Origin of the sequence: Paraburkholderia sediminicola, assembly GCF_046027825.1 — a bacterium.
GTDB classification, from domain to species: domain Bacteria; phylum Pseudomonadota; class Gammaproteobacteria; order Burkholderiales; family Burkholderiaceae; genus Paraburkholderia; species Paraburkholderia sediminicola_D.
Map to the genome: position 1 here is coordinate 1 of NZ_JAQQDU010000055.1, position 57671 is coordinate 57671.

Genomic DNA, 57671 nt, shown 5'->3' on the forward strand with positions numbered 1-57671 from the left:
TCCTGGCGGCGCGGTTCGTTTTTGGTCGAGCAAGACAGCCATAGAATATGCGGATTGGCTCGCGCCCGGACGACAGCTGTTTGGCGGTAACCGGTCAATCTGACCGCGACCACGACCTACCGCAACTGTTTAGGTTTGTACGACGCCTGCCCGCATGCTCCGGTGGCGTCCGCCCATGCGCACGGTCAAGGGCAGGCATCCTACAAACCTAAACAACATGAGACATTCGACGGCCACGACCAGATTGGCAACAGTCGTTGGCATAGGGGTGCGGCCGAACGTTACATCAAACCATCGGCCACTATTGCTGCGTGAGCATCAGGTTCAGGTTCTGAACCGCAGCGCCGGATGCGCCTTTGCCAAGATTATCGAAAACCGCGGACAGCAGGACATGCCCGTGTTCCATGTTAGGAAATACGCTTAAGCGCATGTCGTTCGTACCGTTCAGCACTTGCGGATCCAGGTGCTTCAAGATGCACGATTCGTGCAGCGGCAAGACACGTACGTGCGCCGCGTCGGCATAGTGGCGTGCGAGGCACGCGTGTAACGTGGCGCCATCGACGTCGGGTGCCAGCAGCCGCAACTCCAATGGTACCGTCAGCACGATGCCCTGGCGGAACGCACCATACGCAGGGACAAAGATGGGACGCTGCGCAAGCCCGGCGTGCTGCTGGATCTCCGGGGTGTGCTTGTGCGCGAGTTCCAGACCATATACCTGGTATGAAGGCGCGTTGACGGCACCCTGCCCCTCATGTTCCTCCACGCCGGCACGTCCGCGTCCGGAGTAGCCGGACACCGCATGAATGCTGACAGGGTAGTTGCCTGGTATGAGCCCAGCCTGCAACAGGGGACGCAGCAAGCCAATTGCACCGGTCGGATAGCAACCGGGATTGGTAACCCGACGTGCGTTCGCAATGCGCTCAGCCTGTCCCAGCGTCATTTCCGGAAAGCCGTATGTCCAGTCAGGCTGTGTACGGTGGGCGGAACTTGCGTCGATGACTCTGACGGCAGAATTAACAATGGCGTCCACTGCCTCGCGCGCGGCGGCATCAGGCAAACAGAGGATGGCGATGTCGCACGCGTTGATGGCTTCTGCGCGACGCCGCGGATCTTTGCGTTCCGCAGCGGCAAGCGTGAACAGTCTAAGGTCGGTCCGGTTGCGCAGCCGTTCGTGGATTTGCAACCCGGTGGTGCCTTGGTCGCCGTCGATGAAAACAACGGGAGAGCTCATGCGTGGAATACTCCGGTGGCTAGGTTGTAATAAGTAGAGCGAGCCCCTATGGTCCATGGACGGCTAGAATAGAGAAAGTTGAATTTCATAACGTGAACATTCAGTTTTTCTGAATCTGGACGCCGACATGCGAGAAATCAGCCTGGACCGCTTGCGCACCCTGGTCGCCATTGCCGACCGTGGCTCATTTGCCGATGCGGCGCGCGCATTGCACTTGGCGCCGCCAACGGTCAGCCTCCACATCGCGGAACTCGAAGAGCGCATCGGGGCTCCGCTCTTGTCGCGCAAGCGCGGACATGTCAGGCCGTCGGCGATAGGAGAGGTGCTGGTGGAGCGCGCGCGTCGACTGCTGGCCGATGCGGAGCAGGCGTTAGACGATATTCAACGCCAGGTGCAGGGGCTCGAAGGGCGCGCGCGACTCGGTGCGTCGACTGGCGCGATTGCGCACCTGTTGCCACAAGCGCTTGAGGTGCTGCGCCAGCACCATCCCGCTATCGACATTCAGGTTGCAGTACTCACTTCACATGAAACGCTGTCCCGACTGGCGGATGGAACGCTGGATGTTGGGCTGGTCGCACTGCCTCAGCCCCCGGTGGCTGGACTGGTGATAAAGCCTTGGCGCCGCGACCCCGTGATGGCCTTTGTACCGGCTCATTGGCGGTGTCCGGCCCGCGTCACGCCTGAATGGCTCGCCGCCCAACCTCTCATTCTCAATGACGCGACCACGCGTCTCTCGCGTCTGACTGCGGAGTGGTTCGCGACCGGAGGGCACCATCCTGCGCCGCGCATTCAGCTCAACTACAACGATGCGATCAAGAATCTGGTAGCGGCAGGTTACGGCGCAGCGCTATTACCCCATGAGGCCAGTACACCAGTACCCGACAGGCGCATAGTCATGCGTCCACTGCGCCCGGCGCTGTGGCGCCGGCTCGGCATTGCACATCGTGCGGGGTACGTTGAGCGTTCCACGCAACACATACTTGATGCGTTGTGGGATCTGCGATTGGCGTAGGCGTTGGCATTTGCCGCTTCGGGTTCGTTCTCGCTGGGACAGTAGCCGTATTGCACGCCACGACGAACGAATGGCCGGTTTGTAGGAATTTGACTGACCGAAGTCAAAACGAAACGTGCAAGACTCAGTGCGACGAGACATACGTCGCATCAGCGAACGCCGCTGGAATGGCGAAGCTCTCGCGCATACGCTTCGCCTCCGCCGCCGGCGTCAAGCCAAAAAGCCGCTTGAACTCCCTGCTGAACTGGGACGGACTCGTGTACCCCACGGTGTGGCTCGCAGCCTCCACGCTCAGATCCTGGCGCACCATCAACAGGCGAGCCTGATGCAGACGCGTCGACTTCACATACTGCATCGGCGACACCTGAGTGATCGCCTTGAAGTGGCTGTGAAAGCTCGGCACGCTCATACCCGCTTCCTCGGCAAGCTGCGTCACGTCGAGCGGCTGCGCGTAGCCGGCGTGAATAAGGCGCAGTGATCTGCCTATCCTGCCGAACTGCCCTCGCATCGCCAAAGCCTCTCGCATCGCGCCGCCCTGGCCGCCAGTGAGTACACGGAAATACAGTTCGCGCAGCAGGCTTTCGCCCAACACTGCGGCTTCGAGCGGCCGGTGCATTGCCTCGAGGAAGCGCAACACGGACGTCTGCATCGCGTCATCCATCGGCGTCGACATCATGCTCTGCGGCGCTTGCATGGGTTCCGTTACGTCTTCGCTGTCAATCTGCGCCGCCAGCTCAGCGGCCATGGCGAAATCGAGGTGCAGATACAGTGCGAGCAGCGGACGCTCCGGCGTTGCGTCGGTTTCCATGCTGAACGGCACGGGGACGGACACGGCAAGGTAGTGATGCTCATCGTACAGATAGAGCTGGTCGCCAAAGTAACCTCGCTTGCGGCCCTGGCAAACGATCACGATGCCGGGATCGTACAGAACCGGTGTGCGCGACATCGCCCGGTTCGAACGCAGGATGCGCACGCTCGGCAGTGCCGTTAGGTTGTAGCCCTCATTGGGCGCTAACGCGCGCAGCAGGGAAACCATGCGCCTCTGGCTTCGCGAGGATAGATCAGGATGCTGAGCGGAGCCCTGCTTCGTTGTCATAGTTTTATGCAAGAAAAATCGCGGAATTGGGCTTTCTATGCCCAGATCGTCAGACTAGTATGCACTTTCAAAACAACCTTCGGGAGAGTGCTTCAATGGCATCCAGCAAAACACTGCTCATCACAGGCGCCAGCAGCGGCTTTGGCCGCGCGCTCGCACAAGAGGCGCTTGCGGTGGGTCACCAGGTTGTCGGTACGGTGAGAAGTGCGCAGGGAAAGCGTGATTTCGAGTCACTGTCCGCGAATGCTGCTTTCGGACGTGTACTTGACGTGACCGACTTCGATACCATCGACGGCGTCGTGTCGGAAATCGAGGCGAGCGTGGGGCCCATCGATGTCCTCGTCAACAGTGCCGGCTACGGTCACGAAGGCATCATGGAAGAATCGCCGCTGTCGGAGATGCGTCGACAGTTCGATGTGAATGTATTTGGCGCGGTCGCCATGATGAAAGCCGTCTTACCCTTCATGCGCGAGCGTCGACGTGGCCACATTCTGAACATCACATCGATGGGCGGTCACATCACGATGCCGGGAATCGCCTACTACTGCGGCAGCAAATTCGCGCTGGAAGGCATCTCCGAAACCCTCGGCAAAGAGGTCAAGCCTTTCGGTATCGCGGTGACGGCCGTGGCGCCAGGCTCGTTTCGCACCGACTGGGCTGGCCGCTCCATGACGCGAACGCCTCGCTCGATCCCGGACTACGACGCTATCTTCGACCCCATCCGCAAAGCGCGTGAGGAGAAAAGCGGCCGGCAACTGGGAGACCCCAGGAAAGCTGCGCGCGCGATGCTCGCGGCGATGGCTGCCGATTGTCCACCCGCACATCTTTTGCTCGGCAGCGATGCACTCGGGCTCGTGCGAGGCAAGTTGTCGGCATTGGAGGATGAGATCCGTGCGTGGGAGGCGGTGACGGTCTCGACGGACGGCTGAAGATCGCTGTTGCGCGGAGGTTGTCGGTCAGTTCATGCCGCGCCATCACCCCTCTGATTAGCAGGATAGGTTGTGCGTGCCGTTTCCAGTAGCATCCGTGCCTGTATACGGGCGTGACTGTGTCGCCGGCGAGGTAAGAAGCACGATCGTGGGCGCCACAATAATTCGAAAAAGCTGGAAACCTGAGAGAAGCAGAATTAGAGCCCGGAACCGCGGGGAGAACCGGCGGGCTCTGCATGCGAGAAGCTGCTCGACAACGCTTATTCGCATGCGTTAGCGGGCCCTTCCCCGCACGGGGACGGGCCGCGCCTACCTATCGCCCGGTCGGGTGATACCGTTAGCGAAATGCTTGAGCCACAGACTCATCAAGCCTGCCCGTCCTCGCACACCGTACTTGCGGAAGATCCCGGTAATGTAGGAATGTGTGGTCGAGGCGGCGAGGCCCAGTCGCTCGGCGATCTGTTTCTCAGTCGCCTCAGTCAGCAGCAGGTCAAGAACCTTGCGTTCGTACGGCGCAAGGACGGACAACAGTGCTGAGGGCACGGCCTCCCGGCGACGGAGTTCAGTCACGTCGCGTGCTACGCCGACGCGCAGGCGCTCGTGCTCCAGCCAGCGCGCTGACCACGTGACGTAGACGTCGCTTCCATTCCTATGACGATAGCGGTTCTCAAAGCCTACCCGCTTGCGACCGGCCAGTACCTCCTTGGCCTCCTTGCGCGTCGCGTCCTGATCGGCTGGAACCACGAAATCGATGATGAACTGATCGACGAAATCGCCCGGTACATAGCCAAATATATCCTCGCACGCAGGACTGACATGGCGTATGCGTCCCTGCTCATTCACGAGGAAGATCGCGTCAGGCGAAAAATCTGCGGAAGTGGCGACAAGGTCTTCGATGAGTTCGCTTTTCATGGCCGTGTACCGACGCCCCGTGCATCCGGATCGCGCTTGTGAAACCCTCTCGCGTGATGCTTGAGTGATAGAAAGCAGGCTGAGTCAGTGCGACAGCGTAACGCGATACGAATAGATGGTCAATTTGACCTGCCGGGTGGGCGGGCTCGCCCAAACGCTGAATAAATTTCCGTTTTCCAGCCTTGATATCAATACATCGTGACAGCTTGATTAATGCGTCTCCTGGTCGACGCAATAGGTGTTGCATTCCGGGCGAGACTGAATCGCAGATCAGCGCACAGGAGGCGCCGCGGCTAACAGGCTGCGCAGGAACACCATGATCATATGTCCAATGGGCACCTCGGACAGCATCGAGCGCTGCAAGGCGAGGCCTTGTGAAAGCCCCATGAAGGACGCAGCCAATACCGTCGGCGATTCGGGCGGCACTCTTTTCAGCCTGGAGAAAATCTGCCCGATGCAATAGGCAAGGCCATCTCGGTGGGCATCCAGCAACTCCTGTGAGGCTGTTGCAAAAACGGGGTTGCGACGCCCCTGAAGCTTGAATTCAACGCCCAGTACAGACCACTCAGGCTCGGCATCCAGAGTCTGCGCCCAGACTTCCAACGCGTTCAATATGTCGTCCGCAGACGCAGATGGGTCACTCAGCGCCCGGGCGATGTCGGTCACTTGCGTCTTTGAACGCTCTCGCATCAGTTCCACAAACAGATCTTCTTTGCTCGCGAAATTCGAATAGAAAGCACCCTGCGTATAACCTGCCTCCGCCGCAATATCCCTGAGAGAGGTGGCGCCGAAACCTCTCTCGACAAACAGTCGCTTCGCCGCAGCAAGCAAATGTGTCCGGGTCTGCAATCGACTTTCTTCGCGGCTCAGCCGTGGGGGTTTGGTCGCCGTATTCATGGCCGCAAGGATATCAGTTGATATTTAAAATTCAACTGGCTATTATTACGATTGCATTTCACATCTCACTTGATATGTGGGAGTGTAAGGGCGTGGGTTCTGCCTCTGAGTGTTCTTACGGAACAGCATGAGGACGTGCCTGCGAAGTCCGTGCGGGAGCCAACCGCTAAGGCCGGGAGCACAATGCAACAACCTGGTCATGTACTACGGAAAGAGAACATGAGCAGCAGGGTAAAGATGTTGAAGCAGCAACTCGCGCAACTCGATGAGCGGCTGCTAGTCGCCTGGCAGCAGGAGCAGAAAGCGGCTATCGAACACGTCCGCGAGGTCATGAACTTCTTCAACCTTGTGCCGAACCAGTTGCGCGTCGACCGGCGAGGCACATACAACACCAGACCGCTTCAGATGAAGTATCAGGACCCCATCACCGGTGCGACCTGGAGCGGCCGTGGACGCGCGCCGTCCTGGATCCGGAATCGAAGCTACAACGATTTTCTGGTTAAGCAGTCCGATGACGCCGGATCGGACTAGAGTCTGTTGACATTCAAGCTAGCCGAACCGCGGTAGCAGCCAGAGCGACAAACGACGAGGCGCGCTGTGCGAGCCTGTCCTGGCAACTGGCGATACGGCTTTGCTGGGACCATCACGCGACTCAAAAGAACAACAGCGCGCGCAGTTCGATGCTTCGGCGCGGCGGCGCATCGGCCGGCGAAGTCGGATCGTCGAATGCGGTATGGGCCGAAAGACGCGCGATTTCGTCGCCCGCCGAATCGTAGATTTTCAGCAGCAGGTATTCATCGGGCGACATGTGCGAAAAGTAGTACCAGCGATGCCGCGGATTGAAAACCAGCGCATACGTCTCGCCGACCTTGTCGGGATAAACCAGGTCCGATGCCACCAGATCGTTGAGCGTAATACTGCGCGAATCGCACAGCGCGAGCGGCGACGATTGCACGGTTTCTCCAATCGGACGCCACAGGTTGACGATCGCCACACGGCCTTGCAGCAACTGCTCCGCTTCGTCCGCCGGCAGATGATCGCGCACCCGGCGCGGTCCCGACACAAAGGTCTGGTCGTTATGAATGTACTTGACCGGTTCCCTCACACCCCGGGTGCGTTCAGGATCGCCGTCACGCAGCGTGTGATCGAACACGACCACGCGGCGAGCGCCAGTGGCCTGTTTCAGTAACTGCTCCGCTTGCCCGTAGTAGATCGATTCGATCTTCGCCGGATCGGAGAAATCGCTCAGCGCGCTAGCATACCGATGCAGTTCGAAGCCGTTACGATCAAGTGACAACGCGCCCGGCGGCGGGGCGACGCGTGCATTTGAAATGCTCACCCGATGCGGCCGGTACACACCGCTGCGTTTCGGAACGCCAGGCGGCGGTTCGTATTGATACGAGACGGGTTTCTCGCCGGTGAACTCAAGGTAATTCAACTCTGCCTCGACCGCCGTAGCGGCCACCGGTGTGTCGATGACGATATCGCTCATGTCCCTATCCTCACCACGTTAAAACGATTCGTTGAACGGCCGCAGATCGATTTCCTGCGACCACGCACTGCGCCCCTGCCGATGGAGATACCAGTAGGCATCCGCGATATCGGCGGGATTCAGCAGGCCCTCCTCGCCGCGCTCCGCGACACGATGCGGTGCCGACGTACGCAGGCGCTCGCCGTCAATGCCGCCATCGACCACCACATGCGCAACGTGGATATTCTTCGGCCCGAATTCGCGGGCGAGACTCTGTGTGAGCGAGCGCAAACCGGCTTTGGCGGAAGCGAACGCGGCAAACGGCGGCCGGCCACGCAGCGATGCAGTTGCGCCGGTAAAAAGTAGCGAGCCTCGCCCCGCCGCCAGCAACGGCGACAGCGCCGCGCGCGCGAACAGGAACCCGCCGAGCGTCGTGACCCGCCATGCCGCTTCAAACTGCTCCGCGCTCAGTTCGAGCGTCGGTGCACGCGTCGCGCCGGCGGCGTTGAAAATCGCCACCTCGAGCGTGCCAAGGTCCGATAGCTGCCGGGCGATCTCAGTCAGATCCGCTTCACGCGTGACATCACCGGGTAATGCGATCGCATGGCCATCGGCGTGGCGGATTTCGTCGACGATCACATCGAGCCGCTCGCGCGAACGCCCCGTCACGGCGACGGTAAGGCCCTCGCGAGCGAAACGGCGAGCGAGCGCCGCGCCCAGTCCCGCGCTCGCCCCCACACCGGCAATCCACGCGAGACGCGTGCCCTTTTGTCCTTGTTCAACAGCCTCGGTCATTTGACTCTCCATTGCCTGTAGCCGCGGCACGCAACGCGTGGCGGCAGTAGACGCATGCGCCTATCGTTTCAGCGTAGGCGATGACCGCGCAGGGAGGAAATAACGAATCGTGGAAAGTTATGCGTCGGATTGAAGGCTGCACACGCCGCCCGTGTGCAGCCCCGACGTGCTGCGGATCTGCATTGCCCGACGGCGCGTGCGCCGCGAGATAGGCCGCTTCGTAGCAGGGTCTTTGTTACGCAGAAAGATGGCGGTTCTCAGGCCGCCGCAAACCCAGGTTCTCGCGCAACGTGCGGCCTTCGTAGTTTTCGCGAAACAACCCGCGTCGCCGCAGTTCAGGCACCACCAGTTCGACGAAATCGGTCAAGCCGTCAGGCAGTACCGGCGGCATCACGTTGAAACCGTCCGCGCCGTAATTCACGAAGCGCTCTTCGAGTTGATCGACGATCTGTGCCGGCGTGCCGACAAGCTGCCAATGACCACGCGCACCCGCGACTCGCAAATAGAGCTGGCGGATCGTGAGGTTCTCACGGCGAGCCAGTTCGAGCGTCAACAACTGCCGGCTCTTACTCGCATTCGTTTCGGGCAGCTCCGGGATCGGACCGTCGAGCGGATAGCCCGAGAGATCGAACCCACCGGTCAGCCCGGATACCAATGCAAGTCCAACCTTCGGATCGACGAGCGACTGCAGTTGCTCGAACTTCTCTCTCGCCTCGCCTTCGGTGCGGCCGACAATCGGGAATACGCCCGGCATGATCTTCAGATCGTCCGGATGACGGCCGTAAGCTTCCATGCGCCCTTTCACGTCCGCATAAAAATCCACCGCGTCCTGCAGCGTTTGCTGCGCCGTGAAAATCACCTCGGCTGTTTTCGCGGCAAGATCGCGCCCGGCTTCAGACGACCCGGCCTGCACGACGACCGGATGCCCCTGCGGGGAACGGGCCACGTTCAGTGGCCCCCGGACCTGGAAGAACCGTCCCTTGTGATCCAGCACGTGCCGCTTGAGTGGGTCGAAGAAGCGTCCTTCGGCTTTGTCGCGAACGAATGCGTCGTCGTCCCAACTGTCCCACAGCCCTCCGGTGACTTCCGCGAATTCGGCGGCGCGCGCATAGCGCTCGGCGTGATCGAAATGCTTGTCGCGGTTGAAGTTCTTCGCTTCGTGCTCGCTTGACGAGGTGACCAGATTCCAACCCGCGCGCCCGCCGCTGATGTGATCGAGCGAGGCGAACTTGCGGGCAATGTGATACGGCTCATTGAAGCTCGTCGAGGCCGTGCCGACCAGACCGATACGCTCAGTCACTGCCGCCAGCGCCGACAGCAACGTGATCGGCTCGAACTGCGCGACGTAGCTGTGCGCCGTACGGCTGAGGAAGTCGACGTTGTCGCCGCGCGTCCCCACGCCGTCGGCGAGGAAGATCAAATCGAATTTCGCGGCTTCGGCCGCTTGCGCGAGGCGGACATAGTGACGGAAGTTCACGCCGGCGTCCGCCTGCGCCTCGGGATGCCGCCAAGCCGCAATGTGGTGTCCGGCAGGATAAAGGAAAGCGCCGAGGCGCAAGTGCCCGCTACGTTTGCTCATGGCAGTCCAAAGAATTTGATTGATCGCGAGGTCTCGCGCCGCGCCGGGTGATCAGGCGACCAGGTGGCCGCATCAAAACAACGGGCCCCGTATTTAGCGGTCTCCCGGCGAAATCGCGCATGACACCTCGTATTGCCTCTGACGTTCAGTCCGCGGCCGGGATCCACGCTGTCGTGGCGGCATCGCTCGAACGAAATGCAGGAAATTTGTCACCCAGCTCGGCGATCGTCCTGATGTTGTTCTTCACCAGATCGTCGCGCGTGATCAGTGTCGGCTTCACCACGATCCGGTGCTCGGGCGTTTGCCCCGCGAGCAGCAATGCAGCGGCTCGCACGGACACCGCACCGACCACCGCGGGATTCGTCGCCGCGGTCGCCACCCACGCGCTATTCGGCGCGCGGATCGCCTCGATATCGGAGGTCGAAATATCGGCGCTGTAAATGCGCAGTTTCGACGACAGGTTCGCTTCATCCGCGGCAAGCTTCGCACCGCGCGCGAATTCGTCGTAAGGCGCGAACACCACACGAATCTCAGGATGGGCCCGATAGGCCGCGGCGGCCTGGTTGGCGACCGACTGCGCGATCGGATTGTCCACCGTGCCCCAGCGCGCCTTCTCCTGAACCTTCGGATGAGCAGCCTTGAAATCGCGCCATACGGCATCGCGCCGGTCGAGCGGTGCGAAACCCGCTACATACACATAGCCTGCGGCAAAGTTATCGCCGTTATCTTTTAACGCCTGATCGAGCAGCAGCGCGGCCAGATCGTGATCGCTCTGCTCGATCTGCGGCACCTTGGGATTGCCCAGGTCGACATCGAACGCGACGACCTTGATGCCTTTGTCCAACGCACGCTGCACAACGTCCTTGAGCGATTCAGGCAAACCGTGATTCACGATAATCGCCGATACACCCAGGCTGATCGCCTGCTGGATCTGTTCACGTTGCTCGGCCGCATCCTGACGGCCTTCGTAGATGCGCAGATCGATGCCAAGCGCTTTGGCCTGCTTTTGCGCGCCGGCTTCATAGGCCTGGAAGAAATCGCCCGTCGACAGATAGTTGACGAGCGCGATCTTCACGCCACCCTTGTCAAAGGGTGCGGGCGCACCTTTGAGCGGAGCCGCATAGGCGGCGGCCCCGGCCAGCATCGTGGCCGCCGCCAGGGCGAGTGTGCGCAACGTAAGGCTCATACCCAGCTTGCGACGAAGAAACGATTTCATCAATGATCTCCAACCTGGTAGACGACGTAGTGGTAACGATTGGGTGGTAACGATTGGGTGGTAAATAAGCCGGTGCTATCCGGCATGAGCCGGTGCGCGGACCCGATAGGCCACGCCAGGATGCGGTTCGGCCAGCCGCGGACCACGGCCATGCAGTTTTTCGCGCAGCGAGCCGTTGGTGTAATCGGTCTTGTAGACACCGCGTCGTTGCAGTTCAGGCACCACCAGTTCGACGAAATCCGCAAAGCTCTCGTGGGTCAACGCATAAGCGAGGTTGAATCCGTCGACGTCGGTCTCTTCAACCCACGACTGCAACTCGTCGGCGATCTCTTGCGGGCTTCCCACCGAAAGCGGTCCGAGTCCGCCAATGCCGCCCCACTTCGCAATCTCGCGCACGGTCCACACGCGCGCCGGATCCGCGCTCGACAAAGCCTCCACCGCCGATTGCACCGCATTGCTCTCGACATAGTGCAGCGGCTCGTCGAGGTCATACTTCGACAGGTCGATTCCGGTCCACCCCGACATCAGCGCGAGCGCGCCCTCGTCGCTCGTATAGCGGCGATAGTCGGCGTGCTTCGCGTGTGCCTCCGCCGACGTTTTACCCGTGATCACTGTGTGCAGGTTGAAAATCAGCACGTCGTGCGGATCGCGGCCGAACGACTTCACGCGTGCCCGGATATCGGCGACAAAGTTCTTCAGGATCGTGCGCGAGGGCGCCGCGATAAAGATGCACTCGGCGTGCTGCGCGGCAAAGTCCTTGCCACGCTTCGACGCGCCCGCCTGGTAGAGCACCGGTGTGCGCTGAGGCGACGGCTCGCAGAGGTGAATACCAGGAACGTCGAAATACTGCCCACGGTGACCGATAGGATGAACCTTCGACGGTTCGGTGAAGACCTTTCGTGCAGCATCGCGCACCACGGCATCGTCTTCCCATGAGGCTTCCCACAGTTTGTAGCAAACCTCGAGATACTCCTCGGCGAGTGAATAGCGCTCGTCATGGTTGGCCTGGGCAGGCAAGCCGACATTGCGCGCGGCGCTGTCCAGGTAGGACGTCACGATGTTCCAGCCGACGCGGCCATTGGTCAGGTGGTCGAGTGTCGACATGCGCCGCGCGAATGGATAAGGATGCTCATACGAGAGCGAGCAGGTCACGCCAAAGCCGAGGTGCTCGGTCACGTTCGCCATCGCCGAGACGAGCAGAACAGGATCGTTGACCGGGACTTGCGCGGCCTGACGGATCGCGGCTTCCGCGTTGCCGTTGAAAACGTCGTAGGTGCCCAGTACGTCGGCAATGAAAAGACCGTCGAACTTGCCGCGTTCGAGCAGTTTCGCGAGATCGGTCCAGTAGTCGAGGTGCTTGTAACACCAGGACGTGTCGCGTGGATGCGCCCATAAGCCCGGCGACTGATGCCCCACGCAGTTCATGTCGAATGCGTTGAGGCGGATTTCTCTGGCCATGATCGGGTTCGGTGATGAATTGCGGTTGGCGTCAATTCCAGGGATGACGTGCCGGCTTGACGCCGTTCAGATAGTAGTTACCGACCAGGTGGTACTTCCAGCGCACCGGATCATGCAACGTATGGACGCGCGCGTTGCGCCAGTGCCTGTCGAGATTGTGTTCGCCGAGCGTCGACTGGGTGCCGGCAAGCTCGAACAGCTTTTCACCCGCCAGCAACGCGGCTTCCGTGGTCAACACTTTCGCTTCGCCCACGGCGACCGATGCGCGCGCCACGTCGTCTTCGCTCGTTTCAGTTTTTGCCGCGATCTCGTCGATCACGCGCGCGGCCCGTTCGAGCAAAGCCTCGGCGGCATGTAGCTGGATATGCAGATGACCGATCTCCCGTACGGTCAGCGGATCGTCACTCGCGCGCTCGACGCCGCTGTCGATCCACGGCCGCGAGCGCTGACGAACGAACGCGAGCGTGTCGTCGAGCGCCGCCTTCGCGATGCCGGCGTCGATGGCGGCCTGAATGATCTGGGAGATCGGACCGTTGAGCGTCGGGTAGTCGGACACACGATGCGCCGGCAACACATGCGAGGCCGGCACGCGCACGCTTTCCAGCACCACGGTACCGCTTGCCGTGGTCCGTTGACCGAAGCCCGACCAGTCGTCGATCACGGTCAGCCCCGGTGTGCCCTTCGGAATGTAGGCGAGCCAGCCCTTGCGTTCGCTGTCGAGCCCCAGTACGGGGACGAAGTCCGCGAACAGCGCGCCGGTTGAATAGAACTTGGTGCCATTGACAACGTAGTCGTCGCCGTCCCGCTTCACGCTTGTCTTCAGATCGAGTACGTTTTTTGTGCCCTTCTCCGAAAATCCGTTGCCGAAACGCTTGCCGGCCAGCACCTGCGCGAAGAAGTACTTTTTCTGCTCCTCGGTTGCGGTTAGCGCGATTACGTCGACCAGGCCGAAGTGATTCTGCGGCAACTGTCCAAGCGACGGATCCGCTGCTGCAATGATCTTGACGACTTCCGTCAAGGTGACGAAGGAGACGCCGGCGCCGCCGTAAGTCTTCGGTACCGTGATGGCCCATAGCCCGGACTGCGAGAACCATTCGATCTCCTCGCGGGGCAAGCGGCGTTCGATATCGCGTTCGGCCGCGCCTTGCGCGAGGCGGGCTGCCACCTCGTGCGCCACCGCGATGGCCTGCGCATCATCGGCGATCACACGCACCGCATGCCGACTCTCGCCGCGGGTGTCCGATGAAGCCGCTTCGCCAATGTCTGCCATGGAGATCTCCGCTTGAATGACTGTTCGCTCAATCTATCAGCGGACACCGCTCGCGCAAACTGAACGATTCGGCAATCGATATTCCTTCGGATGGCAAACGACTTCCGCTGGCACGCAAGGCTCACGCCCGCGAGTCCGCGGGTCGTCCAACACTGAAGGTGAACGCGAGCGCCAGGACCAGCAGCGCACCCTTGATGAAATCCTGCATGTAGTAGGGCGCATTCAGCATGGTCAGGCCGTTGAGCAGCACGCCGACGAACACAGCCCCCACCACGGTGCCGAACACGTTGGGCCGCTTCGCGCCCCACACCGCATAACCCATCAGCGCAGCCGCCACGGCATCGAGCAGCAGGGAGTGACCGGCGCTGACGTCGCCTCGTCCGACGCGCGCCGCGATCAGCACGCCGCCCAACGACGCAATCGCCCCCGAAGCGACATAGGCCGCGATCCGGTAGCGGGCCGTGGGCGCACCCGCCAGCCGCGCCGCCGTCTCATTGCCGCCGATCGCATAGATCACCCGGCCCCAGCGCGTCGCCTCCATGACGAGGCAGGCAAGCACCGTCAACACAGCAAGAATCAGGACGGGCAGCGGCACGACGTCGAACAGACGCAGACGCCCCAACGCGAGAAACGCGTCGGTGAAAGTCCCGCTCGCCTCCGTGCCGTCAGGCAGCACGGTACCGGTTGCCAGCGACCGGCCGCCCGTCGGAATCAGTTGCAGACCGGCCAGCAGGAACAGAGTGCCGAGCGTCGCCAGTTGGTCCGGCACGCGCAACCGCGTGATCAGCAAGCCGTTGAACAGGCCGGCCGCCACGCCGAGCGCCACGCATGCAGCCACGGCCGCGAACGCGCTGCCATGCCAGACGATCAGCACGTAGCTCGCCGCCATCTGAGCTGAAGCAGCCACGCTGCCCACCGAGAGATCGAAGCCGCCCGCCGCCAGCGTGATGGTCACGCCAATGCCGAGCAACGCCACGATGGATACCGCCTGGAGAATGCTGAACAGATTGTCGATGTTCAGGAAGGCGGGTTCCCTGACGGCGAACGCGACAATCAGAATCGCCAGCACGAGCAGAATGCCAGTGCGTTCCAGATGATCGCGGAAACGCCGCAATGCTGACTGCGCCCGTTGCCCGGTTGGCACGTGAGCGTCAATGGAAGGTGCGAGGGGTTTCATGGATTAAGTTCGGCGTTCACGTCGTGGGTGATAGAATAGCTGAATGAACAGGTGGGCGCTCGAGCGTCGCACGATCGAACCGTACGACGCGATCCGCAATCTCCAGCGCTTCTTCGAGATCGCTGACGAACACGATCGTCGCGCGTTCATGGGCATGCCGCCGCAAGGTATCGACAATATCGGCGCGCGCACCGGCGTCGACACCCTGAAACGGCTCATCGAGCAGCAACAGGCGCGCGCGCCCGACATGCCAGCGGGCGAGAACGACTTTCTGCTGATTGCCGCCGGACAGGCGCGTCAGTCGGTCGTCGGGGCCCGTGCAACGAACGCCGAAGGTTTTGATCGCTTCGATCGCGGCATCGCGCTCCACCGACTCGCGCACCACGCCGCGCTTGAACCAGTGCGACAGAAACGGAAAGCTGAGCGTGCCCGCAATCGATGCAAACGGCACGCTGTCGGGAAACAACGACGTGCGCCAGCGATCCTCGCCGGCGAGGAACACGCCGGCGCGAATTGCATCGGCCGGCGAACGAGGACGCCATGGTTTGCCGTCGAGCACCATCTGACCACGGCTGGCATGGGCCGCACCTAAGATCGCTCTCGCGAGGCGCGATTTGCCACCGCCCACCGGCCCGGCTATCGCCACGATCTCGCCGCGCTGGACGTCGAGATCGAATGGGAGGCTGGCCGGCGTCAATTGAAAGTCGCGCACGCTGAAACAGGGTTCGAGCGCGGCCCCGTCCCTCGCATCCTTTGCATTCTGGGTTCGGCCTTGCGGCATGGGCCGTCCAATCATCGTCTCGACGGCAGCGTCGAAATCGATTGGAGGTTGCAGGTCGGCTACGAGATGTCCATCGCGCACGATCGCCACCCGGCTCGCCATGCGCCGCAGATCGCCCAGTCGATGCGAGACCAGCAGAATCGCGACGCCCTCTTCGCGTAATGGCTCGAGCCGCATGAACAACCGTTCGGCTTCCGCTGCGGAGAGGCTCGCGGTGGGCTCATCGAGAATCAGCAGTTGGGGGCGCGAAGCCAGCGCACGCGCCAGCGTCACGAGTTGTTGATTCGCGAGCGAGAGCGACCCGAGCGGCGCCGACAGATCGACATCCAGCCCGACCCGCCCGGCAAGCGGCCTCGCCGCCTCGCGCCGCATCGCGGGCGGTACGCGCCAGGGCGATGCCGGATCGCACAGGCGGTCGAGCAACAGGTTGTCGGCCACTGACAGTGCCGGCACGACCGCGTCGGCAATCGACTGATGCACCGTGGCAATGCCGAGTTGTTTAGCCACCTGAGGTGATGTGGGCCGATACGGTTGGCCCTGCAGCGTCAAGGTCCCGCTGTCAGGCGGATAGACGCCGCTCAGGATCTTGACGAGCGTCGACTTCCCCGCCCCGTTGGCGCCCATCAACGCGACGACCTCGCCGGCGTGGATTGAGAGATCGAGCTTCGATAGCGCGACGGTTGCACCAAAATGCTTCGTGAGCGCAGAGGCAATCAGGATCGGCTCGTTCGGACACGAAACCTTTTCCATGCGATCGGGAAGCGGTGAGCGGTTCGATTTCATCGGAGACTTCATCTACCTGAAGAAGCGGGGACGATCCGGCGGGCATACGCAACGCATGCGCCGGCAAAGGCGGCGTATTGGCTACCGTCATCCGGGCATGATTGTGTGCCTGGGCGGGGCCCGCGGAAAACCAATTTGTTCTGATATGCAAAGCGTCGCGCGCGACGAACCGTAGGCTTCTCGCAAGCAGGCGCCTGGATTCACGCGGGGATCTCCATCTTTGCCGCGCGCTTAGTCTTCGCCGGCATATCGATGCCACAATTCCTTTGTGGTTTCGAACGATCCGTTATTCGACAATGGGCGAATCGGTCAGAACGTTCGTTCCTTCGTTGCTGGCTGCTTCCGCATTCGACAGGACCATGAGAACCGACCCGCCCCGCCAGCTTCATCTGAACGTCAATATCCTCCACTCCGGCTTTGTCCCTTCCGCATGGCGTACACACGACGCTGATCCGCGCGCCTTCGTTGATATCGCCCACTACGTCCGCGTCGCGCAAACTGCCGAGGCGGCAAAATTCGATGCCGTGTTTCTCGCGGATAACGCGTCGATTGCGGATCAGATCGATTTCCGCCCGATCACGGCACTGGAGCCAACCGTCTTGCTCGCCGGCATTGCTTCGGCAACGACGCATATCGGCGTAATCGGCACGGCATCGACGAGCTATAACGAGCCGTACAACACCGCTCGCCGCTTTGCCACGCTCGATCATCTCAGCGCGGGCCGGGCCGGCTGGAACATCGTGACGACCGCCGATCTCGGCTCTGCCCGCAATTTCGGCCGCGAGGCAGTGCCGGATCACGCGCAACGCTACGAGCGCGCAGCCGAGTTCACCGAGGTGGTGAAGGCGCTTTGGGATAGCTGGGAAGACGACGCCTTTATCGGCGACAAGGCGAGCGGCCGTTTCATCGACCCGGCGAAGGTGCATCGCATCGATCATCGCGGCAAGTACTTCAGTGTCGATGGCCCTTTCAACCTGCCGCGTAGCGCACAGGGTCATCCCGTGCTGATCCAGGCCGGCGGCTCAGCTGACGGGCGCGAACTCGCGGCGCGGCACGCGGAAGCCGTATTCTCGGCATCGCAGTCGTTCGACGAGGCAGCCGCCTATGCGCGTGAACTGAAATCTCGCGCTGCGGCGTGGGGACGCGGCAACGATGCCATTCGTGTGCTACCCGGCCTCACCACCATCATCGGCGCAACCGAGGCGCAAGCCCTGCGCCGTCGCGATGAACTGATCGACCTGATTCCATGGACCTACAGCCTCACCCGACTGGCCGGAATTCTGGGCATTAGCATCGACCGGTTGAAACTCGACGAGCGCCTGCCGGACGATCTCTCATTGCCTGGCGGCGGCAACGGCAATCACACGTTCTTCAACGCAACGCTTGCGCAAGCGCGCACGCATGGCTACACGGCGCGTCAGTTGATCCGCGCGCTGGCGGGCGGCGGCGGACATCGTGTCGTGGTCGGCACACCGGAACAGATCGCCGACGACATCGAGCACTGGTTCAAAGGCGGCGCCGCCGACGGTTTCAATCTGATGCCGGATGTTCTGCCAGGTGGCTTGCAGGACTTCGCCGACGGTGTGGTTCCGCTTCTGCAACAACGCGGCATTTTCCGCACCGACTACGAGGGACGTACCCTGCGCGAACACTTCGGGCTGCGACGCCCGGTGAGCCGCCACCTGCACCCGCGGGAAGTGGCCGCAACCGCGTAGCGCACGGGCTCTGCTCTGCCCGCTGCCTGGCCGGTGCGCGGGCTTGCACTACCTGTCAAACGTGATGAACTGCGCCGAGGTCCAAACCTTGCTGTCGTCGCGCTGACGACCGAACACGTACACCGGGCGAAAGCCAAAACTGGCGTTCTGTGGTGCCACTTCGAAGCTCCCTGTTAAATCCACCGGCAACGGTTGATCCGTCAAGCGCTCGACCGCCAGGAACAGTTCAGTACCGCCAAGTTCATACCGCGCCGTACCGCTTGCGAGCAGCTCCGCGCCGCTGATTTCCCAGTGAAAGGTCGGCGCGTGCGCGAACGGATTGCCCTGCAGCGGATCACCCACCTTCACGAAGCCGTCGATCGTGCCTTCGATCACAATGCGCGCATGCGCCAGATTGCTCACATCGATCTCGATGCTATCGGCGTCGCCATAGGTATCGCTGCGAAACTCGATGTCCGTTGCACCCGTGCGCCACGCCGCCTCCTCCACGTGCTCGAAGCCCGCCGCGCCGAAATTATTGATGGTGCCGTTGACGATGCGAATGCGCCCTTGCCACGACGCCCACCGATAGCGGTCGCGAATCCGCGCACCGCCCCAGCGGACGCGAATCAGGCGCTCGGCATAGCCCAGTTCTTCGTGCAGATTGCGCTCGACGAGAAGACCGCTGTGATCGAACGCCGCAACATATTCCCAGCCGGCGCGCCCCAGCAAACGATAGTCGAGTGTGGCCGGCCCGCGGTGCGTGAAGGCATCGCCTTGCCAGAACTCGCCGCAGCGAACCAGCGCCGCGCTGTGCTCGCCCGTGGTCGCCCACGTCCGGCGGGAGCGCAGCGCCTCGCCGACCGAGCGCCGGTCGAGCGATTCGGACAGCACACCGGTCAGGCCGCCATGCACGCCGAACACGCTGACACCGGGCGCACCGCCGCCAGGCCGGCCACGATGTTCGTCGCCACTAGCCGCCACGCCGAGTTGATAACCGCGTGCGATCACATCGCGATAGAGCCAGTCGAAATGGCCCCACGTCGACGCGATTTCGACAAGCCGTTCGAGTTCGGGATGATGCCAGTCAGGAATATAGCGGCGCCCGCCCACATGCGGCATCACCAGATGGTGAGCGGCATCGTCCACGTAGGCGTCCCACAGTTCGTCCACCGGCCAGCGGCCCAGTTCGACCGCCGCGCCCTTCATATCCTCGTTCCACACCAGCGTGCGGTTGTGCTCGCCCCGCGCGTTGTACGGAAAACCCGGCCGCTCGTCGCCGAGAAAAACGACATTGTGATCGCCGCCCGCCGTCGAGCTGCCGCACCATTCCTGCACCGGATAGACAACGAAGCGCCCTGCTTCGTTGAACTGCTCGACGGTGTCGACGCCCAGTTGCCAGTTCGCGTCGGTGATCTGGAAATCGTTAGCGGTATAGCCGAGTACATCGATGCCGCCGATATCGCGGGCATAAGCCGCGTTATAGGCCGGACTGTTGGTCCCCACCGTATCGTGGGCGTGGACATGCAAGTCCGCGTACAGCGAGCGGGCGACCGGCAGCGCGGCATCCAGCGTCAGGAAGGCTTCCGCCACGCGCACGTCATGCAGCGACGGCACATCCGCGACGATGCGCAAGCTGCCAGGCGTTGTCGGCAAATCGGTCAGCGCGACGCTCGCCCAGCCTTCGGCCGGCAGCGGCAGTTCACGCTCGTAGACCATGCGCTGGCGCTCATCATAGGCTCGCACCCGAACCGTACCAACGGCATCGCGGCAGGCATTGCCCCAACGGTCCTGCAATGAAAGCCGGAACGGCGCCGGTTGCCCCGGTTGCACGAAGCGCGGACCATTGAGCAGCACCTGAGCCGGCGCGCCGGCATGGATGTCGATCACGACATCGCCCGGCACAGCGACAAAACGCGAGGTGCCGAGCGGGTCGACGTAAAACCGGAAACGGAACTGATCCTCGACGAAGGTCTGCACACGCGTACCCGGACCGCGCCGCCGATCGCCGAGGCGGATCACGATATGGTCGCCGGCATTCAGGTAACCGTCGGCGACATCCACAATGACGGCCTTCTGAAAGGGCCTTTCGTGCCCCTTCTGATCGAAGCGCACATTCAACGACTGAACGGTCGCCGGGCTTTGGCCCGGGACAAGCGGCGCCGCGTGATATTCCGCGCTGATGTAGTTGGCCGCGGCCGGGTCGCTGGTCTGAAACAGCGCCCAATCCGAATAGAACTTGAAGGTTGCCTTCAGCCACGCGCCATCGGCAATACCTGAGGCCCCCACTTCATAGTCGAGGACGATCTCGCTCCAGCTACCCGCTTCGAGTTGCGTCACGTTGCAGCTCACACGCCCGGCAAACGGCAACGCCTTATGACGCTCATACAAACCGGCCGGCGCGACATGCGGGCCGAGGCGCTTGCGCAGCGCGACGCCCTTTGCCGCGAGCGTTGCTTCGATGCTTTCGTTGCCGGTGCCATTATCGTGGTCGTGGTCTTGGTTCACGTCAGTGTCTCTTGATCAAAGGATGGGGTGAAGCGCGGCGCGATCAGTGCGCGAACGGCCAGGGTGCAGCAGGATTCCAGATCGGGATGCCCTGATACGCGTACCACGGCGCCATCACGCAGATACCGTAGGCAATCGCGATCAGCACCGACACCACGCCAACTTTGGCGTAGTCCGAGGTCGTGAAGGCGCCGCTGCTGTATGCAATGACGCCTGCTGTGATTTGCGTGGGGAGCAGGTAGGCGAAGCTGTCGGTATCGCTGATCAGCAGCGTGAAAGCCACCGGATGCAGGCCTAGACGCGGCGCCAACGCCAGCGCGATCGGCGCGATCATGGTCACTGCCGCGACGTTCGACAGCATGCCGATCCGGATCGCATGGGTGCCGATCATTACGATCGCCAGCATCAGCCACCAGACATAGCCGTGTGCGAGTGCGTAGATGTGATCGGCAGCCCACTGCGCAAGCCCTGAATCGCTGATCGCCGAAGACAGCGAGAGCGCGCCGCCGAGCAGAAACAGCGTGCCCCAGATGGTGCGTTCCTGAATCTCCTTCCAGCTCGAACGCAGCACGCCAGGTGCGAACATCAGCGCAAGCGCGATCAACGCGACGATTTCCGATTGCAGATGATGCAGCGATTCGGTAGCCCACATGATCGCGACGAAACCGAACACGGCGAGCACCAGCCAATCCTGGCGCGCTACCGGCGGCAAGCTGCGGCGCGCGTCGACGATCGCCTGACGGCCGCCGGGCACCGGCACACCGCGCGATTTGAAGTAGTGCTGCACCCAGAACTGCGTCAGCACGAACATGCCGAGGTACGGCCATTGCAGCCGGAACCAGGTGAAATACGAAATCCGTACACCGAGTTGCTTCTCCAGCAGACCGGAGACAACCATATTCGGCAGATGCGCGGTGAGAATGCACATACCGCTGATCATCGAGCCATAGACCAGCGTCTGGATCACAATGGCCTTTCTGGCACTGCGCTCGCGAGGGCTATCGCCAAACAGCCCGACGATGCCGTTGGTCACCGGCAGCAGCGCGGCCGCACGGGCGTTGGCAGCGGGCACCACCAGCGACATCACGATGTTGACGACGAACATCGCCCAGATCACGCCGTTCGCCGAACGCACCTTGAGCTTATCGAGCAACACCAGCGCGATACGGCGGTCGAGTCCGGCCGCCTGCATGATCGCGGAAAACAGGAAGGCGGCAAGACACAGGAACACGACCGGCGCGGCGAAGCCGCTTGCAGCTTTGGGGAACGGCGTGACCGCATGCGACAGCACCAGTAGCATCGGCAGCAGAATGCCGCTGACGCCGACAGGAATCGCCTCGCTGATCCACACGATCGCCACCCACGCGACCACGGCCAGAGTGGCCCTGCCGTGCGCCGTCAGACCCTGCGGTGCCGGCAGCACCCAGGCGATGGCGGCGAAACACAGCCACGCGAGCAGAAATCCAGCGCGCGCCTTAAACGGGCTCCCGCCGGCATGCGGATGCGGATGCGCCACCGCAGGGTGACTCGCCTGCGGCGACACGGTTGGACCACCACTTGCGATCGACGCATAGCGCGATGTTTCGTTTGCCACTTCCCCGCTCCTGTAAGGCGGTCGAGAATCATCCGCATGCGGACCTGACCTGCCGGAAAGTTGGCATAATACGTATTAATACAAGTTGTCGATCTAAGCACTTCTCATATCCTTATACGAAGAAGTGGCTTAGCCCGCCAGCATCGATTCATCGCAGTGCCGGCGTGTACTGCAAGAGGAAAAAAGAACCTATGAGCCTACTCCGTGAAAACGTCACGTCGCTTTACGACCAGATCGCCGGCACCTTGCGTGGCGAAATAGAAAATGGCAGCTACGAGCCGTCCGGCAAGCTGCCGTCAGAAGCCGAACTCAGCGAGCGCTTTGGCGTCAGCCGCGTGACGGTGCGTCTCGCCATCGGCAAGCTGGCGGATGAAAAGCTGGTGGAGCGAAAACAGGGCAAAGGCACCTTTGCAAGCGGCAAGCGCATGCAGCATCGTCTCGATGTATTGCGCGGCTTTTACGATTCGTTGGCGCGCCAGGGCGCCGAGCCGCAGATGAAGCTCCTGCGCATGCAGCCCGGCAAGAAGCTGCCCGCCGACATGGCCGGCGTATTCGCGAACGAGGTCAAGACCGCGGTCTATCTCGAGCGGCTGCATTCCGTAGATGGCGTCAGCGTCGCACTGGCGCAGACATGGCTGCTACCCGAAGCGGAAACGATCTCCGAACAACTGGCGCAGACGCGGCCTTCTTACGAGATCATCGAATCGATGCCCGGCTGGAAAATCGCCCGTGCGGACATGAGCATTACCGCCGTGGCCGCGTCAGCGGCTATCGCGCGCAGCCTTCAGACAACGGAACATGCACCCCTGCTGGTGATGAAACGGACCTCGCGCCTCACCGACGGGCGCGTCTGCGAGTCGACGCTATTTCATATCCGGCCGGAACGGTATGAGTTTGTCGTGAGCAGCGCGATGAACGGGGAACTGACGGCGCGCACGGGCGAACACTAGAGCGTGATGTGTGACGTCACGTCGACTCGCGAACGCGCCGTGAAGTAAACCGACTAGGGGTTCAGTGGCCGGTCATCTCACCGAGCGAAAAACCGGTTCTCAGGCCGCGGCAATCCCAGATTCTCGCGCAGCGTCGCCCCTTCGTATTCGCGCCGGAACAAGCCTCGCTTCTGCAACTCGGGAATGACCTTGTCAACGAAATCGTCAAGACCGCCCGGCAGATACGGGAACATCACGTTGAACCCGTCTGAGCCCTCTTCCACCAACCACTGCTCCATCTGATCGGCGATCATTGTCGCCGTACCCACCATCTCGAGTCCTGAGTATCCGCCAATGCGCTGAGCGAGTTGACGAATCGTCAGCCCGTCGCGCTGCGCCCATTCGACCACCCGTTGCCGCGCGGTTCGGCTCGCATTGGTCTCGGGGATCTCGGGCAGCGGGCCGTCCGGATCGAGACCCGACACGTCGTGCCCCAAGGCAATCGACAACGAAGCGATTCCACTCTCGTAGTGAACGAAGGTGTCGAGCCGCGCCCGGATTTCCAGCGCCTCGTCCAACGTATCGCCGACGACCACAAAGGCGGCCGGCAGTATCTTCATGTGATCGCGTGCACGGCCGAGCTTTTCCATACGCCCCTTCACATCGGCATAGAAACGCTTGCCGTCAGCCAGCAGACTTTGCGCGGTGAACACCACCTCCGCGGTTTCAGCCGCGATCTGGCGCCCGGCTTCCGATGACCCCGCCTGCACAATGACGGGCCATCCCTGAACGGGGCGCGCAATGTTCAACGGGCCGCGCACCGAGAAGTTCTCGCTCCTGTAGTTCAGCACATGCAGTTTTTGCGGATCAAAGAAAGTGCCGGTTTCCGTATCGCGGATAAAGGCATCGTCTGCCCAACTGTCCCAGAGCCCGGTGACTACATCGAAGAACTCACGGGCACGCCGATACCGTTCGTCGTGCTCGACATGCTCGTCGAGACCGAAATTGAGCGCGGCATCCGGATTCGACGTCGTCACGAGATTCCATCCCGCGCGGCCACCGCTGATATGGTCGAGCGAGGCAAAACGCCTGGCGACGTGATACGGCGCGTCGAACGTGGTGGACGCGGTTGCAATCAACCCCAGCCGTTCGGTGACCGCAGCCAGTGCGGGCAGCAGCGTCAGCGGTTCGAACGACGTGACCGTGTGGCTATGCTTGAGCGCGTCGAGCGGCATGTTGAGCACCGCGAGGTGGTCGGCCATGAAGAACGCGTCGAAGCGGCCACGCTCGAGCGTCTGCGCAAAGCGCTTCAGGTGCGCGAAATTGAAGTTGGCGTCGGGATAGGCGCCGGGATAGCGCCATGCGCCGGTATGAATGGTCGTGGGACGCATGAAAGCGCCAAGGCGAAGCTGACGTGACATGGGGCGAGCTCCATCGCAAACATGTCGGGCCAGTGTAATCGTCCTTCGCCGACGCTGCTTGCTACCGCCTACCGCGCTGTGCCCGGCCCCTAAACGCGCTGCGCCCATGCGCCGGGGCCCCGCACGCTAACCGGCATGCCGAAAGCTCTCCCGCAGAAATGCAAAGCACAAAATCTTCGTTCTCCCATCGAGTCGCCATCACTAGACTGTGCTCCAACTTGTCATAACAAGTATGGACACCCCCAGATCATGCTGAAACCCGACCCCGCCAACGTGCTGCCGCTTTCCGCCGCGCCGCTCTACGAGCAGATCAAGACGGCGTTGCGCTCGCGCATACTAGATGGCACGTACGCGGCCCACTCCCAGATGCCGTCTGAGAACGACCTCTGTGCGATGTTCAACGTCAGCCGCATCACCGTGCGGCAAGCCCTCGGCGATCTGCAAAAGGAAGGCCTCGTTTTCAAACTCCACGGCAAGGGCACCTTCGTCTCCAAGCCCAAAGCGTTCCAGAACGTCAGTGCCTTACAAGGCTTCGCAGAAGCGATGTCGTCGATGGGCTATGAAATCGTCAACCAGCTCAAACATATCCGCTTCATTCCCGCCACCGCGCATATCGCCAGCCGGCTGAACCTGCCCGAGGGCGCGAAAGTTGCCGAAATCCATCGTGTGCGCCTGCTCAATCGCGAGCCGGTATCGCTCGAAATCACCTGGGTTCCGGAAGCGTTAGGCAAACGCCTCGCAAACGCGGACCTCGTCACGCGCGACATTTTTCTCATTCTCGAGAACGACTGCGCCGTGCCGCTCGGCCACGCTGACGTCTCGATCGACGCGATTCTCGCCGACGATGAAATCGTCGAAGCCTTGAACGTTGAAGAAGGCAGCCCGGTGCTGCGCATCGAACGTCTGACGCATAGCGTGGACGGCACGCCGATTGACTACGAATACCTCTATTTCCGGGGCGATGCATTTCAGTATCGCTTTCGCATCGACCGCCAGAAAGAGAAGAAGACCACAAGGAAGACCACAAGGAAGACGACATGAATACGCACGTGATCGAGTACGACCTCGTCGTGGTCGGGGGTGGCACCGCCGGCCCCATGGCTGCCGTCAAGGCGAAGGAACAGAATCCGAATCTGAAAGTGTTATTGCTGGAAAAGGCCAACGTCAAACGCAGCGGCGCGATCTCGATGGGCATGGACGGTCTGAATAACGCCGTCATTCCCGGCCACGCGACACCCGAGCAGTACACGAGAGAAATCACCATCGCCAACGACGGCATTGTCGATCAGGCAGCCGTCTATGCCTACGCCCAGCACAGTTTCAAGACCATCGAAGAACTCGACCGCTGGGGTGTGAAGTTCGAAAAAGACGGTACGGGCGACTATGCGGTCAAGAAAGTGCATCACATGGGCTCCTATGTTCTGCCGATGCCGGAAGGCCATGACATAAAAAAGGTGCTCTACCGGCAGCTCAAACGGGCGCGCATTGCGATCACCAATCGCATCGTCGTCACACGCGTTCTGACCGATGCACAAGGGCACGCCTGCGGCGTCCTGGGCTTCGATTGCCGTACGGCGGATTTCTATGTGGTGCGCGCCAAGGCGGTGATTCTCTGCTGCGGCGCCGCGGGCCGGCTGGGTTTGCCCGCCTCGGGCTACCTGATGGGAACCTACGAGAACCCCACCAACGCCGGTGACGGCTACGCGATGGCTTATCACGCGGGCGCAGCGCTGGCGAACCTCGAGTGCTTCCAGATCAACCCGTTGATCAAGGACTACAACGGCCCCGCATGCGCCTACGTGACCGGACCGCTTGGTGGTTTCACCGCGAACGGCAAGGGCGAACGCTTCATCGAATGCGATTACTGGAGCGGCCAGATGATGTGGGAGTTCTATCAGGAACTCCAAAGCGGCAACGGGCCGGTCTTTCTGAAGCTCGACCATCTCGCCGAAGAAACCATTCAAACCATCGAGCAGATTCTACACACGAACGAACGCCCGAGCCGCGGACGGTTTCATGCGGGACGCGGCACCGATTACCGGCAGCAGATGATCGAGATGCACATCTCGGAGATCGGTTTTTGCAGCGGCCACAGCGCGTCCGGCGTCTATGTGAACGAGCGCGCGGAGACCACGGTTGCCGGCCTCTACGCCGCGGGTGACATGGCTGCCGTACCGCACAACTATATGCTCGGCGCGTTCACCTACGGCTGGTTCGCGGGTCAGAACGCGGCGCAATACGTCGAGAGCCGCGAGCATGCAACGCTCGACAACGAGCAGATCGACGGCGAACGCGCGCGGATCTACGCGCCGCTCGAACGGCAGACGGGGCTGGCCCCGGCGCAGGTCGAATACAAACTGCGCCGCATGGTGAACGACTATCTTCAGCCGCCGAAGGTCACGCGCAAGATGGAAATCGGCCTGCAACGCTTCGCTGAAATCGCCGCCGACATCGAGCAGATCAAGGCCGACAATCCGCACGAACTGATGCGCGCCGCTGAAGTGCGGGCGATTCGCGACTGCGCGGAAATGGCCGCGCACGCCTCGCTGTATCGCACGGAAAGCCGATGGGGGCTGTACCACCATCGCGTCGATTATCCGCAGCGCAACGACGCGGAGTGGTTTTGCCACACGCATCTGAAGAAAGACGCAGCAGGCCGCATGGTCAGCGAGAAACGCGCCGTTCAGCCGTATGTGGTGCCGCTCGACAACCATGAAACTCAGGCCTATCAGAACCTGCGGATCAGCGAGCCCGCGCTCGCCGACGCTTGAGGAGCCACCATGTCTACGACACCCCACACCATTTTCCAACGCAGCGCAGCGCCAGTCACGATCGACGAAGACAAATGCATCGCCGACAAAGGCTGCACGGTCTGCGTGGATGTGTGCCCACTCGACCTGCTCGCGATCGACCTCACGAAGGGCAAGGCCTACATGAAGTTCGACGAATGCTGGTACTGCATGCCGTGCGAGAAAGATTGCCCGACCGATGCGGTCAGGGTCGAGATTCCGTACCTGCTGCGCTGATCGCGAACCATCCGGACCATTCAACTCATGACAGATACGTCGCTTCCCCTTACGTTCGATCCCGATTCCCTCGATCCGGAAGCCGCCGAACTCCTGCCGCGCCTGGCATCCGCGGATGCCGCCGTGCGCCGCATCGCGCTCCTCGCACTCGCCGACCTCGAAGACGAAGCCGTGCTCGCACCGATTGTCGCCGCCTTGCGCACCGACACGTCATCAGACGTTCGAGCTCAGGCCGCCGAGGTGCTAGGCGCATGGGAACGCGCCGACGCGGTAGAGGCGCTGTGCGAAGCACTGGCCGACGGCGCGAAGAACGTACGCGATGCGGCCGCGCAAAGCCTGTCCAATTTGAAAGACCCGGAATCGGGACCGCTGCTCACGCCCTGGACCGCGCATAGCGATCCGTTCGTCCGTCAGGCTGCGCTCCGCGGTCTGCGCGAATTACGCTACGCGGGTGCACTGGAACCTGCGCTGGCCGCGCTAGCGGCAAGCGAAGACCTTGTACGGCTCGAAGCAGTGAGCGTGCTCGGCTGGTTGAAGAGCGAACAGGCGCTTGGCCCTCTTACTGCGGTCGCCGCCCATGATCCGAACGCCGCCGTACGACGCGCGGCAATCGGCGCGTTGGGCATCGGGGCAGCGGTGACAGACAACACCATCGCCGCGTTACTGGGCGCACTACGCGATGCCGCGTGGCAGGTCCGTGAGGAAGCGGCGACCACGCTCGGCAAACTACGCGTGCAAAGCGCGCGGGATGCGCTGATCGCTGCGCTTGACGACGACTACTGGCAGGTCCGTTTGCAGGCGGCCCGTGCGTTGGGCAAACTCGGCGACGCAACCGCAAGCACCCCGGTCGCCGCCCTGCTCACCCATGCGATCAGCAATTTACGTAAGGAAGCCGCCTTATCGCTTGGCGAACTGGGCGACGCTGCGTCGTTGCCGGCCTTGCAAGCCGCCGTGACCGATCCCGATCCGGAAGTACGCAAAGCAGCCCGTATCGCCGTGAATCAAATTGAAAAAGCGCAATGATGAACGCCCCCGACCACATAACGGTTCACGCGGTGAGTGGACGGTTGTCCCTGAGGTGGAATAGCGGAAAGACGCAGTGGATCGACAACGCGACGCTGAGGGCGCGGTGTCCTTGCTCGACCTGCCGCCGCCTGACGCACACGGGTCAGACGGCGCGGCTCGAGCCGCGCGTCGAGATTGTCGACATGCAGCCGATGGGCTACGGCGTGCAGATCGTGTTCAGCGATGGACACGCGCAGGGGATTTATCCGTGGGATTACCTGGCGGGTATGACGGGTATTGCCTGAGCGCGGGTCACGTCACGTAGTACGCCATTTCGCGTCCGCCACGACGAGCCTCTTCGGAATCAGCTTCAACTCGGTGAACGTGTCGGCGATCTGTTGCTGGTAGTCGAGCGTTGTCGTGTCGATAGGCAGCACACTGTAACTGGCGCGGTTCAAGGCCAGTTCGAGTGTCGGCGCGTCCAGACCGACGAGCGGCGACAACTGGCTGGCGACGGCCGGGATATTGTCGCGGCTCCATCGATCGACCAGATCGAGTTCGGCAAGCAGTTCCTGCAGCACGTGGGGCTGCGCATCGGCGAACTTACGCGCGGCGAGGTAGTACTGCGTATTGCGCACGAGACCCTCGCCGTTCGCGATCACTCTCGCCTTGGCTTGCCGTTCTACAGCGGCCAGATACGGATCCCAGATCACCCACGCATCAATGCTGTTTTGCACGAACGCCGCACGCGCGTCGGCCGGTGTCAGAAACACGGGCTGAATATCGGCGTAGGACAGTCCCGCATGCTGCAGCGCCTTGACCAGTAGAAAGTGGACATTCGAGCCCCGGTTCAGTGCGACCTTCTTGCCCCGCAAATCCGCGACCGAGCGAATCGGCGAATCATGCGGCACGACGATCGCCTCACCCTTTGGCGCCGGCGGCTCGTTGCCGATGTAGACGAAATCGACGCCGGCGGCCTGGGCAAAGATCGGCGGTGTTTCGCCGACTGTCCCAACATCCACCGCCCCGGCGTTCAGGCCTTCCAGAAGCTGGGGGCCAGCGGGGAATTCGAGCCACTGTACGGACACACCCTGCGCGGCCAGCCGCTTTTCGAGCGTGCCATGAGCTTTCAGAACCACGAAGTTGCCGTATTTCTGAAAACCGATTCGCAAGACTTTGCCGTTGGACTGCGTCTGAGCCTGCGCCCGTTGCGAAGGCAACAGTGCACCGGTGGCGAAGGTCGCGGCGCTTGCCGCCGCTGCTTTCAGCAGCGTGCGCCGGCGTGGATCGGTCAAGTCGAAGTTTGCCGGTGTGCCCGATGCGCCCGATGTGTCGCGAGAAGCCATAAACCTGCCAGGAGGATGGGTTGAATGGGTCGAATGCCAGATGGGTTGAGATTAGCGGCCTGCGACGCGGACGACAACCAAGCAAAGCGCATAAGGTTATGAGCCCGTTATGCGCTGGGATGCGCAAGTAAAAGCGCGTCTCGCCCCAACGGAACGCAGCGCGCCAAATACGCCAGAGTGATATAGATAGTCGAAAATCTTCGTTGGACCGCGACGCCGGAACGGTGACACTAAAAGGTCACGTATCGGCATGGTCCACCGACATGAGCAAACCGCGTTGGGATTATTCACAGCAAGCAACCGCAACTGCCCCGCACGACGCCGCGCCGTCTGAGCGCGCTCATCCATCGCAGGGGCGGCTTGTCGCCGTGCTGCTCATCGCCGCGCTGTGTGCCTGTTTCGAGCGCGAAATCGCCGGCCCGTCAGAGGGTGGCATTCGGCCCATCGTAGCGAAATATTGGCAAACGGCCAAAGCCGTGATTGCCTCGCCTACGCATTAACTTCCGAATTAATCGATTCGATTGCTGAAGCGGACCTGTAGAGTCATCGCCGCTCGCGTGTTAAGCGGCTGAGAAGTCGGTTGAAAAATCGGCTGAAAAAAGCGGCGACCGTAACCGGCCGCCGCTTTTTCGTTAACGCCGCGAAGACAACCGCCGCACGACCGACACCAGCGCATCGACTTCATCGCAGGTGTTGTAGAACGCGAGCGAAGGCCGCACCGTCGCTTCTACACCAAAGCGTCGCAAGATCGGCTGCGCACAATGATGCCCTGAGCGCACGGCAATGCCCTCTTCGTTCAACGCCTGTCCCACTTCCTCAGTCTCGTAGCCCTTCAACACGAAGGACAACACGCTGGCCTTGTCACGCGCCGTGCCGATCAGGCGCACCCCCGGCACCGGCTGCAGCACGCTTGTCGCATAGGCCAGCAGATCGTGTTCATAGCGCGCGATATTCTCAATGCCCACGCGCTGAACGTAATCGATCGCCGCACCGAGACCCACTGCATCGGCGATATTGCCCGTGCCGGCTTCGAAGCGATTCGGCGGAGGCTGGAACACGGTCCGCTCGAAGGTGACGTCCGCGATCATGTTGCCGCCACCTTGCCAGGGTGGCATGTCTTCAAGAATCGCGCGCTTTCCGTAGACCACGCCGATGCCGGTCGGACCGAACACCTTGTGACCCGAGAACACGAAGAAGTCCGCGTCGAGCGCCCGTACGTCCACCCGCATGTGCGACACCGATTGCGCGCCGTCGACCAACGCTTTCGCACCCGCGCGATGCGCCAATTCAACGATCTCCTTGACCGGCACCACCGTGCCCAGCGCGTTCGACACCTGCGTGACCGAGACGATCTTGGTACGGTCATTGAGCAGCCGCCGGTATTCGTCGAGCAATACCTGGCCGCTGTCGTCGACCGGAATCACGCGCAGCTTGGCACCAGTTTGCGCGGCAAGCTGCTGCCACGGCACGATATTGGCGTGATGCTCCAGGTGCGAGACGATGATCTCGTCACCCTCGCCGACATGCTTCACGCCCCACGTCTTCGCGATCAGGTTGATCGCTTCGGTGGTGCCGCGCACGAAGATGATTTCATCCGGCGACGCCGCGCCGATGAAACGCTGCACCTTGCTGCGTGCGGCTTCGTATGCGTCAGTGGCACGGCCGGCCAGCGCATGAGCAGCCCGATGGATGTTCGAGTTTTCATGCGCGTAGAAATATGCCAGCCGATCGATGACCGCCTGCGGTTTGTGCGTGGTCGCGGCATTATCGAACCACACCAACTGGCGGCCATTCACGCGCTCCTGCAGAATCGGAAAATCCCGGCGAATCGCATTTACATCGAATGGCGGGTGGGCTGACGGGCCGGCATGCGGCACGCCGCCCGTCGCACCAGGTGTCTGCCCAGGAAAGCGCGACGCCTCATTCAGATTCAGAAAATAATGCGAGCCGCTGCCGTGTTCTGCCGGCGCCGGGTTCGGCACCGCCTGCGAGGCGGCCGGCCGATCGTACGGAAAGCGTTGCTCCGCAAGCGGTTCATCGACACCGGGCAGACCGAGCGATTGCGCGCTCACCTCATGCCAGCCTGGCACGACGATATCCGGCGACGCCGCAGTCGAGGTCAGGGCTTGTCCCGTTTCGCCCAGGAAATAATAAGGCGAAGGTGACCCGTGTGAGACCGGCGACGCAGGCGACGCACCACCCGCAGACGGACGCTGTGCGCCATGCCCCTCAGGCACGCCAAGCGCGGCCCCGCCAAAGCGCGGATCGAGCGCCGGCGCAACCGTCACCGCGCTATCCGGCAAGCCGTTCTGCGCGGCGGCATGAGGCGCCAACGCGGGCGCCCGATTACCCAAGGACAGAACGTGCGTCGGCGCCGAGGGCAACAGGTTGCCACCCGGCACTTGCCCCTGCGGCAACGCTGCGCCAGGCACGCCTGTGCCTGCGCCGCCAGGACCCGCGAGTGGCGAACCGGCCGGGGCCGGATTGCTGATCTCGCTCATCACAGGCGCCGTGAACGGCAACGTGGCAGCCACGCCGGACGCACCGCCTACCTGCGGCGCGTTGCCCGGCAGCGCCGAGAAGAACGCATTGGCCAGCGACGCTAACGTCGCCGGATCAGGCAAACCCGCGGGCGGACCCGTCGGCACATCGTGCGGCAGGACGCTATCCATGGGCTTACTTGTAGGTATCTGGGTAGTCATGGTACTTGCCGATCTCCACGTCATCGAGAACTGCCAGCGCGTCCGGCGAATGCACCGCGAGCGAGCAATAGAGCGAGATCAGATACGAAGCGATCGCATGGTTATTGATGCCCATGAAGCGGACCGACAGACCTGGACCCTGCTCGCCGGCGACGCCCGGCTGGAACAGGCCGACCACGCCCTGGCGCTTGTCGCCCACGCGCAGCAGCAGAATCTTGGTCTTGCCATCGGCAACCGGCACCTTGTCCGACGGAATCAGCGGAATGCCGCGCCACGTCAAAAACTGCGAGCCGAACAGGCTGACGGTCGGCGGCGGCACGCCGCGACGCGTACATTCACGACCGAATGCGGCGATCGCGAGCGGATGCGTCAGGAAGAACGCCGGCTCTTTCCATACCTTGGTCAGCAATTCGTCGAGATCGTCGGGCGTCGGCGCGCCAGTCAGCGGAAGCACGCGCTGCTCTTCAGCCACATTGGCGAGCAGGCCGTAGTCCGGGTTGTTGATCAACTGGCTTTCCTGCAACTCCTTGATCGTTTCGATCGTGAGCCGGAGTTGTTCCTTGATCTGATCGTGCGGACTGCTGTACAGATCCGAGATCCGTGTGTGCACGTCGAGCACCGTGCTGACGGCATTCAGGAAGTACTCGCGCGGTTGCTCTTCGTAAGGTACGAAAGTGCGCGGCAGGATGCTTTCATCTTCGCGCGCGGTGCACGCGGCCACCACGGCTTCAGGATTTTTCACCTGGTTCAGGCGATAGATACCCGCCTCGACCGGCAACCACTGGAGCAGGTGGGTGAGCCAGCGGGGCGTAATCGTAGCGAGTTGCGGAACGGTTTTGGTGGCATTGGCTAGTTGCCGTGCTGCGGTATCGCCGAGCGCCGTCAGGCCGCCCACTGTTGCTGTCATCTGAAGCTCCGGGGTTGATAGAAGAAAAACGGGAAAGCTTATGAACGAAAGTGATTATCGGAAGGCGCCCCCAGCCGTTCAACATGCTATAGACGGCAAAGAGGCGGTCTAACGGGCAGGCACCGGATCGACGAGCGCGGGATGCGAGCGCGCGGCAAGGTTCGCGCTGTCGGCTGAATGGCTGAGCAAGCGTTCGACTGGTACGTTGAAAGCACGAGCGAGCTTGTCGAGCGTCACGATCGACGCAATAGCAGAACCGCGCTCGATCTCGCCGACGTAAGACCGGTTGAGTCCGGCGTGCTCGGCCAATTGCTCCTGCGACCAGCCGGACGCCTCGCGAAAGCGCCGCACCGCCGCGCCGAAGTCCCTGACGAGCACACTCATCTGGCGGCTCCGGCCGCGACGGGCTCCGCGTCTGCGTGATCGCGCGGCGCGCGCTCACGGACCGCGGCGGCGGTGCCAGTGCCGGTGCCTTCGCTGCGCGAGACGGCCTGCGTCACATGCAAACCCGGCGCGACATCCTGCGTGACCCACACATTGCCGCCGATCACCGCGCCCTGCCCGAGCGTAACGCGTCCAAGAATCGTGGCGCCCGCGTAAATCACGACGTCGTCCTCAACGATCGGATGACGTGCATGGCCCTTTTCCAGATGCCCCTGCGCGTCGCGCGGAAAACGCTTCGCGCCCAGCGTGACGGCCTGATAGACGCGTACGCGTTCGCCGATGATGGCGGTTTCACCGATCACCACACCCGTCCCATGATCGATGAAGAACCCCGCGCCGATCCGCGCCCCAGGATGAATGTCGATACCGGTCTGTGCGTGCGCGAGCTCAGCGATAATTCGCGCCAGCAGCGGCAGCCCTAGCCCATACAGCTCGTGGGCAAGCCGATGGTGGATCATCGCCAGCACGCCGGGGTAGCACAGCAAGACTTCATCCACACTGCCCGCCGCCGGATCGCCGTGGAACGCCGCTAACACATCGCTATCGAGCAAGGTGCGAATCGCCGGCAACCGCGCCGCGAAAGCGCGCACCGCGACGCCAGCCTGGGCCTCGATCGTCGCGGCGGGCGGCGGTTGATGACGGCTGCGGTAGTGAAGCTCCAGACGCGCCTGGCTCAGCAAGGCATGCAGCGCGGCGTCGAGCGCATGCCCGACATAGAAGTTTTCGCTTTCCTGACGCAGATCGGGCGGTCCGAGGCGCATCGGAAAAAGCACGCCCTTCAGCGTGTCGATGACCTCCGAGAGCGCTTCGCGCCCCGGTAATTCGCGCCCACCCGGCTCGAGCGAGCGCTTCTGCACTTCGCGCCATTGCTGGCGGACCGTCTGAAGCGCGTGAACAATCTCATCGACATCAAACACAGCCACAGCGGTTACTCCCCATAAAGTGCAACGTCGACGATCTGGCTGTCAGTCCTGAATCCACGGCAGCCCATGAAAGCGCCAACCATTGCTGGCGCCGCGCCGTTGCGCGCCGTCCAGCTCCCCTTCAAAACCTTCCCGAACATTGAATACCTGCGTGAAGCCGGCTTTCGCCGCGGCTTCGGCGGCCAGCGCCGAGCGGTTGCCGCTGCGGCACAGCAGCAGCACGACCGCGTTCTTGCCGGTTTTCGTTTCCAGTTCACGCACGAAGCGCGGATTGCACGTCAGGCTCGTGCCGGTCGCCCACGCGACATGGAGACTGTCCGGCACAAATCCGACGAATTTGCGTTCTTCGGCGGTGCGCACGTCCACCAGCACGGCGTCGCCGGCCTGGACGAGCGCCCACGCATCCTGCGGCGACAGGCCGCCGGCATAAGGCAAAGCGGCAACGGCGGCTGCCGAACGGGCGGCTTCAAGCAGCGCGTGGGTGGGTCGTTCTGCGAGTTCAAGCGTCATGACGTCTCCTTCGATATCGCGCGAATCAGTACGCGCGGGTCTAAGCCATCTGCGATTGCAACCGCCTATAGCCATCAGGAGACACTATGAAAGAGCGCTAGCCAAAGCCGAACCAATTTATTGTCATTTCTAAAGAAGCATCGGTTCGGTCGCTCCGGCTTGCAGCAGACCTGCCATGCCCGCATGTCGCGGATTTGCCCCGCCACAGCCAGCACGCGGACTATTCTCGCGGGATCTCGAGCGGCACGACGAACATGCCGGCGGTGTATTCCATATGGAAATAGCCACAACGCGCGTAAGCCGCAATGCGTTCGAGCATCTCGGGCGATGGCGAGACGTAGGTAGCGGCCGCCGTATCGTCTGACGATTGTTCAGACGATACGGGCGCGCGTTTTGACAGTTGCTTCTGCAGGCTTCGCACAGGATGCCGAAGTCCGCCCCGGATAAGCGTCGCTGAAAGTGTGGTCATGCGACCTCCGTCGATTCATTGCTGTACGAATGAATCTAGCGACCTGGGTACGGAATCGCAAACAAGCTTTTGTGGATTGGTTTTCGGAAAACGGTTCAAACCGTAATCAGTGTTTGCGCTGCCCGTATTCGTTCCTGGCGTGCCTCGTCTAGAACAGTGTGCGGATCCCCACACGCACCGCCGTCGACGATTCACCTGTGCCGACATACACGCCATTGGCAAACACCGGTGCCGCCCCACCCCCGAGGAAAACCGGCGCCGCGCCACCCGATGCGCGCAGATAGGTCGCGCTCGTATAGACATCGGTGCGCTTCGACAGCGCGTAATCGAGCAGGAGCGTCGCGTTCTGCCACTTCTGATCGCCGAGCGTGCTGTGCCAGTAGCCGCCCATGAGTGTGGTGGCAGGGGTAAGCTGAAACACCTCGTTCACTTCATAGGTCGGCATCGAGCCGCTATCGTGACCAATGCGGAAGTGCGTGTCGGTGAACAGCAGCCGCGTCAGGCTCCTGCCGAAGCGGTAGCTGCCCCCCACACCGAAGCTGCTGACGCTGTTCGCCAGCACAGGCGTGGCAGGTAGATCGGGGAAGAACGTGGTGCCGGCCTGGCTCGGCCCATTCAGGCCGAGATCATGCGTGTCGGTGTACGCAGCGCCGAGATTCAGCGGACCATTCGAATAACGCAATCCGAAAGCAATCACGCGCCCCGTTCCTGCCGATACGGATTGCGAAGGAAATGCATACAGCGCACCCGCCTGCAATCCCATGTAGTTCGGCGACGTGTACTTGATCGCGTTATTGATGTGCAGTGTGCCCGCAAGGTGATCGAAGTCACCCGGGTGCCAGGAGTACTGCCCGGCAACCTGCCCCATTGCAAACTGCGTAAGATTGTCCCAGAAGAAATCGTACTGCTTGCCGAGCGTGAACCTGCCGTACGTTTGATTCTCGACACCCATCCACGCCTGGCGGCTAAACAGCACGCCCGATTGCACCATCGTGCCCGAGTACAGATTGAAGCCGTTCTCCAGCACGAAGATCACTCGCGTGCCGCCGCCGATATCTTCCACACCGCGCAAGCCCCATCGATTCGATTGGATCGAACCGTCGTTAGCGACGAAATTCGAATGGCCATTCACGTTGCTAAAGTAGGTAATGCCCGCATCGATAATGCCGTACAGCGTCACGCTGCTTTGTGCATGGGCAATCTGGCTGCTTAAAGCCAGTACAGCGGTTGCGCTTAAGCTCAAGGCAAACTTTTTCATTGCTCGTCTCCAATGTTTTATTTTTAAAAGGCAAAGCGTCGCCCTCCCCCGCAAGAGGGAAATCTGTTCCCGTGTGGAACTGCCCGGCGGGCCGCCGGGCACAACTGATATCCGCGTCTAGCCGCTAACCGTTGAACCGGTATAACGTCGAATCGGTGCGAAAGCGGATCTCTTCGCTCAGACTGTTGCTGACCACCAGATAGCGCTGACCATCGGCAACGAAGCTAGCGGCATCGGTCGCACCGGATGTCGCGAAATCACCCACTAATTCAAAGCGCGCATCCCGCCAGCGGAAAATCTCCGATTGCGGCACGACAACCGGCGCTTTAGGCGTTCCGGTGATAAAGCACACGCGTACCAGATAGCGTCCCTCTTTGCCGTCGATCAAACACAGTTCGCGTCCACCCGCGCCACCCAGCACCTGCACATCAACAAACTGTGCCCCGTCGAATCGATAAAGCGTGGTGTGCTTCAGCAGGTTCGCGTGCACCATCCATAGCGCGTCATCGGCTTCGAAAAAGCGGAACGCACGGCCGCCGTTTTCGCTGAACGTTTGCAGCGGTACGAACTGCTCGCCGTTCCAGCGATGCACCGACGATCCACTGACGTGATCCGCATACGCGAGGTAGTGCTCGCCACCAAATGTCACGAACGCGAAGTTGTAGCCCCACTGGCCATCGAAAGTCTGGAATGTCACGAAGCGCTCACCATTCCATTCGAACAGGCACGATTCGCGTGGATGTTTCGGCACGACACCGTCGACCACCACGCCTTGCGACAACCCGAGGAAATGACGCGAGTCGAATGAAAAGGCAGTCCACTGCTTCGCGGCGAATGCCAGAAAGCGTTGCAGCGGCACCCATGCGCCAGCGACGCGTTCATACACGATCGCGTCCGTATCGAGATCGTACGGCCCCTTGCCGGTTCGAATGCCAGCTGCCGCGAGGAAGCGCCGGCCGTCGATCTCAAAGTACTCGAGGTCCTCGCCGCCGGGTAATGCCAGCACTTCGTGCTCGATAAAACGACCGTCCTGCCAGCGGTAAATCGGTGCTTCGATGTCGCTGTCGCCACCGTTCATATAAAGCGGTCCACCTGGCACATCGCGCGCGAGCTGCGGCACCGCGAGAAAGGTGCCCTCGTCTGTCGTAAAGACTTCCACGGCGCGCGCACCGCTGGTCGGCAGTTGCTGCAGCGTCGTGAGCAGGCCGCCGCCCGATTCAGTTTTTGCCATGACTGGCTTCTCCCAACTCCGAACCCGTGATTGCAAAAGACGCAGTCGGCGTGACCGGTCCACTCTCTTTTTCGCGCGGCCGCAGCACGTTGGCAAGGCAAAGACCCAGCGCAGCACCCACCGCGAGGATCGCCGCCAGCATGAACAGTGTTTCGAACGACAGATGCCGCGACAGCAGGATGCCGCCGACCACCGGCCCGACAATCGAACCGATGCGTCCGATCGCCAGCGTCCAACCGACACCGGCCGCCCTCACGTTAGCGGAAAAGAGATAGCTGGCAATCGCCGGAAACGTCAACTGCCCGCCGACCAGAAACGCGCCGACGGCAAATAGCATCGCAAGCGCGATATTCCCCGCACCGATGATCTGGCCCAACGCCACCGTCAACACCGCGCCGCCAAGGAAAGAAATCGCCACCGGTATAAATGGCCCTCGCTTGCCGACCACGGCCGACATCACCAGCGCACCACCGATCGCGCCGAAATTGAGCAGCACCGAACCGAGCGCCGCGCGTCCCGGTTCGACGCCGTTCATGTTGAGAATGGTCGGCATAAAGCTGACCAGGAAGCCCGACAGGATCATGCTCGACAACACGCTGACCCACAGCGCCAGCGTCGCGGGGAGCCGGCCGCCGGTGAACATGTTGCCGACGACGTTAAGACCATGCGCCGCCGCATGCTGTCGTGCTGCCGCCCGTTCGGCGCGGCTCACGGTTTGCGCCGGAATCACGAGCAGCACCGGGATCAGCGCGAGCAACGCGAACGTGCCGCCCATCAGGAACACGAACGGCCAGCCGAAGCGCACCATCAACGCCGCGCTGATCGCGCCGCCCACCACCGCGCCCAGCGGAAAGCCGATAAACATCAGAATCACCAGCGAAGAGCGGCGTTGCGGCGAACTGCTCTCAGCCGTGATCGCCGCCACCGGTGGAATGGCGCCGCCCATGCCGAGACCGCCGATAAACCGCAGTGTGGCCAACATCGTCGCGGACGTGGCGAACGCACAGCCGAGTGTGAAAATGCCGGTCACAACGAGCGCCAGCAGCAGCATCGGCCGTCGGCCGAAACGATCGGCCAGCGGCCCGACGATCAGCGAGCCAAGCACCGTGCCGATGAAGCCGGCGCCGAACACACGGCCCAGTGTTGCGTGATCGATCTGCAAAGACTTCGCCAGCAAAGGCGCGACGAACGACAACATCAGCGTGTCGAAGCCGTCGATCATCGATACCGCGAAGCACACCAGCGTGATGCGCAGCACGTTGCTGACCGGTGGCCCCACCGACGGCTCTTGTGCGAGTAGGTTCATGAGGCTTGTCTCCTTCATCATGGGCGTCTTTTTTATAGCCCGCGCGGTTGCCCTTGCGCGCGGGTGTCGGTCCGGCCGTCGTCGTTACGACTGCACGGCGCTCGGAAAAGTCACATTCGTGAAACCTGGGATCTCAACCTTCTGCGGCTGATTGCCGTTGCGGTACAACTGATCGACGATGTAATCAGCAACACAGTTGGACAACAGTTGCGTGGGATCTTCCATGATGCGGCGCAGGCGTGCCGTGGTCGCATCGCGGTCGTCGAGCGAGGTGATAGGCGGCATGCCGTTGGGCGGCGCCGGATCGAAGTGAAACGGACGCTGCCCGGGAAACAGCGCGCGCGCGACATCGATACTCGAACGGGTGTTGAGCCACAGTTCCCGGTACGTGCGCTCCAGTTCCGCCATGCCCGCTGCGTCCGGCAAGTCGGCGATCGAAAACGACGGCGCGTGCGGCGCGATAAACACGCGCTCCGGCAACAGCACGCGGTTCGACGCGCACCACACCAGATAGCACATGTTGTTCGTCGCCCACGTCACGCCGGCCGTCGGCCTGCCCGACCGGCCGCTGACGAGCACCATCAAGCGGTTCCAGTCGAGTGCTTGCGCGCGCAACCAGTTGCCGATGCGGTAGACGATGTCGAGAAACGCAAGCCCGAAGGTCGCGAACATCACATCGTTCATCGGCACAGGAACCGCGCTTGTGGACGGTGCGGCGAAGTACTCGTCGTTCAGGCGTTCGAAGCTCAGCAGCGCGTGATCTTTCTCGACCCGATTGAGCAGATCGATAGTCACGCCACAGGTGTAGTCGACGAGATCAGCGATCTTCTGCTCGTGACCTGCGAAGCGCTCGACCGCGACCTGATCGCGCCAGAGCGCGAGCGAGTTCGCCGCGCGGGTTGCCTGCGCATGGTCGCGCAGGTTCGACGCGTCGCGTTGCCACGCGTCGTCGCGCGGCGACAGTTCACGCATCCGCGCAAGATAAGCCAGCGCCAGCGGCAGATGCGATACCGCTGTCAATTCGATGAAGCCACGTGTCGATTTGCGAAAGCTCTCGATCGTCGGCGCGCGCCCCGCGCCGGGAAACAGCACGATATCGCTGCCGGTCGACACCAGCAATGGATCGTCCGCTTGCTGCTGCGCCATCTGCTGCGTCAGATGCGCGCCGATGCTCTGCGGGTCCGACGTGAACGCCCGAAAGAGACCGGCAAACGCTGCGTTGGGTTGATAGGGCATGGTGGATGTGGTTGACCTCAGTAATCGAACAAACGCGCGGGGTTGCCGGACAGAATCATCTCGTGCACCGCCGGATCGTCGGTCCATGCGCCGAGCAGATTCAGCAATTCGCCGGTGTCGCGTGTCGAATCAGGAATGTGCGGCCAGTCCGAACCCCAGATCACTTTTTGCGGCGCGGCCTTGATGATCGCTTCGGCCATCGGCGCCACGGCTTCATAGCCGCGATGTTTGGCGATCCGGTAGGGCGCACTGAGTTTAAGCCAGCAGCTACCGTCTTTCAGCAAACTGAGGAGACGGTCGAAATCCGCTTGCGTGAGGCCGTCTTCTTCCAGCATGTAGCCCATGTGATCGATAACGAAATCGGTCTGCACGTCGGCGAGAAACGGAATCAGATTGCGCACCACCCAGCCCGGCGCATAGAACTGCACATGCCAGCCGAGGCTTGCGCACAAGCGGGCCATCCGTGTGATGTACTGCTGAATCTCGCCGGTCGGCAGCCCGGAGCGCGCAAACAGATCGAGGCGCACCGCGCGTACGCCGGACTGATGGAAACGGTCCAGCGTGGCCGCATCCGTGTTCTCGTCGATCATCACGACGCCACGCGCGATCGAACCTGCTACGTGCAGCGCGTCGATCAGACAACGGTTGTCCGTACCGTAGAAACTCGGCTGCACGATCACGAAACGCTTCAGGTGCAGCACGCTCATCATCTGCAGATAGTGCGAGAGCTTGCCGTCCGGCAGCGTGTAGTGCGGATGCTCGACCTTCGGATATTTATCTTCGGGGCCGAACACGTGCATGTGCGCGTCGCAGGCGAGCGGCGGCATTGTGAATGAAGGGCGCGACAAGGTCTCGTAGTCGCGCATCGGCGTAGAAATCAGCGGGGTTTCTGCCATGATCTGAAAGTAGAAGTTCGAATTAAAGTTGACGTGCCTGCTCGACGCGCTCACGCAGCGCCGCCAGATAAACATCGCTGTCGATACCGGCAAAGACAAAAGGCGCGGCGCCCTCGCGGCGCAATTCATTGAGCGCCTCGCACTCCGGCATGCCGCCCACGATCACCACCTTGCCGTGCCGCTGCGCCGCCGCGATCACCTTGCGGCACGCGGCCACGACCTCGGGATGCGCCGATTCGCCGGTGTGGCCCAGATCGGCGGAGAGATCGTTGCAACCGAGCGCGAGCACGTCGACGCCTTCGATCGCCGCAATCGCATCAGCAGCTTCGACGCCGGCGCGGCTTTCGATCAGCACCTTGAGCACGGTCGCTTCGTTCAGACGCCCGTTGAGCTCGCGTGCGGGCAGTTTCTCGAAGTTGACGTAGGGCAGCGTCGCCAGTTGCGAACGCTGGCCGAGCGGCGGAAAGCGCGTGGCGATCACCGCGTCGCGCGCCTGTTCGGCGGTCTCGACGCGCGGCACGATGATGCCGAGCGCCCCGCCATCCAGCACGCGGTTGATGGTGCCGTAATCACGTTCCGGCACGCGCACCCACGGCATCAGACCGAGGTCGACCGCGCACGAGCACAGTTGCGACACGATATCGACCGGCAGCGAGCTGTGCTCCATATCCACCCAGATCGTGTCGTAGCCGGCCGCTTTGGCCCAGCGGACCGCATCCGTTGTGCGCGAGGCGCGAATGCCCAGCGCAATGACCTTGTGTCGCGCTCGCAGGCGTTCGACCAGTTCCGCACCGTTCATTGCTGTCTCCGTTGTTGTGTAGGTGGAAGACAGTATCGCCCGGGAAACAGTTTTGATTTATTCTCCAAATCAAGGTTATTGATTTACAGAGCAAATCAATGAATATCCGTCATCTGGAATTTTTCGTGGTGCTGGCGCAGGAACTGCATTTCCGCCGCAGCGCCGAGCGGCTGGGCATTACGCAGGCACCGTTGAGTCTCGCGATCCAGTCGCTGGAGACGGAACTGGGCGCGCGGCTCTTCCACCGCACACGCCGCTCGGTCGCGTTGACCGAGGCGGGGCTGGCGCTGCTGGACGACGCACGGGCGATCCTCGCGCGAATCGAACACGCGAAGGAAAGCGTCTGGGAAACCGTCAGCGGCGACGTCGGGCGTTTGCGGGTCGGCTTTACCAATGCTTCGACGCTGTCACCGTTCTTCCCCAAGCTGATTCACGCGTACCGAACGCAACGGCCGAAGGTCAACATCACGCTGCTGGAGCTGTCGTCGTCCCGGCAGATCGAGGCGATCGAGCAGCGCGAAATCGACGTCGGGTTGCTGCGGATGCCCGAAAGCGTGCCCCCTACCGATCTGGTGTTCACGCCGCTGATGGAAGAGCCGCTCGTGCTCGCCATGCATGCCAGGCATCGCCTGGCCAAGGCCCCATCGATCAAGCTGAAGGATCTGCGCGACGAGCCGTTCATCGCCTATCCGCGGCAAGCGGGGGTTGCGATCCACGAAAAGACTGTCGCGTTGTGCGCGAAGCGCGGATTCGAACCTCAGGTGGTTCAGGAGGCCCAGCAGGCTTCCACCCTGATCGGGCTGACTGCCACCGGGCTCGGTATTGCGCTGGTGCCGTCGACGCTGCAGGCCATTGCGCTGCCGGGCGTCGTGTTCAGACAGTTGGACGAGACAGACACCGTCACCACGCTGTACATCGTTCACCGCCGTGGCGACGCCAACGCCCGGGCGATGCAGTTTGTTGAGCTGGCGCTGGGTCTTCGGTAGGTTGCGGCGGCGGTCGGTGCGTCGGCCGGTAACCAACGGCACCCCAATCAGATAACTCGGGGTTGGCAGGTTTTGTCAATCAATCGGCCTGCTGTGCCAATGTTCAAACCACCGCGTCTGACTAGAATGATCCGCAAGCGCCGCGCGGCGACTCGCGGTTAAAGACAGACTGAGGAGACAGGTTCATGAACATGGCTGGCCAGATGATGTATGCACCGTTGTTGCTGTCGTCGTTGCTTCAGCAAGCGGCACGCCATGCCGGCGCGGTCGAAATTGTGTCGCGTCGCGTAGAGGGCGACATCCACCGGTATACCTACCGGGACTGCCATACGCGAGCGATGCAACTGGCTGGCGCATTGACGAACCGCGGCATCGTAGCCGGCGATCGTATCGGCACGATCGCCTGGAACGGCTATCGCCACATGGAACTGTATTACGGCGTCGCCGGCATCGGCGCGGTGTGCCATACGATCAATCCGCGGCTCTTCCCCGAGCAGATCGCCTACATCATCAATCATGCACGTGACCGGATGATCTGTTTCGACGCGTCGTTCGCGTCCCTCGTCGAACAGATTGCGCCACAGTGTCCGCACGTCGAAGCGTGGATCATGCTGAGCGACGAGAGTGCACTGCCGCGGACGTTTGCCGTCCCACTGGAAAGCTACGAGACACTGATCAGTGGGCAGCCCCTGTCGTTCGCATGGCCTCAGTTTGACGAGCGTGAAGCGGCTGTGCTGTGCTACACGTCAGGCACCACCGGCAATCCCAAGGGTGTCCTGTATTCGCATCGTTCGCTCACGCTGATGGCTTACGCAACGGTGATGCCGGATGCGCTCAGCCTGTCGGCGACCGACACCATCGCGCCGGTGGTGCCGATGTTCCATGTGAACGCCTGGGGCTTGCCGTTTTCCTCCGCATTGGTTGGTGCAAAACTCGTCTTGCCTGGCGCCAAGCTTGACGGTGAATCCTTATGCGAACTCTTCGAACAGGAAGGGGTTACGTTTTCTGCAGGTGTGCCGACCATCTGGCTGGGACTCGTGGATTACATGCGCCGCACCGGTAAGCGCAGCGAGACGTTCAAGCGCGCGGTCGTCGGCGGGGCCGCCTGCCCTCCCCAACTGGCCGCGTCCTTGCGCGACTGCGGCATCACCGCAATACACGCGTGGGGGATGACAGAACTATCGCCACTCGGCTCCGTCTGTACGCCATTGCAAAGTTACGCGGACATGTCCGCGGACGAGCGCGCGCGCATCGATGCAAAACAGGGGCACGCCGTGCCCGGGATCGACCTGAAGATCGTCAACGCAAATGGCGAGGAATTGCCATGGGATGGCAAGTCCGCCGGCGACCTGATGGCGCGGGGCCATTGGGTGATGGAACACTACTTTGGCGTGGAGCAGTCTCCGCTGCAAGACGGCTGGTTTCCTACCGGAGACGTCGCGACGATTGACGCCAACGGTTATATGCAAATTACGGACCGAAGCAAGGACGTCATCAAATCCGGTGGCGAATGGATTTCTTCCATCGAACTGGAAAACGTCGCGATGTCGCATCCGGACATCGCCATGGCCGCCTGCATTGCGTGCGAGCACCCAAAGTGGGACGAACGCCCCTTGCTGATCGCCGTGCGTCGGCCTGACAGTACATTGACCGCGCCGGAACTCCTGGCGTTCTATAACGGACGCGTGGCGAAATGGTGGACTCCGGACGACGTCGTGTTTGTGTCCGAACTCCCCCTCACCGCAACCGGAAAGCTGCAGAAGCTGGCCCTGCGGCAGCGCTTCGGTAAACATCTCGTCAGCTCGCCGGCCACCTCCATGTAGTGTCGAGAATCAGACCGGCTTGCGATAGGCATGCGGCGTGCTGCCGGTCCAATGACGGAATGCCCGATGGAACGCCGTCGGATCGTCGAAGCCGACGTCGTACGCAATGGCGCGAATCGCATCGGTCGAGCGTGTGAGACGCTGAATGGCGATATCGCGGCGCAATTCGTCCTTGACCGCCTGGAACGTTGTGCCTTCGGCTGACAGCCGTCGGCACAGCGTGCGCACCGAGTAATGCAGATCGCGCGCCACCACCTCGATGGTTGGAACGTGCGGAAGACAACCAGAAATATATTGGCGAACCCGATGGCTGGCCAACTGTTCGGCAAATGACACAAAGATCCAGTCTTCCGGCGCACGCAAAAGAAATGTCTTCAGGTCAGATTTGCGCTGGCGGATAACCATGTCGAGGTACCGCGCCTCGAAAGACATAAAAGTCGTCAGGCCGTTGAACCGCACAGGGCCCGGGAAAAGATACAGGTAGTCGCCCGAATGCGGCGAGCGCGGAAAATCGAACTCCACTTCGTTCAATGGGATCCGCTGACCGATCAACCATGAAGCCAGCCCATGCACGAACTTGAGCATGAGTTGCCGCGCGAGCGAGCTAAAGGCTGGACCCTGCGGATTGGCCACCAGCTCAACGCGGCAAAGCATGCCCTCGCGCCGCGTTTCGAGCCTGAATTCATCGAGCATCAGATGCAGGAACTGTCCCATCCGATGCATTGCGACGTCGAGTCGCGACGCATCGAGAAGACTTAAGCACAGGTATTTCAGCGTCCCGTTCCGCAGCCGTCGGCTAAAGATGCCAGGCATTTCGTCGTCCAGTTCATTGGCGAGCATCCGATAGAGCGTCGCGAACTGCTCCTGTGTCACTCGGGCGCCCGCCGCGCGCAGTAGTTCGCGAGAGATACCCGATTGCTCAGCCAGGCGCTCAACCGCAGCGGGGTCAGCGCTGGCCAGAACGCCGTTAACCAACGAGATAGGAACAGTGGTGGAAAGGAGATTCAATGGTGCCGTCCGGACAGATCGAAGATCGCCTCCTGGTGAGACATCCCTGGCGCATTCTGTCACACGCTGAAGCGGAAATGGCGCAGTGCAGCCGGCCGAACGTCGCGGTGTCTCAAGACACCTTGGCCATGATGCCCGGTATGACACGGCAGACGCTCGCGCTGGAATACAACCTGTGCGCATCATGCACAAAGCTTGTGACGCACACGGCGTTGTAGCGACAACCTGCGGCCCCTAGACTTCGTTCCTCCCCAGTCAGTCGAAAGGAACCTCATCATGTCGAAGCGTACGCTGCGTAGCATCCTCGGTGCTGTTACGCCAGCTTCTTTGCCGGCCCGCACCACAGCATTGCTGGTGATTGACTTCCAGAACGAATATTTCACAGGCTCGTTGCCGATTCCCAACGGCGTGAACGCGCTGCAGAATGCACGCGCCCTTGTCGATTGCGCCGATCGCCATGGATGGCGAGTCGTGCACGTGCAGCACATCGCGCTGCCAGAGTCGCCCTTGTTCGCCGCTAACGGCCGGAATGCCGAAATCTGTTCCGATATCCAGCCGAAAGCCGACCATCTGCTGGTCAAGAAGACGTCCGTGAGTGTGTTTGCCAGTACCGATCTGGCGCAGACGCTGAAGGCCGATGGTGTCACTCATCTCGTGATATGCGGTCTGATGACACATGCCTGTGTTGCCGGCGCTGCGCGTGACGCCGTGCCCGCGGGCTTTGAAGTGGTGGTGGCAGCTGACGCGTGCGCGACCCGGAACATCGAGTTCAACGACACGTATAGCGTCCCGCATGAAATGTTGCATCTGTCTGCGTTAGCCGAGATCGCGGATACCTTTGGCTCCGTGGTAAGCACACGGGATGTGCTGTCGCTGGCTTCGTAACCCACCTCGCGAAACCTGGGTGTCACGCGAGACGCCATGCCGCCCGGGTATCGCGTCGTGATAGCATCCGACGCTTCGACAACGCGCTCGACTCATGGATCAACTGCTCGCCATGCGGGTCTTCCGCAGCATCGTGGATGCAAAAGGGTTTTCCGCTGCCGCCGAACGGCTCGGCACTTCGCACTCGACCGTATCGCGCCAACTGAAGCAGCTTGAGGCCACGCTCGGTGTCCAGTTGATCAACCGTAACACGCGGAGATTTGCGCTCACTGCCGCGGGCGAGCGCTACTTCGCGGCCAGCGTCGACATTCTCGAACGTGTCGATGCGGCAACCCAGGCGATGTCCGATGAGCATCAAACGGTGACTGGCCGGTTGCGAGTCAGCGTGCCCCTTGCCATTGGCACGCTTGAACTGGCGGACTGGCTTCCGGCTTTCCAGAAACGCTACCCTGACCTGCAGCTCGACCTGTCTTGCAACGATCAATTTGTCGATCTCGTAGCAGAGGGCTTCGATGTCGCCCTGCGTATCAGCGGGCCATTGGCCGACACCAGTCTGGTTGCCCGAACGCTGACGGTATCGGACATCGTCCTCGTCGCGTCACCTGCCTATCTGGCACAACACGGCCTGCCGCGCACACCTCAGCAACTCGCCAAACACGCGTTGCTGAGCTTTTCCGGTGCCCATGCGGCGGACCAATGGGTGCTGACGTCCGGGCGGGGCGCAGCGGCCCGCGTTGAACTGAACGGCCGCCTGACCTTCGACGCGATTACCGCGCTTTATTCCGCTGCGCTGGCAGGTGCCGGCATCGCCGCGTTCACGCGGCACACCGTTCAGACCGATCTGGCTCGCGGCCACCTGGTCCACCTCCTGCCCGCCTACTCCCTCGGCGCGCGCCACTACTACGCCCTTTACCCGCAAACGCGGTATGTCACGCCCAAGGTGCGAGCTTTCGTCGACCATATGGCCGAGCACTATCGCGAACGGTAACGCGTTCGCAGGTGGCTGCGCCGCCGGCCACAACACAACATCGGCTTTCGCGCCAGGCCGCCCTCACCCGTGGCAAAATCACCGGCACCGCGGTATTCGTCCGGGAGACCTGCAATGGGCAACAAGACGCACGGCAAGCGCAACGCTAACGCGGCAGACCAGTCGGAAACCCCACCGGACATTTCCGGACAGGTTGTGCTTGTCTTTCAGGGAGGCGGCGCCCTTGGCGCGTACCAGGCTGGGGTCTATCAGGCGATGCATGACCGCAAGGTCAAACCCGACTGGGTGATCGGCACCTCGATCGGGGCGATAAACGGCGCGATCATCGCGGGCAATTTGCCCGAGAACCGGATTGCGCGATTAACCCAGTTCTGGAACGGCGTGGCGCGTCATGGCGTCGATGCGGCAAGCTGGCTGTTGCCAGGGCTCGCCAACTGGTCGCGCGACCTGGCGATCGTCACGCAAGGCGTGCCGTCGTTCTTCACGCCACAGGTGGGGTCATGGGCGAGTATTCAGGCCCGCGTTGGCCCAGAGCGGGCGGCATTCTATTCGACGGAGCCACTGCGTGAAACCCTATCTTCACTCGTCGATTTCGACTACCTGAATCGCAAGGCGACGCGATTGACGGTTGGCACCGTCAATGTTTGCAGCGGACGTATGCGGTATTTCACCAATCGCGACGCGCCGATGGACGTCGAGCACGTGATGGCATCCGCTGCTTTTCCACCCGGCTTCCCTTCGGTGCGACTGGAAGGCGAATCGCACTGGGACGGCGGCATCTACTCGAACACGCCGCTGGAAGCCGTGCTCGATGATCGGCCGCGATGCAGCTCGGTGATTTTTTCGGTGCAGTTGTGGCCATCGAGCGGTCCGGAACCCGAATCCATCTTGCAGGTCATGAGTCGGCAGCGCGACATTCAGTATTCGAGTCGCGCGGAAAGCCATCTCGATCGACAGAAGCAGATTCACCGGCTGCGTCACGTGATTCGCGAACTCAGCCAGTACATCCCCGAAGAGAAACGCGATACGCCGGAACTCCAGGCGCTCCTCGGCTGGGGCTGTGGCACCACGATGCAGGTATTGGAACTCGACGCGCCCGCATTCGATAACGACGATTTGAACAGAGATATCGATTTTTCGTCGAGTGGCATCGAGCGGCGCTGGGCCGCGGGTTATGAAGACACGACCCGCTTACTGGAGCGGGCACCCTGGCGCGAAACACTGGACCCGATGGAGGGCATCTCAGTCTTTCGAATGGCCTCCGTGGCGGGCCAAAAATAACCAATAACGATGCAATCGACTTCAGGAGGGATTGGATGAACCGGCGTTCGACATGGCTGATCGCGTTGCGTGGCCTCATGCTGGCTTGCACGGTGATGGCATCCGGTTACGCCGTGGCGCAAGGTGCCACAACCGCCTCAGTCGCAAACCGTCCGTTGCGGGTGATGATTGCGCCGATCGCGCCGTTCGTGCTGCCACAGACTCATACACCGGCAGGTTTTAGCATTGACCTGTGGAACGAAGTGGCGCGTCGCATGCGCGTCGAGTTCGCATGGACCGTGGCTTCGGCGCAGTCCGATTTGCTGCCCGCCGTGCAGCACGGTGACGCGGATGTCGCGATATCCGCTATCACCATGACGCCGGAACGCGAAAAGGTCGTCGACTTCTCGCTTCCGTATTTCGACTCTGGATTACAGATCATGGTGCGCGCGCGGAACGAAAGTACTTTTCTGACCACATTCTGGTCAATTCCATGGCGGTCCATTGGTCAGCTTCTGGGCGTAGCGTTCAGCATCGTCTTCCTTCTCGCCAATCTGGTCTGGCTGATCGAACGAAGGAATGATCGCAATTTTCAGAAGCCTTATCTGCGGGCGATCGGCGAAGGCTTATGGGTGACGATGTTAATCATTGCAACGGGAGAGCACGGCGAACGCGATGCAAACAACGTTTGGAGGCGCGTACTCGTGCCTTTGATGTGGCTGATCGGTGTCGTGCTGATCGCCCAACTGACGGCAACGGTCACATCATCACAGACCGTGGCGCGCCTCCAGTCGAGCATTCAAGGCCCGGACGATCTTCCAGGCAAAACGATCGGCACGGTACCGGGGACCATTGCTGCGGATTATCTGACGCAACGCGGCTTGCCATTTGTCAACGTGACCACTGCTGCTGAGGGATTCCGCATGCTGACGCAAGGTGACGTGCAGGCGATCGTCTATGATGCGCCGACCCTTCAGTACTGGGCGGCGAAGCGCCGCAACGGTGTCTTGCAAGTCGTCGGGCCGATATTCCGCCCGGAGAAATACGGCATTGCCGTGGCCGAGGGCAGCGCGTTGCGCAAGCGTATTAACGAGGCGCTGCTCGCGATGTACGAGGATGGAACCTACGAACAAATCTACGGCAAATGGTTTGCAGCGGGGAAATAGACTCTCCACTCTCAGAGCCATGGCGCCTCGCGTAGACGCGCGGCGAGGAACTCCTTCAGCAAACGTACCCGCTGCGGCAAATGCGACCGATACGGCGCAATCCACTGCACGTCCGAATCGAGCTTCGCGTACGCCGGCAACACGTGCGTCAAACGCCCACTCCTGATGTGCTCGAATACATCCCAGACCGGCCGGAGCGCGATACCCGCACCGCCGATAGCCCAGTCCCTCAGTACATCGCCGTTGTTGCTGCGCAAGCGGCCGGTCACCCGCACGTCAATGGCGGCCTCGCCCGTCTCATCGCCCAGCCGGTTCAGCCGCCAGATGTTGGCAGGCATGTCCCGCTCCAGCATCAGCAAGCACGCATGTCCGGCCAGATCCTCCGGTGTGCGCGGTGTTCCAGCACGTTCCAGATAGGCAGGCGCGGCGACCATCGCGCGGTGGTTCTTCGCGAGCGTCTGGATGATCCATTGCGTCGACTGCGGATGCCACAACCACAAGGCACCGTCGAAACCTTCCGCCTGCAGGTCCGGAAGACGATTGCGCGCATGCAGTTCGATGTCGACTGACGGATAGAGTCTCGAGAACGCTTCGATCGTCGGCCCTGCCCACTGGCGCCCGAAGCCAACGTTGCAGGCTATCTTGACGACGCCGACCGGTGTCGAGCCAAAATCAGCTACGCGCGCCTCCAGGTTCTCGAAATCCTCCAGAAGGCGTCGTGCCAACTCGCAGTACAGCTCACCTTCAGGCGTCGCCACGACGCTGCGCGTGGTGCGCCGAAACAGGCGCACCGCGAGACGCGCCTCGATCTGCGCGAGCCGCTTGGTGACCGCGGCACCGGTTATGTCCAACTGCCGCCCCGCTGCGGTCAAACTGCCGGTCTCTTTCACCGCCAGCACCAGAAGAAGATCTCCGCGATCGTGCATTGCTAACCTGAAGGAAGTAAAGATGTGAGCCATTATGCTATTCCCGGAAAGCAGTTGCACGGCAAGAATGCTCCTACCCACTCATCAATGTGCAAGGAGAAATCATGAAGACAAAGCCAGTCGTCGGGCTGATGCTAGGAGACGTCACGGGAATCGGTCCGGAAATCGCCGCCAAACTGCTAGCCGACCCGGCAACCCACGAACAGGCTCACGTGCTGGTGGTAGGCGACAGTCGCGTGCTCAGGCTCGGCATGTCCGACGCCGGCGTGCAATTTCCATTTGTGACGGTGTCCAGCCCTGAGCGGGCCGATTGGACCTCGGAAGCCGTCCAGCTTATCGATCTGCACAACGTCGATCCGGCGGCCCATCAGCGCGGAGCGATATCGCCGGAAGCAGGTCGGCTAGCGGGTGAAACCCTCAAGGTAATGACCGACTGGGCGCGCCTGGGACTGCTGGATGCGGTGTGTTTCGCACCCCTCAATAAGGCAGCGCTGAATCGTGGCGGCTGGAAATACAACGACGAGCATGCCTTGTTCGCTGCGTGGAACGAGCATGAGGGCTACTACGGCGAAGTCAACGAGATCTCGTTGTTTTCGACGTTTCGCGTCACCTCGCATGTCAGCCTTCGCCAGGCGGTGGATATGGTGACGCCCGAGCGGATCGAAGCGGCACTCTCGCTCGCTCATGAGACTCTGCGCGCGTTCGGCAAGAGCACGCCGCGCATCGGTGTGGCCGCACTCAATCCCCACGCGGGCGAAAACGGCCTGTTTGGTAACGAGGAAATCGAGATTATCCGCCCCACCCTCGAAAAACTGCGTGCCAAGGGGCTCAGCAGCGAAGGGCCCTTCCCGTCCGATACGGTGTTCCTGAAGGCGCGCCGCGGCGAGTTCGATGCTGTGGTGATCATGTATCACGATCAAGGACAGATCGCCACCAAGCTGCTCGGATTCAGCGAAGGCGTCACGATCACCGGCGGCCTCCATACGATCTACACGACCCCCGCGCACGGCACCGCCTATGACATCGTCGGTCAAGGGGTGGCCGGGGTTGGCGCGATGCAACGTGCGTTCGAAATCGCGACCAAGATCGCCACCGAACGCATGGCGAAGCGAGCGCCCGCGCTCGCAGCGGCCACCGCCTGATTAGCGCAACGGTAAAACCATATCGGACCCGAGTCCTTCGAACTCGGGCCGTCTCAGGAGACATAGCGTGAGCCTCACATCCCATGCATCAGCCGCCACCACGAATGTGCCACGAACACGGCGGCCCCTGTGGCGGCATCCCAATCTCCTGATACTGATCGCAGCGGCATGCGGTGCCTTGGTGGGCTGGCTCGATCCGAAGACGGGCGCAGACTCACGCGTGCTTGCCGACGCCTTCATCGGGCTCGTCAAGATGGTCATCGGCCCGATCATTTTCCTGTTTATATCGACAGGAATCGCTCAAGTCGGCGACCTGCGTAAAGTCGGCAGAATCGGTCTCAAGGCGCTGATCTATTTCGAGGTGATGACTGCGATGGCGCTGTGCCTCGGTTTCGTGGTGGGCGATGTCCTGCGGCCAGGTGCCGGCGTGGCTCCGCCGAGCGGTGGCCTGAGCGGCGAACTGGCGAAATACGCTGCCGCACCGCTAACGTCCTCCTTCGGCAGCGTCTTCTTCAAGATTATTCCCGAGAATTTCGTCGGGCCTTTCTTGCATGGCGATATGTTGCAGATCCTCTTTATCGCCGTGGTGTTCGGCATAGCGCTCGTCGTGTCAGGTGAAAAAGGCCGCCCGGTTACGCAGGCGCTCGAGAATCTGACCACGGTGTTCTTCAAGTTTACGTCGATCGTGATGACCTTCGCGCCGCTCGGGGTGTTTGGCGCCATCGGCTTCACCGTCGGCAAGTTCGGCCTCGTCACCTTGATTGCGCTGGGCAAGCTCGTGCTGACCGCCTACTTCAGCATGGTCCTGTTCGTCGTCATCGCCTTCGCGATTGTCTGCAAGCTCGCCGGAATTCGACTGCTGCCGATTCTTCGCTATGTCCGCGGCGAGTTGTTGCTGGCGCTCGCCACCTCTTCGTCAGAATCGGCACTTCCGTCGCTCGCGGTCAAGCTCGAACAGCTAGGTGTGGGGCGCGCCGTTGTCGGCCTGGTGCTGCCCACGAGTTATTCGTTCAATCTGACAGGCGTCGCGCTGACCATGCCGCTTAGCGTGCTATTCATCGAGCAGGTCTACGGCCTGCACCTGAGCTGGACACAACAGGCAACCATCTTCGGTGTGATGCTGCTCACTTCGAAGGGCGCAGCCGGCGTGACCGGCGCCGCGTTCGTCACGTTGGCCGGCACAGTGGCGGCAACTGGCCTGCTACCCCTGCAAGGACTCGTGCTGCTTCTTGCCGTCGATCGCTTCATGTCGGAAGCACGAGCGGTCATTAACGTAATCGGCAATGTGATCGCCACGATTGTTGTCGGCAAGTGGGAGGGTGAATTCGACGAGGCGACAAGCCTGCGAGTATTGGCGGCCGATAAAGCGTTGCGCTAGCGCGGCCGGTGGCGCCGATGACCATGACAGGCACGGTTGCGACCGGCGCGGTTTGGCGCCAACCGGGTTGTGCGCCAGTAAGACGAAAGACTATCCACCCGCACCAAAGTTTGCGGGAAATTATGGCCGCAATGTAGTGCTCACCGTCACAATCAATCGCTCATTCAAAAGCAAAGTTTGATGGGAACGCGGGCACGGGTACCTACGGATTGAAATTCGCGATACAAAGTGTGCGGCACCAAAGACGCACAGGCATGCCGGCGGCACAGAATAAAAGTGTCGAATCGTAAGTGAGACGGACGAGCCAGCCGGCTTTGCCACTCTGGTTGCAACACTGTTTTCAAGAATCGCACATCGACGGCAGCCTTTCTCAAACGGATACTTCGCATGTCCGAATCATCTGGTGGCGGGCGAGACGACACGAGACCGCTACGAGGCTGGAATGTCGAAGGGGAAACTGACATGGATGAGCAAAAGCGCCAAAGTATGATTGCATACCTACGCCGCAAGATGGCTAAGGTTGGCATCAGGGTGGCCGACGTCGCGGCGGCAATCGCCGAAGAAAGCGCGCGCCAAAAGTCGGCACGTTACCGCAGTGCGTTCGGCGACACCTGGGATGGCAAGGGCGATATGCCTCAGTGGCTTAAGCAAGCCACAAGCGCCGGGCAGTCACTGGCACACTTTGCAGTTGAGAAGTCGTCAACGTCGATTAGCCGTGGACGTCCGGTAATTGACTGGGGTCGGGACCCGTTCGCTGGCACGCGACTCGCGACAGTTAGGCCGTCGTAAGCGCCATGTAATAGCTGTTTCATGCTCGTCGTTCGACTACGTAACCTTGTCCCCAACCTCTCCATTCGCGAGGTTTGGCGCGACTGCTGTTTACCTGCACCTAAACTTTCCGCGTTTGCCGCAACGGAGACCTTCACGTTGGGGGCCAACAGCCTGGCTCTCAATCCGACTACACAAGCAGTGACGCTGAACATCGGTGCGCTTGACATTAGCCTTCCGGCGGGCTCGTTCGCGAAGAACAGGTTGCCGCGTACGAACCCGTACGTTTACCGAGGCAAGGTCAACAACGCTGACCTCTACGTGTGGATTAGCCCGACTGTCTTTCGCGGTTAGTCCCCAAACGGGTTACCGGTGTCTTTCACTTCGGTGTTGAGGTTGTATTCCGCACGCACGGTCTTGAGCACGCCCTCGATGTCGCGCTCGAAGCCGACCGCGTTGCCGAAGTGGGTCATGTTCCAGTTGCAGCCTGTCTTGTCAGCCTCTTGCAACTGCGGCCGCGGCACACGAATCTTCACGCCATCCTCGACGATTTCCTGCAGTCGATGGATTCGCCGGTTGACCTCCTGCTGAAGCTGCGAGGCATTGAGCGTCTTGCGTATCATCCAGGTCTCCTTCCGGTTGCTCGAGCCAGTTTAGCGCAAGTGAAGCGTTCCGCGACCTGGCGCTGAAATGCAAAGTGCCCGGGAGAGAGCCGGCGCCTTGGTTCGTCGGGGTGCGTGAGTAAAGCAGTACGCGACAATCACGGTGCCGCAACCGCTGGGATGACGTACCACAGCGAGCCCGTCTCGAGCCCGTGGAACCGGGTTCCTGGCGACATGAGCAAGAGCGCGGACACCACGAGTGGCATGAGCATGTCCACCATGCGCCCCGAAGACAGCAGCATGTCAACAAAGACTGTTCAGTAAGACCTTTCAGGATTGCCGGCACGCGACCATTCCAAGGTCAGGTCGCTCGCGAATTGGAGTTTCGGTACTTCCGTGGTGCTTCGGTTTTGGTGATATCGGCATCTTTCGTCTTGCCGGCGGCGCATCTGACTACTGTCTCTGCGCCGCCTGCTTTGCACGCGATTTAATAGCGGTGATAGTAGCCGCCTGCAGGCACAACGATGCAGCCACCCAGCGCACTCCCGAGACATACGGCCATCAGCATCAGCACAAGAATTCGTTTCATAACGCGCCTCACTAGTCAGTTGTGAACGCACTATATTGAGCCGGCAGATTACCGGTGTTTTTGTGTGTAACGAGACGTGTAGTTTGAAACATCTCCCTGCGCTTACACGATTTTTCGAAGCCCAGCCATCACGAAATATTCGGTTTCAGAACTCACAACTGCGCGGTCAGCATCGTGGTCGTACGGAACGTTAAGTAGTTGAACGGCCAGAAACCGTCCCTTCAACTGAATCGGAGACGACCATGCACAACGCTGCCTACAAAATCGCTGCTGCTGCGGCACTCGCCTTGTCACTCGTGGGCACTGCGTCGGCGCAAACCAACTGGGATGCGACGCACCCACGCCGCGCCGAGGTCAACCATCGCCTCGCGAATCAGGACCGTCGCATTCACCAGGAAGTACGAGACGGTGAGATGTCGCACACCGAGGCGGCGAGACTGCATCACGACGACCATCAGATTCGCCAGGAAGAGCGCGACATGGCGAGCCAGGACGGCAGCCACCTAACCAAACATGAAGAGTACGCGTTGAACCAGCAGGAAAACCACGTGAGCCGGCAAATCGGGAAATAACGCCTGTCGCTAACGCCAGCGACAACTGGGGATAAGGCCCGCGCTGGCGTCGGCGGCCTGCGTTCTATCTAACTTTGGTGGCCTTCAGACTTGCTGGAGGGCGACATGAATAGCACGAATGGGCAATCCCTGCGTTGTCAGGTCGAAAAATGGCTCGCGCCGGCACGAGCGACGCCAGTTCGCGTGACCGTTTTCAGCCGCACCAGATTGGGCGGCAGACGCTACGTGTGCGTCGAAACGTCGTCGCCTTCAGGAGCGCACGCACTGTTCTTCTTCAAGCATGATGACGGCAGTTGGTACGTATTCCCGCAGACTGCCAACAGGCGGCCAGACGAGCTCACGGCACAGCAGCTCGCTCATCGGCTGCATGTCAGTCCACACGTCGTGTATTACTGGATCGAGCGCCAGGTAGTCCAGGCCCGCAAGCTCGATGGGCTGGGCCCGTGGTGGGTCACGCTGGATGCCGCCAAGGAACGGCAACTAAAGGATTGGGTGCGCACTTCAGGGCATCTACAGCGGCAACATTCCAACACTCAACTGTGAGAGGTGCATTATGAGATCACCGTCGGAATTCCCAGCGGACGCCTCTTGCCGTTACTCTTTGGAATGTAAACGCGCCGCAGCGGCATCACACGATAGCCGTGATGTCGAAGCGACATCATTCCGTTCCATCTGGCCGCCGGGGATGACCATATCCTGCCGTCCACCCCCGGCGTTCTCTTACCGCGATTCTCCGTCACCCGCTTCACGGCCAGCATCTTGCCGCT

The 57671-nt window shown here is 61.6% G+C and carries 52 protein-coding genes and 1 pseudogene (1 of these 53 running past the window's edge); 21 read left to right on the plus strand and 32 right to left on the minus strand.

Translation table 11 applies throughout. From position 1 onward, the window contains the following. Positions 1-301: 301 nt before the first annotated feature. On the minus strand, positions 302-1231 hold the full coding sequence (gene argC / locus PQQ96_RS26325) for an N-acetyl-gamma-glutamyl-phosphate reductase (RefSeq protein ID WP_408298198.1): 930 nt from the start codon (positions 1229-1231) through the stop codon (positions 302-304). 127 nt (positions 1232-1358) lie between these two features. Here argC and PQQ96_RS26330 point away from each other — a divergent pair, with 127 nt between their 5' ends. Continuing rightward, positions 1359-2243: a LysR family transcriptional regulator gene (locus PQQ96_RS26330; RefSeq protein ID WP_408298109.1), complete on the plus strand. Its 885-nt coding sequence runs from the start codon at positions 1359-1361 to the stop codon at positions 2241-2243. A 124-nt stretch (positions 2244-2367) separates the two neighbouring features. On the opposite strand, the gene PQQ96_RS26335 is transcribed toward PQQ96_RS26330, so the two are convergent. Continuing rightward, positions 2368-3279 carry an AraC family transcriptional regulator gene (locus PQQ96_RS26335; protein WP_408298111.1) on the minus strand — a complete coding sequence of 304 codons (912 nt, stop codon included), beginning with the start codon at positions 3277-3279 and terminating at the stop codon, positions 2368-2370. A gap of 155 nt (positions 3280-3434) precedes the next feature. Here PQQ96_RS26335 and PQQ96_RS26340 point away from each other — a divergent pair, with 155 nt between their 5' ends. Continuing rightward, a complete protein-coding gene (locus PQQ96_RS26340) occupies positions 3435-4268 on the plus strand; it encodes an oxidoreductase (RefSeq protein WP_408298113.1) in 834 nt (277 codons plus the stop codon). Positions 4269-4577: 309 nt separating this feature from the next. On the opposite strand, the gene PQQ96_RS26345 is transcribed toward PQQ96_RS26340, so the two are convergent. Together PQQ96_RS26345 and PQQ96_RS26350 are read right to left on the minus strand one after the other, a co-directional pair. Beyond that, on the minus strand, positions 4578-5180 hold the full coding sequence (locus PQQ96_RS26345; RefSeq protein ID WP_408298115.1) for a helix-turn-helix transcriptional regulator: 603 nt from the start codon (positions 5178-5180) through the stop codon (positions 4578-4580). 270 nt (positions 5181-5450) lie between these two features. Then, on the minus strand, positions 5451-6077 hold the full coding sequence (locus PQQ96_RS26350) for a TetR/AcrR family transcriptional regulator (RefSeq protein WP_408298117.1): 627 nt from the start codon (positions 6075-6077) through the stop codon (positions 5451-5453). Positions 6078-6296: 219 nt separating this feature from the next. Between PQQ96_RS26350 and PQQ96_RS26355 the strand changes: the two genes are divergently transcribed. Further along, a complete protein-coding gene (locus PQQ96_RS26355) occupies positions 6297-6608 on the plus strand; it encodes an H-NS histone family protein (RefSeq protein WP_408298119.1) in 312 nt (103 codons plus the stop codon). Between the two features lie 121 nt (positions 6609-6729). Here the strand turns inward: PQQ96_RS26355 and PQQ96_RS26360 are convergent, their stop codons facing one another. From PQQ96_RS26360 to PQQ96_RS26395, 8 genes are all read right to left on the minus strand, one after another. Beyond that, on the minus strand, positions 6730-7569 hold the full coding sequence (locus PQQ96_RS26360; RefSeq protein ID WP_408298121.1) for a CmcJ/NvfI family oxidoreductase: 840 nt from the start codon (positions 7567-7569) through the stop codon (positions 6730-6732). Positions 7570-7587: 18 nt separating this feature from the next. Further along, positions 7588-8343, minus strand: a complete 756-nt coding sequence (locus tag PQQ96_RS26365) for an SDR family NAD(P)-dependent oxidoreductase (RefSeq protein ID WP_408298123.1) — start codon at positions 8341-8343, stop codon at positions 7588-7590. A 235-nt stretch (positions 8344-8578) separates the two neighbouring features. Continuing rightward, positions 8579-9922: an LLM class flavin-dependent oxidoreductase gene (locus PQQ96_RS26370; protein ID WP_408298125.1), complete on the minus strand. Its 1344-nt coding sequence runs from the start codon at positions 9920-9922 to the stop codon at positions 8579-8581. A gap of 145 nt (positions 9923-10067) precedes the next feature. Beyond that, on the minus strand, positions 10068-11138 hold the full coding sequence (locus PQQ96_RS26375) for a substrate-binding domain-containing protein (RefSeq protein WP_408298127.1): 1071 nt from the start codon (positions 11136-11138) through the stop codon (positions 10068-10070). Positions 11139-11213: 75 nt separating this feature from the next. Next, entirely contained in the window at positions 11214-12596 is a 1383-nt protein-coding gene (locus PQQ96_RS26380; protein ID WP_408298128.1) for an LLM class flavin-dependent oxidoreductase, read from the minus strand. A 31-nt stretch (positions 12597-12627) separates the two neighbouring features. Beyond that, positions 12628-13866 (minus strand): SfnB family sulfur acquisition oxidoreductase, encoded by a 1239-nt coding sequence (locus PQQ96_RS26385; protein WP_408298130.1) that lies wholly within the window; start codon positions 13864-13866, stop codon positions 12628-12630. Between the two features lie 121 nt (positions 13867-13987). Then, complete coding sequence (locus PQQ96_RS26390) at positions 13988-15043, minus strand: ABC transporter permease (RefSeq protein ID WP_408298132.1); 1056 nt, start codon at positions 15041-15043, stop codon at positions 13988-13990. 16 nt (positions 15044-15059) lie between these two features. Continuing rightward, entirely contained in the window at positions 15060-16574 is a 1515-nt protein-coding gene (locus tag PQQ96_RS26395; RefSeq protein ID WP_408298200.1) for a sugar ABC transporter ATP-binding protein, read from the minus strand. A gap of 392 nt (positions 16575-16966) precedes the next feature. Here PQQ96_RS26395 and PQQ96_RS26400 point away from each other — a divergent pair, with 392 nt between their 5' ends. Next, positions 16967-18322 carry an LLM class flavin-dependent oxidoreductase gene (locus PQQ96_RS26400; protein ID WP_408298134.1) on the plus strand — a complete coding sequence of 452 codons (1356 nt, stop codon included), beginning with the start codon at positions 16967-16969 and terminating at the stop codon, positions 18320-18322. A gap of 48 nt (positions 18323-18370) precedes the next feature. Here the strand turns inward: PQQ96_RS26400 and PQQ96_RS26405 are convergent, their stop codons facing one another. Together PQQ96_RS26405 and PQQ96_RS26410 are read right to left on the minus strand one after the other, a co-directional pair. Next, positions 18371-20809, minus strand: coding sequence for a hypothetical protein (locus PQQ96_RS26405; protein ID WP_408298136.1), 2439 nt, complete (start codon positions 20807-20809; stop codon positions 18371-18373). A 43-nt stretch (positions 20810-20852) separates the two neighbouring features. Beyond that, positions 20853-22403, minus strand: coding sequence for an SLC13 family permease (locus PQQ96_RS26410; protein ID WP_408298138.1), 1551 nt, complete (start codon positions 22401-22403; stop codon positions 20853-20855). 191 nt (positions 22404-22594) lie between these two features. Between PQQ96_RS26410 and PQQ96_RS26415 the strand changes: the two genes are divergently transcribed. Continuing rightward, positions 22595-23353, plus strand: coding sequence for a GntR family transcriptional regulator (locus PQQ96_RS26415; protein WP_408298140.1), 759 nt, complete (start codon positions 22595-22597; stop codon positions 23351-23353). 77 nt (positions 23354-23430) lie between these two features. On the opposite strand, the gene PQQ96_RS26420 is transcribed toward PQQ96_RS26415, so the two are convergent. Continuing rightward, entirely contained in the window at positions 23431-24753 is a 1323-nt protein-coding gene (locus PQQ96_RS26420; protein ID WP_408298142.1) for an LLM class flavin-dependent oxidoreductase, read from the minus strand. A 249-nt stretch (positions 24754-25002) separates the two neighbouring features. On the opposite strand from PQQ96_RS26420, the gene PQQ96_RS26425 reads away from it, so the two are divergent. Genes PQQ96_RS26425 through PQQ96_RS26445 form a run of 5 tightly spaced genes read left to right on the plus strand, consistent with a single transcriptional unit; the run spans position 25003 to position 29089 of the window. Continuing rightward, entirely contained in the window at positions 25003-25794 is a 792-nt protein-coding gene (locus PQQ96_RS26425) for a GntR family transcriptional regulator (RefSeq protein ID WP_408298144.1), read from the plus strand. Continuing rightward, positions 25791-27524, plus strand: a complete 1734-nt coding sequence (locus PQQ96_RS26430) for a fumarate reductase/succinate dehydrogenase flavoprotein subunit (protein WP_408298146.1) — start codon at positions 25791-25793, stop codon at positions 27522-27524. The genes PQQ96_RS26425 and PQQ96_RS26430 overlap by 4 nt, the downstream gene beginning before the upstream one ends. A 9-nt stretch (positions 27525-27533) precedes the next feature. Continuing rightward, complete coding sequence (locus PQQ96_RS26435; RefSeq protein ID WP_074284608.1) at positions 27534-27779, plus strand: 4Fe-4S dicluster domain-containing protein; 246 nt, start codon at positions 27534-27536, stop codon at positions 27777-27779. Positions 27780-27806: 27 nt separating this feature from the next. After that, the gene (locus PQQ96_RS26440; RefSeq protein ID WP_408298148.1) at positions 27807-28802 is read left to right on the plus strand and encodes a HEAT repeat domain-containing protein; all 996 of its coding nucleotides are present in this window, start codon (positions 27807-27809) and stop codon (positions 28800-28802) included. Then, entirely contained in the window at positions 28799-29089 is a 291-nt protein-coding gene (locus PQQ96_RS26445) for a DUF971 domain-containing protein (RefSeq protein ID WP_408298150.1), read from the plus strand. The genes PQQ96_RS26440 and PQQ96_RS26445 overlap by 4 nt, the downstream gene beginning before the upstream one ends. Before the next feature lie 12 nt (positions 29090-29101). On the opposite strand, the gene PQQ96_RS26450 is transcribed toward PQQ96_RS26445, so the two are convergent. The 13 genes from PQQ96_RS26450 to PQQ96_RS26510 form a co-directional block, all read right to left on the minus strand. After that, positions 29102-30130: a sulfonate ABC transporter substrate-binding protein gene (locus tag PQQ96_RS26450; protein WP_408298152.1), complete on the minus strand. Its 1029-nt coding sequence runs from the start codon at positions 30128-30130 to the stop codon at positions 29102-29104. Between the two features lie 632 nt (positions 30131-30762). Further along, complete coding sequence (locus PQQ96_RS26455) at positions 30763-32832, minus strand: family 2A encapsulin nanocompartment cargo protein cysteine desulfurase (RefSeq protein WP_408298154.1); 2070 nt, start codon at positions 32830-32832, stop codon at positions 30763-30765. Continuing rightward, complete coding sequence (locus PQQ96_RS26460; protein WP_408298156.1) at positions 32807-33739, minus strand: family 2A encapsulin nanocompartment shell protein; 933 nt, start codon at positions 33737-33739, stop codon at positions 32807-32809. The genes PQQ96_RS26455 and PQQ96_RS26460 overlap by 26 nt, the downstream gene beginning before the upstream one ends. Before the next feature lie 108 nt (positions 33740-33847). Next, on the minus strand, positions 33848-34123 hold the full coding sequence (locus PQQ96_RS26465; RefSeq protein ID WP_408298158.1) for a helix-turn-helix domain-containing protein: 276 nt from the start codon (positions 34121-34123) through the stop codon (positions 33848-33850). Continuing rightward, positions 34120-35106, minus strand: coding sequence for a serine O-acetyltransferase EpsC (gene epsC, locus PQQ96_RS26470; protein WP_408298160.1), 987 nt, complete (start codon positions 35104-35106; stop codon positions 34120-34122). The genes PQQ96_RS26465 and epsC overlap by 4 nt, the downstream gene beginning before the upstream one ends. Positions 35107-35148: 42 nt before the next feature. Next, complete coding sequence (locus PQQ96_RS26475) at positions 35149-35616, minus strand: rhodanese-like domain-containing protein (protein WP_408298162.1); 468 nt, start codon at positions 35614-35616, stop codon at positions 35149-35151. 220 nt (positions 35617-35836) lie between these two features. Next, positions 35837-36085 carry a hypothetical protein gene (locus PQQ96_RS26480; protein WP_408298164.1) on the minus strand — a complete coding sequence of 83 codons (249 nt, stop codon included), beginning with the start codon at positions 36083-36085 and terminating at the stop codon, positions 35837-35839. A gap of 148 nt (positions 36086-36233) precedes the next feature. Continuing rightward, the gene (locus PQQ96_RS26485) at positions 36234-37343 is read right to left on the minus strand and encodes a porin (protein WP_408298166.1); all 1110 of its coding nucleotides are present in this window, start codon (positions 37341-37343) and stop codon (positions 36234-36236) included. A 124-nt stretch (positions 37344-37467) separates the two neighbouring features. Beyond that, positions 37468-38574 carry a hypothetical protein gene (locus PQQ96_RS26490; protein WP_408298168.1) on the minus strand — a complete coding sequence of 369 codons (1107 nt, stop codon included), beginning with the start codon at positions 38572-38574 and terminating at the stop codon, positions 37468-37470. After that, a complete protein-coding gene (locus PQQ96_RS26495) occupies positions 38561-39880 on the minus strand; it encodes an MFS transporter (protein WP_408298170.1) in 1320 nt (439 codons plus the stop codon). The genes PQQ96_RS26490 and PQQ96_RS26495 overlap by 14 nt, the downstream gene beginning before the upstream one ends. Before the next feature lie 84 nt (positions 39881-39964). Then, positions 39965-41116, minus strand: coding sequence for a DUF5624 domain-containing protein (locus PQQ96_RS26500; protein WP_408298172.1), 1152 nt, complete (start codon positions 41114-41116; stop codon positions 39965-39967). A gap of 17 nt (positions 41117-41133) precedes the next feature. Next, positions 41134-42066: an amidohydrolase family protein gene (locus PQQ96_RS26505; protein WP_408298174.1), complete on the minus strand. Its 933-nt coding sequence runs from the start codon at positions 42064-42066 to the stop codon at positions 41134-41136. Then, positions 42035-42811, minus strand: a complete 777-nt coding sequence (locus PQQ96_RS26510) for an HpcH/HpaI aldolase family protein (RefSeq protein WP_408298176.1) — start codon at positions 42809-42811, stop codon at positions 42035-42037. Before PQQ96_RS26510 ends, PQQ96_RS26505 begins: the two co-directional genes overlap by 32 nt. Positions 42812-42909: 98 nt before the next feature. Between PQQ96_RS26510 and PQQ96_RS26515 the strand changes: the two genes are divergently transcribed. Further along, the gene (locus PQQ96_RS26515) at positions 42910-43797 is read left to right on the plus strand and encodes a LysR family transcriptional regulator (protein WP_408298178.1); all 888 of its coding nucleotides are present in this window, start codon (positions 42910-42912) and stop codon (positions 43795-43797) included. A 191-nt stretch (positions 43798-43988) separates the two neighbouring features. Continuing rightward, positions 43989-45620 carry a 3-(methylthio)propionyl-CoA ligase gene (locus PQQ96_RS26520; RefSeq protein ID WP_408298202.1) on the plus strand — a complete coding sequence of 544 codons (1632 nt, stop codon included), beginning with the start codon at positions 43989-43991 and terminating at the stop codon, positions 45618-45620. Positions 45621-45629: 9 nt separating this feature from the next. Here the strand turns inward: PQQ96_RS26520 and PQQ96_RS26525 are convergent, their stop codons facing one another. Continuing rightward, complete coding sequence (locus PQQ96_RS26525) at positions 45630-46601, minus strand: AraC family transcriptional regulator (protein WP_408298204.1); 972 nt, start codon at positions 46599-46601, stop codon at positions 45630-45632. Between the two features lie 303 nt (positions 46602-46904). Between PQQ96_RS26525 and PQQ96_RS26530 the strand changes: the two genes are divergently transcribed. The 4 genes from PQQ96_RS26530 (at position 46905) to PQQ96_RS26545 (ending at position 50927) form a co-directional block, all read left to right on the plus strand. Then, entirely contained in the window at positions 46905-47513 is a 609-nt protein-coding gene (locus PQQ96_RS26530; RefSeq protein ID WP_408298180.1) for a cysteine hydrolase family protein, read from the plus strand. Positions 47514-47607: 94 nt separating this feature from the next. Next, positions 47608-48501, plus strand: a complete 894-nt coding sequence (locus PQQ96_RS26535) for a LysR family transcriptional regulator (RefSeq protein WP_408298181.1) — start codon at positions 47608-47610, stop codon at positions 48499-48501. A gap of 114 nt (positions 48502-48615) precedes the next feature. Beyond that, complete coding sequence (locus PQQ96_RS26540; RefSeq protein WP_408298183.1) at positions 48616-49782, plus strand: patatin-like phospholipase family protein; 1167 nt, start codon at positions 48616-48618, stop codon at positions 49780-49782. A 95-nt stretch (positions 49783-49877) separates the two neighbouring features. Beyond that, the gene (locus tag PQQ96_RS26545) at positions 49878-50927 is read left to right on the plus strand and encodes a transporter substrate-binding domain-containing protein (protein ID WP_408298184.1); all 1050 of its coding nucleotides are present in this window, start codon (positions 49878-49880) and stop codon (positions 50925-50927) included. 11 nt (positions 50928-50938) lie between these two features. Here the strand turns inward: PQQ96_RS26545 and PQQ96_RS26550 are convergent, their stop codons facing one another. Further along, positions 50939-51853 carry a LysR family transcriptional regulator gene (locus PQQ96_RS26550; RefSeq protein WP_408298186.1) on the minus strand — a complete coding sequence of 305 codons (915 nt, stop codon included), beginning with the start codon at positions 51851-51853 and terminating at the stop codon, positions 50939-50941. A gap of 104 nt (positions 51854-51957) precedes the next feature. Here PQQ96_RS26550 and PQQ96_RS26555 point away from each other — a divergent pair, with 104 nt between their 5' ends. From PQQ96_RS26555 to PQQ96_RS26565, 3 genes are all read left to right on the plus strand, one after another. After that, positions 51958-52995 carry a PdxA family dehydrogenase gene (locus tag PQQ96_RS26555; RefSeq protein ID WP_408298188.1) on the plus strand — a complete coding sequence of 346 codons (1038 nt, stop codon included), beginning with the start codon at positions 51958-51960 and terminating at the stop codon, positions 52993-52995. Positions 52996-53062: 67 nt separating this feature from the next. Then, entirely contained in the window at positions 53063-54373 is a 1311-nt protein-coding gene (locus tag PQQ96_RS26560) for a cation:dicarboxylate symporter family transporter (RefSeq protein ID WP_408298190.1), read from the plus strand. Between the two features lie 462 nt (positions 54374-54835). Further along, positions 54836-55162 (plus strand): H-NS family nucleoid-associated regulatory protein, encoded by a 327-nt coding sequence (locus PQQ96_RS26565; RefSeq protein WP_408298192.1) that lies wholly within the window; start codon positions 54836-54838, stop codon positions 55160-55162. A 329-nt stretch (positions 55163-55491) separates the two neighbouring features. Here the strand turns inward: PQQ96_RS26565 and PQQ96_RS26570 are convergent, their stop codons facing one another. Beyond that, complete coding sequence (locus PQQ96_RS26570; RefSeq protein WP_408298194.1) at positions 55492-55764, minus strand: hypothetical protein; 273 nt, start codon at positions 55762-55764, stop codon at positions 55492-55494. An 810-nt stretch (positions 55765-56574) separates the two neighbouring features. Between PQQ96_RS26570 and PQQ96_RS26575 the strand changes: the two genes are divergently transcribed. Next, positions 56575-56904: a hypothetical protein gene (locus PQQ96_RS26575; protein WP_408298195.1), complete on the plus strand. Its 330-nt coding sequence runs from the start codon at positions 56575-56577 to the stop codon at positions 56902-56904. 105 nt (positions 56905-57009) lie between these two features. Then, a pseudogene (locus tag PQQ96_RS26580) lies at positions 57010-57225 on the plus strand (hypothetical protein); the annotation flags it as partial. A 230-nt stretch (positions 57226-57455) separates the two neighbouring features. On the opposite strand, the gene PQQ96_RS26585 reads toward PQQ96_RS26580, so the two are convergent. Continuing rightward, on the minus strand, positions 57456-57671 hold part of the coding region annotated (locus tag PQQ96_RS26585; protein WP_408298196.1) for a reverse transcriptase N-terminal domain-containing protein (this coding region is incomplete at its 5' end). The annotated region continues 435 nt past the right edge of the window; 216 of 651 annotated nt are visible.

Excerpts from the sequence above, each read along its gene's own strand:
- argC (WP_408298198.1), bottom strand. The coding sequence starts at position 1,231 with ATGAGCTCTCCCGTTGTTTTCATCGACGGCGACCAAGGCACCACCGGG.
- PQQ96_RS26330 (WP_408298109.1), top strand. The coding sequence starts at position 1,359 with ATGCGAGAAATCAGCCTGGACCGCTTGCGCACCCTGGTCGCCATTGCC.
- PQQ96_RS26335 (WP_408298111.1), bottom strand. The coding sequence starts at position 3,279 with ATGGTTTCCCTGCTGCGCGCGTTAGCGCCCAATGAGGGCTACAACCTA.
- PQQ96_RS26340 (WP_408298113.1), top strand. The coding sequence starts at position 3,435 with ATGGCATCCAGCAAAACACTGCTCATCACAGGCGCCAGCAGCGGCTTT.
- PQQ96_RS26345 (WP_408298115.1), bottom strand. The coding sequence starts at position 5,180 with ATGAAAAGCGAACTCATCGAAGACCTTGTCGCCACTTCCGCAGATTTT.
- PQQ96_RS26350 (WP_408298117.1), bottom strand. The coding sequence starts at position 6,077 with ATGAATACGGCGACCAAACCCCCACGGCTGAGCCGCGAAGAAAGTCGA.
- PQQ96_RS26355 (WP_408298119.1), top strand. The coding sequence starts at position 6,297 with ATGAGCAGCAGGGTAAAGATGTTGAAGCAGCAACTCGCGCAACTCGAT.
- PQQ96_RS26360 (WP_408298121.1), bottom strand. The coding sequence starts at position 7,569 with ATGAGCGATATCGTCATCGACACACCGGTGGCCGCTACGGCGGTCGAG.
- PQQ96_RS26365 (WP_408298123.1), bottom strand. The coding sequence starts at position 8,343 with ATGACCGAGGCTGTTGAACAAGGACAAAAGGGCACGCGTCTCGCGTGG.
- PQQ96_RS26370 (WP_408298125.1), bottom strand. The coding sequence starts at position 9,922 with ATGAGCAAACGTAGCGGGCACTTGCGCCTCGGCGCTTTCCTTTATCCT.
- PQQ96_RS26375 (WP_408298127.1), bottom strand. The coding sequence starts at position 11,138 with ATGAAATCGTTTCTTCGTCGCAAGCTGGGTATGAGCCTTACGTTGCGC.
- PQQ96_RS26380 (WP_408298128.1), bottom strand. The coding sequence starts at position 12,596 with ATGGCCAGAGAAATCCGCCTCAACGCATTCGACATGAACTGCGTGGGG.
- PQQ96_RS26385 (WP_408298130.1), bottom strand. The coding sequence starts at position 13,866 with ATGGCAGACATTGGCGAAGCGGCTTCATCGGACACCCGCGGCGAGAGT.
- PQQ96_RS26390 (WP_408298132.1), bottom strand. The coding sequence starts at position 15,043 with ATGAAACCCCTCGCACCTTCCATTGACGCTCACGTGCCAACCGGGCAA.
- PQQ96_RS26395 (WP_408298200.1), bottom strand. The coding sequence starts at position 16,574 with ATGGAAAAGGTTTCGTGTCCGAACGAGCCGATCCTGATTGCCTCTGCG.
- PQQ96_RS26400 (WP_408298134.1), top strand. The coding sequence starts at position 16,967 with ATGAGAACCGACCCGCCCCGCCAGCTTCATCTGAACGTCAATATCCTC.
- PQQ96_RS26415 (WP_408298140.1), top strand. The coding sequence starts at position 22,595 with ATGAGCCTACTCCGTGAAAACGTCACGTCGCTTTACGACCAGATCGCC.
- PQQ96_RS26420 (WP_408298142.1), bottom strand. The coding sequence starts at position 24,753 with ATGTCACGTCAGCTTCGCCTTGGCGCTTTCATGCGTCCCACGACCATT.
- PQQ96_RS26425 (WP_408298144.1), top strand. The coding sequence starts at position 25,003 with ATGCTGAAACCCGACCCCGCCAACGTGCTGCCGCTTTCCGCCGCGCCG.
- PQQ96_RS26430 (WP_408298146.1), top strand. The coding sequence starts at position 25,791 with ATGAATACGCACGTGATCGAGTACGACCTCGTCGTGGTCGGGGGTGGC.
- PQQ96_RS26435 (WP_074284608.1), top strand. The coding sequence starts at position 27,534 with ATGTCTACGACACCCCACACCATTTTCCAACGCAGCGCAGCGCCAGTC.
- PQQ96_RS26440 (WP_408298148.1), top strand. The coding sequence starts at position 27,807 with ATGACAGATACGTCGCTTCCCCTTACGTTCGATCCCGATTCCCTCGAT.
- PQQ96_RS26445 (WP_408298150.1), top strand. The coding sequence starts at position 28,799 with ATGATGAACGCCCCCGACCACATAACGGTTCACGCGGTGAGTGGACGG.
- PQQ96_RS26450 (WP_408298152.1), bottom strand. The coding sequence starts at position 30,130 with ATGGCTTCTCGCGACACATCGGGCGCATCGGGCACACCGGCAAACTTC.
- PQQ96_RS26455 (WP_408298154.1), bottom strand. The coding sequence starts at position 32,832 with ATGACTACCCAGATACCTACAAGTAAGCCCATGGATAGCGTCCTGCCG.
- PQQ96_RS26460 (WP_408298156.1), bottom strand. The coding sequence starts at position 33,739 with ATGACAGCAACAGTGGGCGGCCTGACGGCGCTCGGCGATACCGCAGCA.
- PQQ96_RS26465 (WP_408298158.1), bottom strand. The coding sequence starts at position 34,123 with ATGAGTGTGCTCGTCAGGGACTTCGGCGCGGCGGTGCGGCGCTTTCGC.
- PQQ96_RS26475 (WP_408298162.1), bottom strand. The coding sequence starts at position 35,616 with ATGACGCTTGAACTCGCAGAACGACCCACCCACGCGCTGCTTGAAGCC.
- PQQ96_RS26480 (WP_408298164.1), bottom strand. The coding sequence starts at position 36,085 with ATGACCACACTTTCAGCGACGCTTATCCGGGGCGGACTTCGGCATCCT.
- PQQ96_RS26485 (WP_408298166.1), bottom strand. The coding sequence starts at position 37,343 with ATGAAAAAGTTTGCCTTGAGCTTAAGCGCAACCGCTGTACTGGCTTTA.
- PQQ96_RS26490 (WP_408298168.1), bottom strand. The coding sequence starts at position 38,574 with ATGGCAAAAACTGAATCGGGCGGCGGCCTGCTCACGACGCTGCAGCAA.
- PQQ96_RS26495 (WP_408298170.1), bottom strand. The coding sequence starts at position 39,880 with ATGAACCTACTCGCACAAGAGCCGTCGGTGGGGCCACCGGTCAGCAAC.
- PQQ96_RS26500 (WP_408298172.1), bottom strand. The coding sequence starts at position 41,116 with ATGCCCTATCAACCCAACGCAGCGTTTGCCGGTCTCTTTCGGGCGTTC.
- PQQ96_RS26510 (WP_408298176.1), bottom strand. The coding sequence starts at position 42,811 with ATGAACGGTGCGGAACTGGTCGAACGCCTGCGAGCGCGACACAAGGTC.
- PQQ96_RS26515 (WP_408298178.1), top strand. The coding sequence starts at position 42,910 with ATGAATATCCGTCATCTGGAATTTTTCGTGGTGCTGGCGCAGGAACTG.
- PQQ96_RS26520 (WP_408298202.1), top strand. The coding sequence starts at position 43,989 with ATGGCTGGCCAGATGATGTATGCACCGTTGTTGCTGTCGTCGTTGCTT.
- PQQ96_RS26530 (WP_408298180.1), top strand. The coding sequence starts at position 46,905 with ATGTCGAAGCGTACGCTGCGTAGCATCCTCGGTGCTGTTACGCCAGCT.
- PQQ96_RS26535 (WP_408298181.1), top strand. The coding sequence starts at position 47,608 with ATGGATCAACTGCTCGCCATGCGGGTCTTCCGCAGCATCGTGGATGCA.
- PQQ96_RS26540 (WP_408298183.1), top strand. The coding sequence starts at position 48,616 with ATGGGCAACAAGACGCACGGCAAGCGCAACGCTAACGCGGCAGACCAG.
- PQQ96_RS26545 (WP_408298184.1), top strand. The coding sequence starts at position 49,878 with ATGGCATCCGGTTACGCCGTGGCGCAAGGTGCCACAACCGCCTCAGTC.
- PQQ96_RS26550 (WP_408298186.1), bottom strand. The coding sequence starts at position 51,853 with ATGCACGATCGCGGAGATCTTCTTCTGGTGCTGGCGGTGAAAGAGACC.
- PQQ96_RS26555 (WP_408298188.1), top strand. The coding sequence starts at position 51,958 with ATGAAGACAAAGCCAGTCGTCGGGCTGATGCTAGGAGACGTCACGGGA.
- PQQ96_RS26565 (WP_408298192.1), top strand. The coding sequence starts at position 54,836 with ATGGATGAGCAAAAGCGCCAAAGTATGATTGCATACCTACGCCGCAAG.
- PQQ96_RS26570 (WP_408298194.1), bottom strand. The coding sequence starts at position 55,764 with ATGATACGCAAGACGCTCAATGCCTCGCAGCTTCAGCAGGAGGTCAAC.
- PQQ96_RS26575 (WP_408298195.1), top strand. The coding sequence starts at position 56,575 with ATGCACAACGCTGCCTACAAAATCGCTGCTGCTGCGGCACTCGCCTTG.